Genomic DNA, 56,595 nt, shown 5'->3' with positions numbered 1-56,595 from the left:
CGTGTGGCTCGGCCTCGGCGTCAAGATCTTCCGCGTCGACAACCCGCACACGAAGCCGCTCGTGTTCTGGGAGCGCCTCATCCACCAGGTGATGCGCGACGAGCCCGACGCGATCTTCCTCAGCGAGGCGTTCACGCGCCCCGCGATGATGCGGACGCTCGCCAAGATCGGCTTCCAGCAGTCGTACACGTACTTCACGTGGCGGAACACGAAGCAGGAGCTCGAGGAGTACCTCACCGAGGTTAGCCACGAGACGAGCGACTACCTGCGCCCGAACTTCTTCGCGAACACGCACGACATCCTCACGCCGTACCTGCAGTTCGGCGGGCGCGCGGCGTACCGGATCCGCGCGGCCATCGCCGCCACCGCGTCGCCGTCGTGGGGTATCTACTCGGGCTACGAGCTGATCGAGAACGTCGCGCGCCCCGGCGCCGAGGAGAACATCGACAACGAGAAGTACGAGTACAAGCCGCGCGACTGGGCCCGCCAGGAGGAGCTCGGCGGATCCATCGCGCCGGAGATCACGCGGCTCAACGAGATCCGCCGCCAGCACCCCGCGCTCCGCCAGCTGCGCAACCTCGACGTGCACTGGAGCGACGACGACTCGATCCTCGTCTACTCCAAGCACCTCGCGGCCGAGCACACGGGCACGGGCGAGGCCGACACGATTCTCGTGGTCGCGAATGTCGACCCGCACTCCGCGCGCGAGACCCAGGTCCACCTCGATCCCACCCGCTGGGGCCTCGCCGAGGACGCCGTGTTCGACGTCGAGGACCTCCTCACGGGCGACGTCTACACGTGGTCGACCTCCAACTTCGTCCGGCTCGACGCGTTCACGCACCCCGTGCACGTGTTCCGGGTCACCCCGACCGCATCGAAGGGATGACGGACATGACAGACACCACCCCCCAGCACGACCCGCAGGACCCCCAGGGCGAGCTGTCCGGCGCCGACGTGATCGTGCCGCCGGCCGCAGACGCCGACGTCGAGCAGGGCGCCGACGTGGTCGTGCCGGCGGACGACAGCGCGGCGGAGGAGGCGCCCGCCTCCGCCTCCGCGTCCGCCTCCGACCCGATCCGCCTCCCCGAGGTCGCCGACGACGACCTGCGCGCCGTCGCGGAGGGCGTCCACTCCGGACCCCACTCCCTCCTCGGCCAGCACCCCGTCGCGATCGACGGCGTCGGCGACGACCTCGTGGTCGTCCGCGCGCTGCGTCCGCTCGCCGACGCGGTCTCGGTGATCCTCTCCACCGGCGCCCGCGTCGCGCTCGCCCACGTCGGCCACGGCGTCTGGCAGGGCGCGCACGTGCTCGGCCTGCAGGACTACCAGGTCGAGGCGCGCTACTCCGACGGCGGCACTTGGACGAGCGACGACCCCTACCGCTTCCTCCCGACCGTGGGCGACCTCGACCTGTACCTCTTCGGCGAGGGCCGCCACGAGCGCCTCTGGGACGTCCTCGGCGCCCACCACCGCGAGCACTGGGGCGTCGCGCAGACCTACTGGGGCGTCTCCTTCTCGGTCTGGGCGCCGCACGCTCGGGCCGTCCGCGTCATCGGCGGATTCAACGGCTGGGACGGCGTGCAGCACGCGATGCGCCGCCTCGACGGCAACGGCGTCTGGGAGCTCTTCGTGCCGGGCGTCGAGCCCGGCGTCTCGTACAAGTTCGAGATCCTCACGCAGGCCGGGCAGTGGATCGAGAAGGCCGACCCCATGGCCCGCATGACCGAGGTCCCGCCCGCCACCGCCTCGCGCGTCGAGACGAGCGGCTACCAGTGGGACGACGCGGCCTGGCTCGAGGAGCGGGCCGCGCGCGACCCGCACGACTCCCCCATGAGCGTGTACGAGATGCACCTCGGATCCTGGCGTCCCGGCCTCGGCTACCGCGAGGTCGCCGGCGAGCTCGTCGCCTACCTCCAGGAGCTGCGGTACACGCACGTCGAGTTCCTGCCGCTCGCGGAGCACCCGTTCGGCGGATCCTGGGGCTACCAGGTCTCCGGCTACTACGCGCCCACCTCGCGCTTCGGATCCCCCGACGACCTCAAGTTCCTCATCGACTCGCTGCACCGCGCCGGCATCGGCGTCATCGTCGACTGGGTCCCGGCGCACTTCCCGAAGGACGCCTTCGCGCTCGCGCAGTTCGACGGCCAGCCGCTGTACGAGCACACCGACCCGCGCCGCGGCGAGCAGCAGGACTGGGGCACGCTCGTCTTCGACTTCGGGCACTCGCAGGTGCGGAACTTCCTCGTCGCCAACGCGCTGTACTGGTTCGAGGAGTTCCACATCGACGGCCTCCGGGTCGACGCCGTGGCCTCGATGCTGTACCTCGACTACTCGCGCGAGGAGGGCCAATGGCTCCCCAACGTGCACGGCGGCCGCGAGAACCTCGAGGCGATCAGCTTCCTGCAGGAGGTCAACGCCACCGCGTACCGCACCCACCCCGGCATCGTGATGATCGCGGAGGAGTCCACGAGCTTCCCCGGCGTCACGCGCCCCACGAGCGACGGCGGCCTCGGCTTCGGCCTCAAGTGGAACATGGGCTGGATGCACGACACCCTCGACTACGCGGCCGAGGACCCGATGTACCGCTCGTACCACCACGGCCAGATCACCTTCTCGATGGTCTACGCGTACACGGAGAACTTCCTCCTCCCCATCAGCCACGACGAGGTCGTGCACGGCAAGGGCTCGCTCGTCGGCAAGATGCCGGGCGACCACTGGCAGAAGCTCGCCAACGTGCGCGCCTACCTCTCGTTCATGTGGTCGCACCCCGGCAAGCAGCTGCTCTTCATGGGCCAGGAGTTCGGGCAGGTCTCCGAGTGGAGCGAGGAGCGCGGGCTCGACTGGTGGATCCTCGACCAGCCCGTGCACCGCGCCCTGTTCGACCTCGTCGGCTCGCTCAACCGCACCTACATCGACACGCCCGCGCTCTGGGCGCTCGACAACGACCCGGCCGGCTTCGAGTGGATCGACGCGGGCGACGCCGGGCGGAACGTGCTCGCGTTCCTCCGCCGCGACCGCGAGGGCAACCAGGTCGCCGTCGTGCACAACTTCTCCGGCGCGCCCATCCAGGGCTACCGGCTGGGGCTGCCGCAGGCGGGCGTGTGGGAGGAGATCCTGAACACGGACGCCGAGCAGTTCGGCGGATCCGGCGTGGGCAACCTCGGCGCCGTGCACGCGGGCGACGAGGGCTGGCACGGCCGCCCCGCGTCGGCGGAGCTGACGCTGCCGCCGCTCGCCGGCCTCTGGCTCCGACTGAAGCAGGATCCTGCCGACCTCACTCCGATCGAGGCGCCCGCGCATTCGGCACCCGACGCGGACGAGTCGCGCGCCGACGGCACGCCGTTCGCCGAGCCGGACGCCCTGCCTGTGCTGCCGCAGTCGCCCGACGCGCAGCCGCCCGTCGAAGGGCTGTCCACCACGGACGACGCCCCCGGATCCGACGACGGCACCCCGCGGGTGCCCACGGTCTGATCGGATCGGGCAGACGTCGACGGCGCCGCACCCCTCGGGGGTGCGGCGCCGTCGTCGTGAGTGGGGACGCGCGTCAGTAGAGCAGGCGCGTGAGCTGGCGACGTGCCACGGCGACCCGAGGATCCTCGAGGCCGACGACCTCGAAGTGCTCGAGCAGGCGCTGGCGGATCGCCTCGCGACCGTCGGCGTCGGCCGAGGGGAACAGCTCGAGCAGGCGCGTGAACGCATCCTCGACGTGCCCGCCGGAGAGGTCGAGGTCGGCGACGAGCAGCTGCGCGTCCACGTCCCCGGGGGCGGCCGCGGCACCGCCGCGGATCTCGTCGGCCGCCTTCCCGTCGAGCCGCTCCAGGAGGCTCACCTGCGCGAGCCCCGCGACCGCGAGGGCGTCGCGCGGGTTCTGCGCGATGGCGGTGCGGTACTCGGCGGCCGCGGACGCGTAGTCGCCCTGCTCGATGAAGGCGTACGCCTCCGCGTGGTGCGGCGGCAGCGGCTCCTCGACCGGGGCGGCCGGAGCGGCGGATGCGTCGGGAGCCACGGCCTGGCCGGTCACGCCGTTCTGCTGCGCCAGCTCCAGCACCTGCTGGATGACGTCGCGCACCTGGTCCTCCGGGATCACGCCGGCGAAGAGGCCGACGGGCCGCCCGCCGATGAGCGCCGCTACCGTGGGGACCGTCTGCGCCTGGAACGCCTGCCCCAGCTGCGGGCTCTGGTCCACGTCGATGCGCACGAGCAGCACGCGTCCGCCCTGGTCCGTGACGACGCGCTCGAGCAGGGGCGACAGCTCGCGGCTCGAGGCGAGTCCCGTCGACACCAGCTCGACGATCACGGGCACCACGGACGAGATGTCGAGGAACTGCGTGAACGAGGCGTCGTCGGCCGCGAGCACGAGGCCGGGGACGTCCACCGTCTGCGGGGCGCCCGCGGTGCCGGCATCGACGCCCGGCGCACCGGGCGCTCCGGCCGCAGCGGCTCCGGCCGGCGCTCCCGCGGGAGCCGCCGGCGCCTGGGCGCGGTTCACGAGCGAGGACAGGTCGACGGCGCCGCGGAGGCTGGCGGCGGAGGGGGGCACGTTCGTCATGGGAGCTCCTTGGCCGAGGTGATGTGGGTGCTGGAGGCGTAGAGACGGATCTTCTCGCCCGAGTTCACGGGAGGCACGTACATGAGCATCTGCGCCGTGCGGACGGTGTCGAAGCCCTTCGCCGAGTCGGTGAGCCCGGTGATCGCCTGGACCTCGGGGTTCGCGTTGACCTTCGCGCCCTCCGCGGTCGGCTTCGCGACGATGCCGAGCTGCACGGTCACGCTGACGAGCGCCCCCGACTCGACGGTCGACATGGCGACGGGCGTGGCGGAGTCGGCCGTGGCCGCGAACTCGACCGTGCCCGTCTCCCCGATGGACGCCGGGAAGTCGACCTTGCGCTTGGCGTCCTGCGCCCGCACGCCGTCGTCGGTCGGGTCGAAGAGGGCGGCGTACTGGCTGGCGTCGCCGTTGTTGAGCACGTCGGCGTAGGCCGCGGAGAGCTGGTCGGGCTGCACGGCCAGGAGCTTCACGTCCGCCGCGAGCCGCGCCGCGCCGATGGCGGCCGGGGCCACGTCCGGCAGCGCCGCGGTGGTGGAGATGGGCATCGCGTAGAGCACGCGGTAGTTCTCGCGCGGGCTGTCCTGCACGAGCGTGAGCGACAGCGTGGGCGCGTCCTCCGTGTCCGGGTCCTTGACGACCGCGGCGACAGTGCGCGGCCAGGCCACCGTGGCCTGCGGCAGCGTCAGCTGCAGGTCGCCGGCGGGGATGGCGGGGACGGCTGCGATGTCGGGCTTGGCCTTGCGCACCTGGTAGTCCGACGTGCGCTCCTGGAGCGCCGGGCCGGCGAACCGGGGCGCGAGGGTGGCGGCGTCGAGCGACTGGTCCGCCGCGGTCGCGACCTCGGAGACGCGAGACACGATGCGCTCGGCCTGGTCCTGCGTCACGACGGGCGGATCCGCGTCCTCCGCCTGGCGGGCGGCGTCGAGCGACGAGGTCGGGGTGGGCGTCGCGGTGGATCCCACGCCCGCGGCCAGGTCGGCCGGCGCGCCCTGCGCGGTGCACCCGCTGAGCGCGAGGCCGGTGACGACGAACACGGGCAGCGCGATGCGGCTTCGACGACCGCGGCCGCGGGGCGTCACGGGTGCGGCGCCGCTGCCGGCCGTGAGGGCCGCTCGACGGGCGGCCGGGCCGATGCGCGGGATGCGCGGGCCGCCGCGTGGCGGCAGGTTGCGGCGCGGTCCGCGGCTGCGGCGCAGGTGGCGGAGCGCGAGGAGGTAGAGGACGAGTCCGACGACGAGCAGCACGATGCCGCCGACCACCAGCGGCACGACCCAGGGCGACTCGCCCTCGGACGGCCAGGAGAGCTCGACGTCCGCGGGCGCGGCGGCCCGGCCGTCGGTGGCGAGGATCAGGCTGACGTCGTCGGGGAGGCGGGTGCTGAGCTGCACCTCGCCCTGACCGGTCTGCTCGGAGAGCCAGAGGTCGGATCCGCGCGGGTCGGTGACCGTGGACGTCGCCGCGGTCGCGGTGCCCGACGCATCGGCGCCCGAGGCTCCCGCGGTGGGGCTCGGCGTGGGGGTCGGCGTGGTCGCCTCCGGCTGCACGACCTGGCTCGTCAGCGCACCCTGGTCGTCCATGGCGATGCGCGTGTAGGGGCTGCTGCCCACCCACGCCTCCACGTCCGTGGTGGGGCCGTAGGCCGCGAACACCTCGCCGTCGCCGCGGACGACCGTGTCCTGCAGGCCGGGATGCGCGTTGAGCGTCTTCCCGTCGACGATCGCGTACGCGGCGTCGCCGGTGGACGACGTGGCCGCGGTGATGCGGTCGGGTCCCGCCAGGAACGTGTGCTGGGCGATCCCCAGCCCGATCATGAGGGCCGCGACCACGAAGGTCGCGATCGCCAGGACGAATCGCACGGGTGTCTCCTCTCGTGTCGTCGCGGGCGGCGGCCGCATGAGCAGCGATCGGATGACGACCGCGGCGGCCGACGAGCACGGGTGCTCTCGCGACGCTCCGCCGTGCTGCAGGCGGACCGGCGGCGGACGACGACATCGAAGGATACCGGACGACCCTGGGAGCGCCTGCCCCGGGGGCCGCCGGCGCCGGGAGACGGACCGGGTCGCCGGCCGCCGACTCGGTAGGATCGGCACCTGCTGCGCCCCGCCCGGCGTCCGCGAGCCGCCCGCGAAGGAGTCCCCCGTGCCCCACGACGACACGCCGTTCAGCCCCGCCATGCGCGGCTACAACCGCGACGAGGTCGACCGGGCCGTCGCCGACCTGCGCCGCGAGCTCATCCGCTCGAACCAGCAGGGGGCCGAGCTGCGTGCCGAGGCCGAGCGCCTCCGCCGCAGCGAGCAGGAGCTGCGCGACGAGCTGGACGAGGTCGGCAGCCCCACGTTCGCCGGGCTCGGCAGCCGGCTCGAGGCCACGCTCCGCGTCGCCGAGGAGCAGTCGACCCGGCTGGTCGCCCAGGCGGACGCGGACGCCGGACGGCTCCGCCGCGCCACGCAGGAGGAGACGGACGCGCAGCGCGCCGAGGCCGAGGCGACCGCCCGCCACCTCGTGGACTCCGCCCGAGCGCAGGCCGCGCAGATCCTCGACGCCGCGCGCCGCGAGGCCGACGACCTGCACGAGCGAGCGGACGACCGCGCCGAGGGCCTCCGCAGCGACGCCGAGCGCGAGGCCGCCGCCCTTCTCCTCCGCACGCGCACCGAGGTGGCCGACCTCCGCGCCACCGCGGAGCGCGAGACGGACGCCCAGCGCGCCGAGGCGGCCCGCGAGGTCGCCGAGCTGCGCGCGCGCGTCGACCGCGAGACCGACGAGGCCCGCCGCGACGCCGCCGACCTCGCCCGCGACACGGTCCTCGCCCGGGGCGCCCTCGAGCGCGAGCTCGCCGACGCGCGCGCCCGGCACGACGAGTCCGTCGCCGAGGAGCGCGCGGAGCTCGACCGCGACGCGCGGGAGACGGAGGAGCGGCTGCGGCTCGACGAGGAGACCCGGCGCATCGCCCTGACCCAGCTCGAGGAGCAGAACCGCGCGGACCTCGACCGCGAGATCGAGCAGGCGCGCACCGACTGGGACCGCGAGCTGCAGGGCTCGCGCGACGACTTCGACCGCCGGATCCACGCGGAGCGCACGGCGTTCGACCGCGACGTGGAGGAGACCCGCGCCGCCCTCGAGCGGGAGATCGCCGAGACGCGCGAGGCGCTCGAGCTGGAGCTGGCGACCGCGCGGGGCGACCTCGCGCGCGACGTCGAGGAGGCCCGCACCGACCTCGCCCGCGACATCGCCCAGGGCACCGAGCGCCTGGAGCGCGAGACCCGGGCGACGCGCGCCCAGCTCGAGCTGGAGGCAGTCACCGCCCGAGCGGCCCTCGAGCGGGAGATCGCCGAGGCCGAGGCCCTGGAGGCCGACCGCCGCGAGGCCGAGCGCCTCCGCCTCGAGCGCGAGGCCGCCGAGACCCGGCGCGAGCTCGCGGCCGAGGCCGACGAGGCGCGCCTGCTGCTCAGCCGCGAGATCGAACAGGGCCACCTCGATCTCGACGCCGAGATCACCGCCCGTCGCGACCACGACGCACGCGACGCCGCGGAGCGCCAGCGCGAGGCCGCGGAGCGCACGGCCGCCTATCTCGGCGAGGCGGAGGTGCGGCTGCAGGAGGTCACCGCTCTCCTCGCCTCCACGCGCGAGGAGGCGGAGGCGCTCGCGAAGGAGAGCCGCGACGCCGCGCGGAAGGCCAGGGAGGACGCCGACCACGACGCGCGCGCCGCCATCGCCGACGCGGAGCGCCGCTCCCGCGACACCGTCGCCGACGCGGAGCGCCGCGCTCGCGAGACCCTCGCCGACGCGGAGGAGCGCCTCGACCGCATTAGGATCGAGCGCGAGTCGGTGGCCGCGTACCTCGAGAACGTCCGCGGAGTGCTGACCCAGGCGGACGACTCCTCATCCGACGACGACGAACCCCGCGCCGCGCGCTGAGCGCGCGCCGACTCGAGAAGCCCTGAGACGTGAAGATCCAGAACCCCTACCGCCTCGGCCTCCTGGCCGGTCTCGGCGTGCTCACCGCCCTCGTCATCGGCGGCGCGCTCGTGTCGCTCGGCACCGTCCTCACCTACGTGGGCACGGCCATCTTCCTGGCCCTCGGCATCGATCCGCTCGTGACCTTCCTCGAGCGCAAGGGCGTCCCGCGCCCGGTCGCGATCCTCGTCATCTTCCTGGTGCTGCTCGGCTCCCTCGCCGGCGTGCTGCTGGCGGTCATCCCCGTCGTCGTGAACCAGGCGAGCGCCCTTGTCACCCAGATCGTCCAGTACGCGCAGAGCGTGAGCGGCGACCAGTTCATCGAGAACCTGCAGTCGTTCGTGCCGCGCGAGGTCTTCGACGTGCAGACAGGCGCCGACCAGCTCGTCCAGTACCTCTCCAACGCCTCGAACGTGGCGACCATCACGGGCAACGTCATCACCGTCGCCTTCACGATCGGCAACTTCCTCTTCGGCCTCGTGATCGTCGTGATCCTCACGATGTACTTCACGGCCTCGCTCAACTCCTTCAAGAGCGGCCTGTACAAGCTCGTGCCGGCCACGCGGCGGGCGCGCTTCGCCGACATCGCCGAGCAGATCACGCAGTCGGTCGGCCGCTACGTCATGGGCCAGGTCGGGCTCGCGCTCTGCAACGGCGTGCTCAGCTTCGTCTACCTCAGCATCGTCGGGGCAGCGCTGCCCGCGGTCTGGGCGTTCATCGCGTTCCTGTTCTCGCTGCTGCCGCTCGTGGGCACGATCACGGGCTCGGCGCTCATCGTGCTCGGCCAGATCGTGCTGCTGCCGGAGTCGATGAACACGTGGATCGCCGTGGCGATCTACTACCTCGTCTACATGCAGATCGAGGCGTACGTGCTGAGCCCGAACATCATGAACCGGGCGGTCAAGGTGCCCGGCGTCGTTGTCGTCATCGCTGCGCTCACGGGCGGGACGCTGCTCGGGGTGCTCGGCGCGCTCATCGCGGTGCCGGTGGCCGCCGCCGTGCTGCTGATCATCCGCCAGGTCGCGGTCCCGCTGCAGAACGAGCGCTGACCGCGGGTCCTGGGGATCCTCCGCGGGCTCAGCGCGCGATCGGCCACTCCGTCGGCAGCGGCAGCGCACCGGGTGCCACGGTGCGCACGATCTCCGTGAGCACGCGCGAGACCTGCGTCTCCCCCACCCACAGGTGCTTGGCGCCGTCCACCGCGATGAGCTCCGCCTCCGGCACCGACGCGAAGCGCTCGCGCGCCTCGGCCGGCTGCAGGAAGTCGTCGTGCTCCGGCACGAGGATCACGAGGCGACGCGGATCGCCGTGCCACGCGGCCACCTCGTCGGCCGTCGCGCGGTGCAGGGGCGGCGACAGCAGGATCGCGCCCTCGATCGGGTGCCCGCGACCGTGCTTCAGCGCGATCTCGGTGCCGAAGGACCAGCCGACGATCCACGGAGCGGGCAGGCCGCGCGCCGCCACGAGGTCCATGGCGGCGGCCAGGTCGAACCGCTCGGCGTCCCCGCCGTCGAACGCTCCGTCGCTCGTGCCGCGCGCGGACGTCGTGCCGCGCGTGTTGAAGCGCAGCACCGCGAGCCCGGCCATCGCGGGCAGGCGGAGCGCGGCCTTCCGGAGGACGTGCGAGTCCATGAAGCCGCCGGCCGTGGGCAGCGGGTGCAGCGTCACGAGCGTCGCCACGGGGTCCCGGTCGGCGGGGAGCGCGAGCTCCCCCACGAGCCGCAGCCCGTCGGCGGTCACGAGCTCGACGTCCTCGCGTCGAGCGGGCAGCTCGGTGGAGCTGGTGATGGGGCGGGGCGCGATGTCCGTCATGAGACCTTCCAGCAGTGGGTGTGCCAGTGGCGGCGGGCGGCGAGGTCGCTCTGCTCGCCCATCATGCCGTCGGCGCGCCAGGCGACGACGTGCGCGTGGCCGGGCTCGATGTCGAGGGTGCAGCCGGGGCAGCGGTAGACCTTGAGGGCACGCGCCGCCGAGACGGGCTGCACGTTCCAGACGCGGCCGCGGCGGGTCTCGGTGTGCTGCGAGCCGCTGAGGAGGCGCGTGAGCACGTCCTCGTCGTCCTCCTCACGCGCGCGTCTCCCCCGGGGTCGATTGCTGCGCGGCATGATCCGATCCTAGGCGGCGTCGCGGGCGGGTCCGGTCAGCCGGCGTCCGCCTGGCGACCGAGACGGGCCTCCTCCTGGTCGAGCATGCGCTGCGCCCGGGCGAGCACGCGGGACGGGTGCTCCCCCGTGCCGCGCGCCTCGAGCAGGGCCGCGCGCTCGGCGTCCAGGACATGTCGTCGGAGCATCAGGTACGCGGCGCGGGGGCTGAGGGGCGCGTCGTCGTCCGCCGCCATGGCGTCCGCGCGCTCCGTCACCCACTCGGCCTTCAGCGCCGTGTCGCGGCGCACCCGCTCGACGACCTCGTCGTCCACCGTCGTCCCCTCCGGCAGCTGACGCACGCCTTCGTCGACCGCGCGGATCCCCGCCTCGGCCAGCTCGGAGACGAGCTCCGCGAGCTGCCGCTGGTCCTCGACGGCGTCGCTGCCGCGGATCCCGCTCAGCCGGATGACCGCAGGCAGCGTGCCGCCGTTGACGAGCAGCGAGACGATCGCGACCGTGAAGGCGATGAGCACGAGCTGCGCGCGGTACGGCGTCCCCGACGGCAGCGACTGCGCCGCCGCGAGGGTCACCACGCCCCGCATGCCCGCCCAGCCGAGCACGAGCCCGCCGCGCCAGCCGAGCCCCTGCGAGCGGAGGGCCTGCAGGTCGGCCCGGCGTCGTCGGAGGATCCGCGCGGCGGCCCGCTCCCGCCGTGACGGACGATCGTCGCCGCGCTCCCGGCGCAGCCGCTCGAGCCCCCGCCGCACCCGACGCGTGCGCGCCGCGACGTGCTCCTCGTGCCGCCGGAGGCCCAGCAGCAGCGGCACCAGGAAGCCGAAGCGGATGAGCGTCAGGACGACGAGCGTCAGTATCCCGTAGGCCACCGCGGTGTCCACGCCGAGGTCGGCCTCGTGCACCTCGTCGATGATGTCCCGGAGCTCCAGCCCCATCACGAGGAAGACGCCGTTCTCGAGCAGGAACAGCACGGTCCGCCAGTTCAGCCGCTCGTTGATGCGCGACTGCGCCGACAGGGTCGAGGCGCTCCGATGGCCCGACCAGATGCCCGCGGCCACCACCGCGAGGACGCCGGACGCCCCGACCTCCTCCGCGGGGATGAAGGCCACGAACGGCACGGCGAAGGAGATCGCGGTGTCGAGGACGGGGTCGTCGAGCCGTCGACGCACCTCGGTCGTGACGATGCCGACAGCCACGCCGATGGCGAGGGCACCCACCGCGGAGAGCACGAAGCCGCCCGCGGCCTGCCACAGGTCGACGGATGCGCCGACGGCGGCGATCGAGGTCCGCAGCAGGACGAGCGCCGTCGCGTCGTTCACGAGACCCTCGCCCTCGAGGACGGTGACGAGGCGCGGCGGCAGGCCGAGCCGGCGCGCGATGCTCGTCGCGGCCACGGCGTCGGGCGGGCTGACCACGGCGCCGAGGGCCAGCGCGCCGGCGAAGGACAGGTTCGGGAAGAGCGCGTAGAGGAGCAGGCCGATCCCGAAGGCCGACACGAGCACCAGCACCACCGAGAGGCTGACGATCGTGCGCAGGTTGCGCCTGAGGTCCACGAGCGGCACCGTCACGGCCGCGCCGTACAGCAGCGGCGGCAGGATGCCCGCGAGGATCAGCTCGGGCGGCACCTCGACGGGCGGCACGCCCGGGAGGTACGAGATCCCGACCCCGACGAGCACGAGGACCAGCGGCGTGGCGACGCCGATTCGCCGCGCCAGGAGCGTGACGGCCACGAGGGTCGCGATCCCGGCGACGCCTAAGCCCGCGTAGTCCATGCTCAGAGGCTAGCCCGACGGGACGGGCCCCCGACGCACCGTCGCCGCTGGGCCAGGTGCGGTCGTCAGTACCAGTTCTTGAGGACGCTGTGCGCCTTCGCGCCGCACGGCGAGCCGTAGCGCGAGTCGATGTAGCCGAGGCCCCACGTGATCTGCGTGGCGGGGTTCGTCTGCCAGTCAGGCCCGGCGGACGCCATCTTGCTGCCGGGGAGGGCCTGCGGGATGCCGTAGGCACCGCTGGGGTTGTACGCGTTCACCCGCCAGCCGGACTCCTTGGTCCAGAGGTAGTCGAGGCACGCGTACTGGTCGTCGCCCATGCCCTGCGAGGCGAGGATGCTGCGCGCGATGCCCTTGGCGCTTCCCGGATCCGGGATGGCGATGGCACCGCCACCGCCGGAGCCGGACGACTTCCCGCCGGAGCCCGACCCGGTCGACGGCGACGGGGTCACGACGGGAGGCGGGGGCGGCGGGGCCGCGACGGACTCGAAGCCGGGCTCGATCTCCACGGCCGTGTCGGCAGTGGTCACCGTGAGGGACTGCGCGTCGGCGCGGGCCAGCTGGGCGACCGTGGCCTGGTACTCCTGGTACTGCGGGTTCGCGACCGCGCCGGACGTGGGATCCACGACGTTGACGAGCATGAACGCCGCAGCGGCGCCGAATGCGATGGTGGGGGCGGCCACGCGCGAGAACGCCGAGCGCCGTCGGGGAATGGCCCTCGGAGCGGTGGTGAGCGGCTGGCGAGGAGCGAGATCGTTCGTGTGTCTACCCATGGCTCCGCACGACTTTACCCAACCGTTACCCGGATGGCGACTCCCGGACCGGATCGGGGGCGTCCTGCCAGGCGGATCGCGCCGGGGAGGAGCGGCGGATGGATCAGCGGACGGCGTTCATGACGTCGATGACGGCGTCCAGGAGCAGGTCGACCTGCGCCTCGCGGTAGCCGCCGCGGCGCGGATGGAACGCCACCGTGCGCACGTCGTCGACGCTCATGGGCTTGGTGCCCCGGAAGTACTTGGCGACCCGGTCCGCGAAGCGGTCGACCTCGCGGCGGTCGTACCCCGTGGTCAGGAGCCCGGCGCGGTCGAACCGCTCCCCCGTCGGCCGGCTGACCCGGTCGAGGATCTCCTGCGCCGCGCGACGCGCCTCCGCGTTCCAGGCATCGGCACCCACCCGGGCGATGGTGCGGTCGCGCTCCCGGACGGCGAAGGCGTCCTCCAGGCGCTCGAGCACGCGATCCACGGCGGCGGCCGAGTAGCCCCCGCGGCGCATGTCGAAGGACACCCGGCGGATGGTCTCGGAGGTCAGCGAGCGGTCGGCCTCGTCGTCGTAGCAGCGGCGCGCGTCGCGCAGGAAGGCGTCGACCTGGTCCGGGTCGTAGCCGCGCTCGCGGCGCCCGGCGCTCGGGAAGGTGGTGGTCATCCGGGACATCCTACGAGGAAGCTCCCGTGACGATGAGGAACAGCGCATAGGCCACGGCGGCCGACGGCAGCACGGAGTCGAGGCGGTCGAGGAACCCGCCGTGGCCCGGCAGCCATGAGCTGATGTCCTTGACGCCGAGGTCGCGCTTGATGAGCGACTCGGCCAGGTCGCCGAGGGTCGCGGTGACCACGATGACGAGGCCGAGGATCACGCCGAACCACCACTCCTGCTGGATCATGAACAGCGAGAGCAGGATCCCGGCGAGCACCGCGGCGACGACAGCGCCGGCGAAGCCCTCCCACGTCTTCTTGGGGCTGATCGTGGGCGCCATGGGGTGCTTGCCGAAGTTGAGCCCGGCGACGTAGGCGCCCGTGTCGCAGCACACCACGAGGATGAGGAAGGCGAGGGTCCACCACTCGCCGCCGTCGCCCGCCGTCAGCAGCACGGCGAACGATCCGAGCAGCCCCACGTAGGCGAGCAGGAAGACGCTCGAGCCGATGTCGCCGACGACCGCGCGCGCGGAAGTCCGCCGTGCGGGCAGCGCCTGCTCCGCCACGCGCCAGAGCGCGACGAAGGCCATGGCACCCAGGAGGCCCAGCCACTGCCCGTCGGGTCGGCCGAAGTACGTGATGGGCATGAGCGCGACGACCGCGATCACCGAGCCCACGCGCGGGACGCGGCGGCCGGCCTGGCGCAGCGCGGTGGCGAGCTCGTAGGCGGTGAACGCGACGAGGGCGACGGCGATGACCAGGAAGAGCTGCTTGACGACGACGAGGCTCACGAGGACGACCCCGCCGAGGAGGAGTCCGACGCTCACCGCGAAGAGCAGGTTGCGCCCCGTGCGGGCGTTGATGCGGTCGTTCGTCGCCTCGAGCGAGGCGCGGGTCGCCCGGACCTGCGCCGTCAGGTCGGCACGCGTGGCCTGCACCTGCGCCTCGAACTCGGCGCGCGTCACGCGGCCGCGGTGCCGCCGGATCCGCGGAGCGCCGTCGGGGCCCGACGCGGGCGGCACGACGGGCGCCCGCTCGGCGGGATCCTCGGGGCTGGCCACCTAGACCTCGAGGAGTTCGGTCTCTTTGCGCTTCAGCGCGTCGTCGACCTGGTCGGTGTGCGTCTTGGTGAGGGCCTCGAGCTCCTTCTCGCCGCGCGCGACCTCGTCGTCGCCGACCTCGCCCTTGAGCGCGTCCAGCTCGTCCTTGGAGCGGCGGCGGATGTTGCGGACGCTGACGCGCCCCTCCTCCGCCTTGCCGCGGACGATCTTGACGAATTCCTTGCGGCGGTCCTCCGTGAGCTCGGGGAGCGTGAGCCGGACCATCTCGCCGTCGTTGCCGACCGTCGCGCTGAGGTTCGGGACGTTGACGAGTGCCTTCTCGATCTCCTTGAGGGCCGTCTTGTCGTAGGGCGTGACGATGAGGGTGCGCGCCTCGGGGTTGTTCATGCTCGCGAGCTGGCCGAGCGGCGTCGGGCTGCCGTAGTACTCGACCATCACCTTCTGGAAGAGGGCGGGGTTGGCACGACCCGTGCGCACGCTCCCGAAGTCCTCCTTCACCGCCTCGACGGCCTTGCCCATCCGGTCTCGGGCATCTGCGAGGACTTCGGCGACGGTCACGGGTTCTCCTTCGGTAGCACGGGCGCGGTGGGCGCCCGGTCGATCTTAACGCGGATGGGGAGGCGCTCCGGCCGCGACTCGGCCCCTCGGGGCCGCCGGCGGAGCGCCGTCCGTCAGTTGGAGACGATGGTGCCGATGCGCTCGCCCCGGATCGCGCGGGTGACGTTGCCGCCCGGCTCCATCCCGAAGACGACCATCTTCATGTCGTTGTCCATGCAGAGGCTGAAGGCGGTCGAGTCGACGACCTTCAGTCCGCGCTGCAGGGCGTCCTGGTACGTGACGGTGTCGAGGAGCGTGGCGGACGAGTCCGTGCGCGGGTCGCCCGTGTAGACGCCGTCGACGCCGTTCTTCGCGACGAGGACCTCGACGGCCTGGATCTCGAGGGCGCGCTGCGCAGCCACGGTGTCGGTCGAGAAGTAGGGAAGACCGGCACCGGCGCCGAAGATCACGATGCGGCCCTTCTCGAGGTGCCGGACGGCGCGGCGCGGGATGTACGGCTCGGCGACCTGGGTCATCGAGATGGCGGACTGGACGCGCGTGGCGGCGCCGGCCTGCTCGAGGAAGTCCTGCAGGGCGAGGGCGTTCATCACGGTGCCCAGCATGCCCATGTAGTCGGCACGACCGCGGTCCATGCCGCGCTGCGACAGCTGCGCGCCGCGGAAGAAGTTGCCGCCGCCGACGACGATGGCCACCTCGACGGTCTTCGCGGCCTCGGCGATCTCGCGCGCGAGCGCGCTCACGACGTCCGGGTCGACGCCCATCTGCCCGCCGCCGAAGGACTCCCCGGAGAGCTTGAGGAGGACGCGGCGGGTGGTGGTCTGATCGGTCATAGGTGCTGTTCCCGTCCTCGCGTTCCGGTCGCCGGATCCGGCCCCGGTCCAATGTACTGTGCTGCCCGGCGGGGGCGGCGGCGCCTCGCGACCGCCCTCCCGGACATGGAGAAGGGAGCCCGGGTCGCATGCGACCCGGGCTCCCCGTGGTGGTGCTAGGCGCCGACCTTGAAGCGGGCGAAGCCGGTGACCGTGAGGCCGGCGGCCTCGACGACCTTCTTCACGGACTGCTTGTTGTCCTTCGCGTAGTCCTGCTCGAGGAGCGCGACCTGCTTGAAGAAGCCGGTGAGGCGACCCTCGATGATCTTCGGCAGGGCGGCCTCGGGCTTGCCCTCGTTGCGCGAGATCTCGGTGACGATGGCGCGCTCGGCCTCGACCTTGTCCGCCGGGACGTCCTCGCGGGCGAGGTACTCCGGGTTGGCGAACGCGATGTGCTGGGCGATGCTGCGCGCGGTCTCCGCGTCGGTGCCGCTGTAGTCGACGACGACGCCGACCTGGGGCGGGAGGTCCTTCGACGTGCGGTGGAGGTAGACCTCCTGGTGCTCGCCGGCGAGGCGGGCGACGCGGCGGAGCGCGATCTTCTCGCCGAGGATCGCGGCCTGGTCGCTGATCAGCTGGTCGACGGTCTGCTCGCCCGCGGGAGCCTGGAGGGCCTCCTCGACGGTGGACGCGCCGGCCGCGACGACAGCGGCGAGGACGGACTCGGACAGCGCGATGAACTTGTCGTTCTTGGCGACGAAGTCGGTCTCGCACGCGAGCTCGATGAGGGTGGCGGCGCCGTCCTGCGTGGACGCGGCGACGAGGCCCTCGGCGGTGGAGCGGTCGCCGCGCTTGGCGTTGCCCTTCTGGCCCTTGAGGCGCAGGATCTCGATGGCCTTCTCGATGTCGCCGTCTGCTTCGACCAGCGCGTTCTTGCTGTCCATCATGCCGGCGCCGAGGCGGTCGCGCAGCTCCTTGACGTCAGCGGCAGTGAAGTTCGCCATGCTCATGGACTCCTTCTGTAGGTGGTGATCCGGGGTTCTCCCGGAGGTGAGTGCCCGACGGGCGGGCGCGGTTCCCCGCGCCCGCCCGTCGGGATGATGCGTGTGGTCGGACTACTCGGAGACCGTGGCCGTCGCGGCGGGCGCTGCCTCGGCCTCGGTCGCCTCGGCCTCGATCTTCGCCTCGGTGGCGTCGTCGGACTCGGGGGCGTGCACGGGGGCGGGGACCTCGTCCTCGGACTTCGCCTCGTTCTTGGCGGAGACCTCGGCGTCGACGTCGTTCTCCTCGACGGGCAGCTCGGCCTTGGCGGCGTCGCCCTGCTCGAGCAGCTCGCGCTCCCAGTCGGCCAGCGGCTCGGCCGGGGCGGAGCCCTCGGCGTCGGGCTTCTGGTGGCGCTGGATGAGGCCCTCGGCCGCGGCGTCGGCGATGATGCGCGTCAGCAGCGCGACGGAGCGGATCGCGTCGTCGTTGCCCGGGATCGGGTACTGGACCTCGTCCGGGTCGCAGTTGGTGTCGAGGATGCCGATGACCGGGATGCCGAGCTTGCGCGCCTCGTCGATCGCGAGGTGCTCCTTCTTGGTGTCCACGACCCACATCGCCGACGGCGTCTTGGTCAGGTTCCGGATCCCGCCGAGGCTCTTCTCCAGCTTGTCGCGCTCGCGACGCTGGATGAGGAGCTCCTTCTTGGTGAAGCCGCGCGTCGTGTCGTCGAAGTCGACGAGGTCGAGCTCCTTGAGGCGGTTGAGGCGCTTGTGCACGGTCTGGAAGTTGGTCAGCAGACCACCCAGCCAGCGCTGGTTGACGTAGGGCTGGCCGACGCGCTGCGCCTGCTCGGCGATGGACTCCTGCGCCTGCTTCTTGGTGCCGACGAAGAGGATGGTGCCGCCGTGGGCGACCGTCTCCTTGACGAAGTCGTACGCCTTGTCGATGAGGGCCAGCGACTGCTGCAGGTCGATGATGTAGATGCCGGAGCGCTCGGTGAAGATGAAGCGCTTCATCTTCGGGTTCCAGCGCGTCTTCGGGTGACCGAAGTGGACGCCGCAGTCGAGCAGCTGGCGGATGGTGACGACGGCCATGGCCGTACTCCTGTTCCGGCGCGCGCTGTCGCGGCGCGCCTCGTCGGTTCGCTCGGCGGTCGGGACGACCGCTGATCCTGGTGCCCGGCGCGCATCCGCCCCTTCGGCGACAGGGATCATCGCCACGAGGGGACCGAGTGGATGCGGCGGCCTGATGGGCACGCGTAGTCACCCGACCTGGATCGGGTGCTGGTCGATGGTACCACCCGCCGGAGGATCGACGGGGCGGCGCGACGGATCAGGCGCGCGCGGCCTTCGAGCGCTTCTTGGGCTTGTCGACGAACAGCGTCTCGGCCTCCTCGAGCGACATCCCGTTGGTCTCCGGGATCTTCGTGAGCACGAATACGAAGGACAGCGCGGCGAACGCGGCGTACATGCCGTAGGTGAAGGGCAGCGAGAAGGCGGACAGCGCCGGGAACGACACGGTGATGACGAAGTTCGCGATCCACTGGGCCATGGCGGCGACGCCGAGGGCCTTGGCGCGGATCCGGTTCGGGAAGATCTCGCCGAGCAGCACCCAGACGAGCGGACCCCACGAGGCGCCGAAGCCGATGACGAAGACGTTGGCGGCGATGATCGCGATGACGCCGAAGGGCTGCGGCAGGGCCACGTCGCCGTCGACGGTCGACGACTGGCTGAAGCAGATCGCCATCACGGCGAGGGACACGGCCATGGCCAGCGAGCCGGACAGGAGGATCGGGCGACGGCCGATGCGGTCGACGAGCGCGATGGCGATGAAGGTCACGGCGACGTTCGTGACCGCGGTGATGACCGACGTGAGCAGCGACTGGTTCTCGTCGAAGCCGACGGCCTGCCAGAGCGTCGTGGAGTAGTAGAAGATCACGTTGATGCCGACGAACTGCTGGAACACGGACAGGATGATGCCGATCCAGACGATGCCCTGCAGGCCGAGCTTGTTCCCGCGGAGGGTGCCGGTGCGCTTCGCGACGCGGTCCTCCTCGATCTGGCGCTCGAGGTCGCGGCTCGCTCGGTCGATGTCCTCCTGCTTCCAGACGCTCGCGAGGATCGACTGCGCCTCGTCCTTCCGGCCCTTCTCGACCAGGAAGCGCGGGGACTCCGGCAGGCGGTACGCGAGGACGCCGTAGATCACGGCGGGGATCGCGCAGACCAGGAGCATCCAGCGCCAGGCCTCGAGGCCGAACCAGAACTCCCCGGAGGCTCCGTCCGCCGCGGCGGCGAACACGGCGTCCGAGAGGAGGGCCGTGAAGATGCCGAGCGTGATCGCGAGCTGCTGCAGCGACGCGAGGCGGCCGCGGAGGAGCTTCGGCGAGATCTCCGCGATGTAGGCGGGGGCGACGACCGACGCGATGCCGATGCCGAGGCCGCCGATGACGCGCCAGATCGTGAGGTCCCAGACGCTGAACGCGAAGCCGGAGCCGAAGGCGCTGATGAAGAAGAAGCCGGCGCCGATGATCATGGTCCACCTGCGGCCGATGCGGTCGGCGATGCGACCCGCGAGGTAGGCGCCGAGCGCGCAGCCGAGGAGCGCGCTGGCCACCGCGAAGCCGATGAGCGTCTCGCTCAGCTCGAACCGGCCCTGGATCGCGGAGACCGCGCCGTTGATGACCGAGGAGTCGAACCCGAAGAGGAAGCCACCCACCGCGGCCGAGACGGCCAGGCCGATCGCGCGTCGTTGGAGCTTCTTGTCATCCTGGGGGGTCGTCGTCTCGTTCACAACGGACCACTCTGCCACTTCTCCGCCGGGGCGGGCACCGGGCGAGGATCCGGCGTCGCAGGGGGCATGATGCGGCCGACCGGAGGCCGGGACGCGTCCGCCGGGGAAGGGGATGCGCATGCGCGGCGGTACGGCACGACGGAGGGCATGCGCGGCGGCGCTCGTGGTGGGGCTGCTCGTCGGCGGGACGACGCCGGGCCGCACCGCACGCGCTTCGGCGGATGCGCCGCCTGCCTCGTCGTCCGACGCCGCGACGCCGCGATGGGAGTGGCCGGTCGATCCGCCGCATCAGGTCACGCGTCCGTTCCAGGCGCCGACCACGGCGTACGGTCCTGGCCACCGGGGCATCGACGTCGCTGTCTCCCCCGGCGGCGAGGTCCGCGCTCCGGCCGCGGGCACCGTCTCCTTCGCCGGCGTGGTCGTGGATCGCCCGGTCGTGAGCATCCGGCACGCGGACGGCTACGTGTCCTCCGTCGAGCCGGTCGTCCCCCTGGTCGCCGCGGGCGACGCGGTGGTGGCCGGGCAGGTCATCGGCACGCTCGCCGCGGCGCCTCGCCACGAGCCCGACGGCGGGCTGCACCTCGGGGCGCGCCTGCACGGCGACTACGTGGATCCGGCCCTGCTGCTGGCCGCGCTGCAGCACGCGGTGCTGCTGCCCCTGGATCCCTGAGGCGGCCTCGACCCCGGCGTCTCCGGAGGGAGCACGCGCTCGATCCGGTCGCGCGCGCCCGTGCGGGTCAGGCGCGCGGGTGGGCTCCCTCGTAGCTGCGCTGCAACCGCTCGATCGAGACGTGCGTGTAGATCTGCGTCGTCCCGAGGCTCGCGTGGCCGAGCATCTCCTGCACGGTGCGGAGGTCCGCTCCCCCGTCGAGCAGGTGCGTCGCCGCCGTGTGCCGGAGGGCGTGCGGCCCCTGCGGCCCCGATCCGGGGATGTCCGCGAGCAGGGAGGCCACGAGGCCGTAGACGGCGCGCGAACCCAGCCGTCCTCCGCGCGCCCCGAGGAACAACGCCGTCCCGGTCCGTGACGAGACGAGCCCGGGACGGCCTCGCGCGACGTAGGCGTCGAGCGCCTCGGCGGCGGGGACTCCGAACGGCACGACCCGCTCGCGATCGCCCTTGCCGACCGCGCGCACCGTGAGGCGGGAGGCGTCGACGTCGCCGAGATCGAGGCCCGTCAGCTCGGAGACCCGGAGCGCGGACGCGTAGAGCAGCTCGATGACGGCGAGATCCCGGAGCGCGGCGGGGTCGTCCTCCGCAGCCCGTGCGGCGAGTCGGGCGAGGAGGGCCGACATCTGCTCGCGCGCCAGCACCCGAGGGAGATGGGATCCCGCCCGCGGCGCCTTGAGCCGCACGGCCGGGTCGGCGTCGACGCGGCCCGTGCGGAGGAGCCACGCGCCGAAGCCCCGCACGGCGGCCGAGCGTCGCGCCAGCGTCGCGGGCGCCAGCCGTGCCTGGGATCCGCGCCACAGCCAGTCGCGCAGCACCTCCAGGTCGAGGGCGGCGGACGTCGCGACGCCCTGGCGGGCGGCGTGCGCGGCGAGGTCCCGCAGGTCGGCGGAGTAGGCCCGCACCGTGTGGGCGGCGCTCCCCCGCTCCCGGACCATGGAGGTCCCGAATGCGGCGATGTCGTCCGTGAGCGTAGTCGTGGCACCCGCGCCGCGCGAGGACCGCGGACCTCCGCCCTCGCCCCCGACGCGTCCGCCGTCGACCCGCACCCTGTCCATCCACGAAGGCTACGTGGATCCGCGCGCCGTGCGGCGCGGGCTCACCTGCGGACACGAGGTCGCCTGTCCGGGGGCCGGACGCGTCACCGGGATCCGGATCGCCGCACCCATCCCCCGTCCGGTCGGGCCACTGCCCCCTCGAGCTCGAGCATGCCCAGCACGGAGGAGGTCTCGGCGAGCCCGAGACCAGCTCGCGCCGCGACGTCGGCGGTCTCGCGCCCGCGTCGGACGGCGAGGGCGTCCAGCACGCGCACGACGCGCGGATCGCCTCGGACCTCAGCGGTGCGCGTGCCCGCGCGGGCGGCGTCGGGTGCGCTCGGCGCGGTGCGAGATGGCGCATGCGGGGCTTCCGGATCACGGACCTGCGCGCCCGACCCGCTCCAGCCCGGCAGCAGCTCCATCACATCGTCGGCCGACGTGATGCACACCGCCTGGGACTCGCGGAGGAGACGGTGGCACCCCGATGACGACACGCTCGTCACCGGGCCCGGCACGGCCCCGAGCGGCCTCTCCAGCGCGACCGCGTGGTTCGCCGTGTTCAGCGACCCGCTGCGCGCACCCGCCTCGACGACGACGGTGGCCGCGCTGACCGCGGCGATGAGGCGATTGCGCAGGAGGAACCTCCAGCGCGTCGGCGAGGCCCCGCACGGCAGCTCGGACACCACCGCCCCGTCGCGTCGCATCCGCGCGAAGAGCTCCGTGTGACCGGACGGGTAGAGACGGTCGACGCCACCCGCGAGGAACGCCACCGTGCGCCCCGTCGACCTCGCCGACGAGCGCAGCGCGCCCGTCCGCCTCCAGGTGGAGCCCGGCGTCGAGCATCGCCCCGACGACCGCGTCGGCCGAGCAGCCGTCGACCACGGAGGCCAGCGCCGCGCAGGCGCCGAGCACGCCGATGACCGCCCCGGCGACGCGATCGCCGGGCTCGGCGATGCCGGACCACGTGCAGCGCGCCGCCACCTCCTCCGCATCAGCGTCGCTCGAGTCCGCGCCCGGACATGCGGCAGCGGGGCGGAGCGCGGCCATCAGCTCCCCGAGATCGCTCGCCGGGAGTCCGAGACGGGCGACGGCGCGCGCACGTGCCGAATCGGGCCCCGCGATGCTGCTCCGCGGTGCTTCCGCGGGCCGAGCTCGGCCTCCCGAGCGGGATGGGGAGCGGTGGACCGCCCCCTCGGAGGCATGCGCGTCGTCCACCACGCTGCCTCCGTCGCCGCCGGCGATCACGACGCGCCTCGCAGCAGGAGGGCCCGGCCCAGATGATCCGCGTCGGGGCTCGACGCGCCCTCCAGGTCCGCGAGCGTCCACCCGATGCGGAGGACCCGGTCGTAGCCGCGCATGGTGAGGAGCCCGCGGTCCAGCGCTCGATCGAGGGAGGCCGTCGCGCCGCGGGCGATGCGCGCCTCGCGCCGGAGCCAGGTGCCCGAGACGTGGGCGTTGGTGCGCCACGGCGTCGCGGCCCATCGCTCCGCGGCCGCCGCACGAGCTGCGGCGACCCGCAGCCGCGCAGCCCGCGTGGTGACGCGGGGTGCGTCTCCCGCCGCCAGGTGCACGGCCGTCGTGACCCGACGGACGCCGAGTCGGATGTCCATGCGGTCCATGAGCGGGCCGGAGAGCCTGGCCAGGTAGCGCCGTCGAGCCTGGGGCGGGCACGAGCAGTCAGCACCCGCGACGCCGTACGAACCGCACGGGCACGGGTTGGCCGCCATCACCAGCTGGAAGCGCCCCGGGAAGTGGGCGACGCCGTTGGCCCGGTGGATGCTGATGACGCCCGACTCGAGCGGCTGCCTCAGGCAGTCCAGCACGGCGCCCGCGAACTCCGGCGCCTCGTCGAGGAAGAGCACTCCCCCGCTGGCGCGCACAGCCGCCCCCGGACGGATGCGGCCGCTGCCGCCGCCCACGATCCCCGCGGCGCTGGCGGTGTGGTGCGGGGCCTCCAGGGGCGGACGAACGGGCAGCTCGGGTCCCAGCCGCTCCCCGCAGAGCGACCGGATGCAGCCGACCTCCAACGCGGCCTCCTCGTCGAGGTCGGGCAGGAGGCCGGGGAGCCGCTGCGCGAGCATCGTCTTCCCCGCGCCGGGCGGTCCGAGCAGGAACATGTGGTGCCCGCCCGCCGCGGCGACCACGAGCGCCTCCACGGCCTCCTCGTTGCCGACCACGTCACCCAGGCACGGCTCCGCGGCCTCCGGGCCGCCGAGCACGCGCGACGGTCCGGTCTCCGTGGACGCCGCGGGGATGGCGTCGACCTCCTCCGGCTCCGGCTCGAGCTCGGCGCCGTGGTGGATCGCCGCATCCCGCAGCCCCGCCACGGGTATGACGCGCATGTCGGGCACGAGGGACGCCTCGTCCGCGTGGCAGCGCGGCACCATCACCCGCCGGACACCGGCACGACGCGCCGCGAGGACGGCGGGCAGGATGCCGTGCGTCGGCCGCAGCCTCCCGTCGAGGCCGAGCTCGCCGAGGTGCACGGTGCCGGCGACGGACTCCGCCGACACCGATCCGCCCGCCGCGAGGACCGCCAGGGCGATCGCGAGATCGAAGCCGGAGCCGTGCTTCGGCAGGACGGCCGGCGAGAGGTTGACGGTGACCCGGCGGACCGGGAACTCGCATCCTGCGTTGCCTGTCGCGGCGCGGACCCGCTCGCGCGCCTGGCTGAGCGCGGCGTCCGGCAGCCCGATGAGCACGAATCCGGGGAGCTGGCTCGTGATGTCGGCCTCGACATCGACCAGGGCTCCGTCGAGGCCGGAGAGGGCCACGGCGAGGGTGCGACCGACGGCCATCAGCAGGCGCTCCGGACGACCTCGACCGACGGCTGCCCGCCCCGGGGCCAGACCACTCCCACGACGTCGATCCGCACGGGCCCGCGCCGCTCGGGGTGCGCCTGGCACCACAGGCCCGCGAGGACCCGCAGCCGCGCGGCCTTCGCACGCGTGACCGCCTCCAGCGGATGCCCGTACCCCAGCCCCGCGCGCGTCTTGACCTCCACGAGCACGGTCGTGCCCGCGTGCGTCATCACGAGGTCGATCTCGCCCTCGCGGCACCGCCAGTTGCGCTCGACGAGCGTGTACCCGCGCCCGATCAGATGCTGCGCGGCGAGCTCCTCGCCGCGTCGTCCCAGGTCCTGCTCGCGTGTCATGCGCACCTCCGCGAGGAGGATGCGCCACCGCAGCACCGTGGTCGGCCATGGGCTGCGAGGGCGTGCGGTGCGCGTCGGGCGAGCGCCTGGGGAGGGATCCCGTCAGGAGCCCTACTCGTCGATGGCGAGCTCCTTGGGGAGCTCGAACTCCTTCGCCGACAGCTCCTCGACGTTCACGTCCTTGAAGGTGAGCACGCGGACGGACTTCACGAACCGGTCCGAGCGGTAGACGTCCCAGACCCAGACGTCGGTCATGCTCAGCTCGAAGTAGAAGTCGTGCTCCGTGTCGCGCCGCACGAGCTCGACCTCGTTGGCGAGGTAGAAGCGCCGCTCGGTCTCGACCACGTACTTGAACTGGGACACGATGTCCCGGTACTCCCGGTAGAGCGCGAGCTCCACCTCGCGGTCGTAGTCCTCGAACTCGTCGTCATCCATGGTCCGTCGATCCTAACCGCCCGCGGGGCCGCCCTCCGCCGAGGGAGCCGACCCGGGCATCCCTCCCCGTGCGTCAGCGCGTGGCGTCCCCGAGCACGCCGGAGAGCCACGTGCGCCGGTGGAGGGGCGAGGCACCACGTGCCCGGATGGCGTCGAGGTGCGCGGCGCTGCCGTAGCCCTTGTTGCCCGCCCACCCGTACTCGGGCAGGTCCTCGTGCCAGACGGCCATCATGCGGTCGCGCTCCACCTTGGCGAGCACGGAGGCCGCGGCCACCGAAGCGCAGTCGCGGTCGGCCTTCACGCGCAGGCGCACGGGCACGGGGTGGGCGAGATGCGGCGTGAGCCAGTCGTGCGCACCGTCCAGCAGGACGACGCTGGCCAGCAGCGGGACGCCGGCGTGGTGCAGCTCGACGAGCGCGCGGCGCCCGGCGAGGCCGAGGCAGGCCGTGATCCCGAGCTCGTCCACCTCGGCCGCGGAGGCCATGCCGATGGCCGAGTGCCGGACCCACCCGGCGACGACCGGGTGCAGCGCCTCGCGGCGCTTCTCGCTGAGCATCTTCGAATCACGGAGACCGGGCGGGAATCCCACGGCGTCCGGCCCCACGACGGCCATGCCGACGGCGACGGGCCCCGCGAGCGCTCCTCGGCCCACCTCGTCACAGCCGATCACGAGGGCGGCACCCGCGCGGAGGAGCTCGTGCTCCAGATCGAGGGTGGGATCCGCGACCGGCATCAGCCGGCGGGGACCGCGTCGGGCACGTCGCCGAACGTCTCGGGGTGGTCGCTGAGGATGGACCAGCGGTCGATGGGCCAGGTGATGACGAACGCGCGACCGACCACGTGGTCGATCGGCACGAAGCCCTTCGTCGGCCCGTCCTGGTTGTAGCGCGAGTCCCAGGAGTTGCCGCGGTTGTCGCCCATGACCCAGAGCGAGTCCGCGGGGACGGTGACGTCGAAGTCGACGTCGGACGCACGCGTGTCCCCGGGGACGAGCTTGATGTACGGCTCGTCCAGGGGCACGTCGTTGACGCTCATCTGGCCGAGGGAGTTGCAGCAGACGACGTGGTCGCCCGGCAGGCCGATGAGGCGCTTGATGAGGTGGTCGTTGCTGTCGGACGCCGACAGTCCCACCGTGGTGAGGGCCCAGTCGACCGCGGCCGCGATGGGCGGCTTGTCGACCTCGGGAGAGGGCGTGAGCCAGCCACCCGGATCGCGGAACACGACGACGTCCCCGTGCTGCAGCGGCATGAGCCGCGGGGTCAGCTGGTTCACGACGATGCGGTCGTCGATCTGCAGCGTGTCCTCCATCGACGCGGAGGGGATGTAGAACGACCGGATCAGGAACGCCTTGATCAGGATCGATACGAGGAGGGCCACCACGAAGATGACGAGGACGTCCCGGAGGAACGTCTTCCATCCACGCGACCCGTTGCCGCTGTGCCTGCCCGAGGATCTCGTCTCCATGGGCGCCGTGCTGTCTGTCATTTAACCGCCTGAGCTCCCGGCAAGCATATGCGCCGGGAGCTCAGTGGGATGACAGGTGGGGATGCGCTAGGAGCGCTTCTCCTTGATCTTCGCCTTCTTGCCGCGCAGGTCGCGGAGGAAGTACAGCTTCGCGCGGCGCACGTCGCCGCGCGTCACGACCTCGATGTGGTCGATGACCGGGGAGTGCACCGGGAAGGTGCGCTCGACGCCGACCTGGAAGCTGACCTTGCGGACGCAGAACGTCTCGCGGACGCCCTCGCCCTGACGACCGATGACGATGCCCTGGAACACCTGGATGCGCGAGCGGCTGCCCTCGACGATGTTGACGTGGACCTTGACCGTGTCGCCGGCGCGGAAGTCGGGGATGTCCGACCGCAGCGACGCCTTGTCGACGGAATCGAGGATGTGCATGGTGTACCGCTCTCTGCAACCGCCACGGGTCGACTGCGCATCAATGTCTGGAAGGGGAACGGCCCGCATGAGTGGCCGACTCCCCCGTGGCAGGGTCGACGGCAGGCACGATCGCCCATTGTGTCACCTCGGGCGCGTCGAGCGCAAAGCGCGGGGTCCGCGCGCGACGGATCAGTCCAATCGGATGGTGCGCCCGGCGTCGGGGCCCTCCGCGGCCTTCCACTCGGGCGGTCGCGGCTGCGCGTCCCGCTCGATGACCGCGATGACCTCCTGCATGCGCTGCCGCGTCTCCGCGAGCAGCTGCCGGACGGCCAGGGCGACGAGCGCGACGACGGCCAGGACCGCGACGACCGCGCACCAGGTGCTGACGACGGAGTAGGTGCCGGTGCCGACGACCGCGAGGGTCAGCACGCCCATGGCGACCCCGTCCGTCGGGGACACGGCCCGGGCGGTGCGGACGGACCGACGGGCGAGCACGATGCCGAGGGCCGCGAGGAGCGCGATCCCGAGCGCGCCGGCCGCGAGCATCACGAAGAGGAGCTCCCATCCACCGGACCCGAAGGCCGCCCAGCCCACGAGGAGCCAGGCGGGGAGCACGACGACGGCCGCGAACTGCCAGCGGTAGAGCGCGCGACGGAGGCCGAGGGCCGGGGACTGCTGCATGGCCTCATGCTACGAGCGGATCCTGGGCGCCCCGGGAGGGCCGCGGCCCGGCTCCCGTAGGATCCTTCGCGTGATGGAACTGCGAACCCCCGCCGAGATGGACCAGATGCGACCTGCCGGGGAGTTCGTGGCCTCCGTGCTCACGGCCCTCGCCGCGAAGGCCGACGTCGGCGTGAACCTCCTCGACCTCGACCGCGAGGCGCACCGGATGATCCGCGCGCGCGGCGCGGAGTCCTGCTACATCGACTACCACCCGTCCTTCGGCGCCATGCCCTTCGGCAAGGTGCTGTGCACGTCGGTCAACGACGGCGTCCTGCACGGGCTCCCCCACGACTACCGGCTGCAGGACGGCGACCTCCTGAGCCTCGACTTCGCGGCGTCCGTCGACGGCTGGGTCAGCGACTCCGCCGTCAGCGTCATCGTGGGCACGCCGCGCGAGGAGGACGTCCGCCTCATCGAGGTGACGACGGCCGCCCTCGAGGCGGGGATCCGCGCGGCCCAGCCCGGCGGGCGCACGGGCGACATCTCGGCCGCCATCGGCGCCGTCGCGACGGAGGCCGGCTACTCGGTCAACACCGACTTCGGCGGGCACGGCGTCGGGCGCACCATGCACGGCGACCCGCACATCGCCAACCAGGGCCGCCCGAACCGCGGCGTGCCGCTGCGACCCGGCCTGGTGATCGCCATCGAGCCGTGGTTCCTGCAGAGCACCGACGAGATCTTCACGGACAGGGACGGCTGGACCCTCCGGAGCGCCGACGGCTCTCGTGGAGCGCACATGGAGCACACCGTCGCCATCACGGAGGACGGACCGCTGGTCCTCACCGCGCGCTCCTAGCGCCCGGCCAGGAGGCGGCTCACTCGGGCAGCAGGTCCGGGCGGACGCGGCGGGTGCGCTCGAGCTGCTGCTCGCGTCGCCACGCCGCGATCGCGCCGTGGTTGCCGCTGCGCAGCACGTCGGGGACAGCCAGTCCGCGCCACTCGGGGGGCTTCGTGTAGCTCGGGTGCTCGAGCAGGCCGTCGGAGTGGCTCTCCTCGACGAGGCTGGCGGGGTTCCCGACGACGCCGGGGACGAGGCGGCCGATCGCCTCGATCATCGCCATGACCGCGACCTCGCCGCCGTTGAGCACGTAGTCGCCGAGGCTGACCAGGCGGACCCGTGCACGGGTCGCGGTGTGATCGACGACGCGCTGGTCGATGCCCTCGTAGCGGCCGCAGCCGAACGCGAGATGCGGTTCGGCGGAGAGCTCCTGCGCCATGGCCTGCGTGAAGACCTCGCCGGCGGGCGACGGGAAGATGACGACGGGATCCGCGTCGTCGGCGAGCACCTCGTCCATGGCCTCGCCCCAGGGCTCCGGCCGCATGACCATGCCGGCGCCTCCGCCGTACGGGGTGTCGTCGACCGTGCGGTGCCGGTCGTGCGTGAAGGCGCGCAGGTCGTGCAGGCGGAGGTCGATGAGGCCGGACTGGCGGGCGCGACCGAGCAGGGAGATGTCGAGCACCCCGAAGAACTCGGGGAAGATCGAGACGATGTCGATCCGCATGTCAGCGGGCGTCGTCGGCCTCGGGCGCGGGCTCCGCGGCCTCGGCCGGGGTCGGCTCGGCTGTCGGCGTCTCGTCCGGGATCTCCTCGAAGAGGCCGAGCGGGGGCGTGACGACGAGCGTGCCGGCGTCCACGTCGACCGACGGGACGATGGCCTGCACGAACGGGACGAGCACGGTGCCGGAGGGCGTGTCGACGTGCAGCAGGTCCTGCGCCGGGAAGTGGTCGACGAGGGAGACGGTGCCGACCTCGACGCCGTCGCGGAGGACCCTGAGGCCCACGAGCTGGTGGTCGTACCAGGCGTCGGGCTCGGCTGCCTCGTCGGCCGGCGGCGTCATCCAGAGGATGGCTTTGGCGAGCGACTCGGCGGCGGTGCGGTCGGCGACGCCCTCGAAGAACCCGACGGGGTGGCTGTTGTACCAGCGGAGCTCGGTGAGCGTGAGAGTGCGTCCGTGCCACGGCGATGACTCGGGCACCTGGAGCGAGAACTCGGCGCCCGGGACGAACCGCTTGTCGGGATCGTCCGTGAACAGCTCGAGCTTGACGGCTCCCTTGAGCCCGTGCGCCTTGGTCAGCCGGCCCACGCGGAACGCCGCGGGGTCACGGACGATGTCCTCAGGAATCGGTGTCCACCACATCGACGCGGACGCGCTGGCCGTCGGCGAGAGCCGAGACGAGCGTCCGGAGGGCCTTCGCGGTGCGACCCGCTCGGCCGATGACCCGGCCGAGGTCCTCGGGGTGCACGCGCACCTCGAGGACCTCGCCGCGGGGGGATCCCTTGCTCGTCACAGAGACGTCGTCCGGGTGCTCGACGATGCCCTTGACCAGATGAGCGAGCGCGGGAGCGAGCATGGGCTAGGCCTGCTCCTCGGTCGACTCGGCCTCGGGCGCTGCGGCCTCGGGCGCGGGTGCGGCCTTCTCGGTCTTCGGCTTGAGGACCGGCTTCTTCTTCTCGTCCGCGACGTAGGCGGGCTTCGCCTCGCGGGTGCGGACGGTGGAGACGGCGTCCTTGTCGCCCTTGAAGCGACCCCAGTCGCCAGTGAGCTTGAGGAGTGCCTCGACCTGCTCGGTGGGCTGGGCGCCCACGGAGAGCCAGTACTGCGCCCGCTCCGACTGGACCTCGATGAACGAGGGCTCCTCGGTGGGGTGGTACTTGCCGATCTCCTCGATGACGCGGCCGTCGCGCTTGGTGCGCGAGTCGGCGACGACGATGCGGTAGTACGGCGCGCGGATCTTGCCCAGGCGCTTCAGACGGATCTTGACAGCCACAATTCTCCTGAATTTCTTTCGTGTGGGGTGAACTGACGGCCGTGAGCGTGGGGGCACACTCGGCATTGGTTCGATGGGGTCTCGCGGCGCCTGATTAGAGGGTCGGACGATCGCGGACTCGACAGATCATTATGGCAGACGCGGCGGCCGGCCGGGACCCCCGCGGTCGGCGCGCCGCACGGCGTCATCGCCGGGTCGCCCCGTGGGGTGCGTGGCATGATCGGACGACACCCGGCGCATGCGCCCCGAGACCCCGTGGACGGCAGGACCCGCATGCAGATCGACTTCGCCCACCAGCCGCCGTCCCGCGTCGGGATCGAGTGGGAGCTCGCGTGCGTCGACCGCGGCTCCGGGGAGCTCGCGGGCGTCGCCCCGGAGATCCTCCGCTCCTTCCCCCACGACGACGCCCACCCGCACGTGACCGGGGAGTTCCTCACCAACACGGTCGAGGTCGTCAGCGCGCCGCACTCCCGCGTCGGGCACGCCGTGGACGACCTCGCGCGGCTCATCGAGCGGGTGGTGGACGTCGCGGATCCGCTCGGCATCGACCTCATGTGCGCGGGCACCCACCCCTTCAGCGCGTGGCCCGACCAGGACGTCACGCCGGACAACGAGCGCTACGCGACGCTGCTCGACCGCACCAGGTGGTGGGGGCGCCAGATGATGATCTGGGGCGTCCACGTGCACGTCGGGATCGACGACGCGTCGAAGGCGCTCCCCATCCTCAACGCGCTGCTCGTGCACCTGCCGCGGTTCCAGGCGCTCAGCGCGTCGAGCCCGTTCTGGTCCGGGCAGGAGACGGGTTATGCGTCCAACCGGGCGCTCATGTTCCAGCAGCTGCCGACCGCGGGGCTGCCGCCCGACCTCACGACCTGGGCCGACTACGAGCGGCTCGTCGGGGACATGACGCACGTCGGCGTCATCGACCACCACAGCGAGCTGCGCTGGGACATCCGACCGGCGCCCAAGTGGGGCACCCTCGAGACGCGCGTGTTCGACGGCGTCTCCACGCTCGGCGAGATCGCCTCGCTCGCGGCGCTCGTGCAGTGCCTCGTGCACGACATGTCGGCCGCCCTGGACCGCGGCGAGGAGCTGCCGCGGATGCAGCCCTGGTTCGTGCGCGAGAACAAGTGGCGCGCGGCCCGCTACGGGATGGACGCCATCATCATCCAGGACGCCGCGGGCGACGAGGCGCTCGTGGGCGACGACACCCGGGCCCTCGTGGAGCGCCTCTCCCCCACCGCGGATGCGCTCGGCTGCGAGGCGGAGCTCCGCGGGATCCTCGACATCGTCGACAGCGGCGCGAGCTACCAGCGGCAGCTGCGGGTCGCCGAGGAGAACGGCGGCGCGCTCGCCCCCGTGGTCACGCACCTCGTCGAGGAGCTGCGCTCAGGATTGGGCCGGTGACGCGAGGCAGACTGTGCAGGTGAGCCCCGCCGTCGACATCGTGATCCTCGTCGTCGCCGTGCTCGCGGCCCTCGCCGGCTGGCGCCGCGGAGCGATCGTGACGGTCGCCGGGCTCGCCGGCATCGTGCTCGGGGTGCTTCTCGCTCTGTGGATCACGCCGGCGTTCCTGGCGTTCCTCGACCAGTTCGGCGTCGCCACCGGGATCACCCGCACGCTCGCCGCCGCCGCGCTCATGCTCGTCACGACCTCGCTCGTCAGCGGCATCCTCGCGCAGGTCGCCAGCGTCCTCACCCGCCTGCTGCGCCCCCGGGGCGCCGCGCGCGGCCTCGACCGCGGGATCGGCGCCGTCGCGGGGCTCGCGGCCTGGGCGGTCTCGGTCTGGTTCATCGGCGGCTTCCTCGGCTCCAGCGGCGTGATCCCCGCGGTGCAGCTCGCGTCGTCGTCCCGCATCGTCGCGGCGCTCGACCGGGTCAGCCCGATCTCGAGCGGCACCGCGCTCTCCGCCCTTGACGACGCGCTCCACGACGTGGGCTACCCGCGCGTCTTCGCGAACGGCGAGGAGGCGATCGCCGACACGGCCGCGCCCGACGCCGACGTGCCCGACGCCGTGCGGCGCTCCGCCTCGAGCGTGGTGAAGATCCTCTCGTCGGCACCCGCGTGCGGCACCTCGTCGTCCGGCAGCGGCTGGGTCGTGCAGGGCGACCGCGTCGTCACGAACGCGCACGTGGTGACCGGATCCGACCAGGTCTATGTGCAGCAGGGCGGCACCGGGCAGCTGCTCGAGGCGGACCTCGTGGTGTTCGACCCGGCGCGCGACGTCGCGATCCTCGCGGTGCCCGGCCTCACGGCATCCCCGCTCGCGCTCGGCGACCAGCTCGCCGCCTCCGACGAGGCCGTCGTGGCCGGCTACCCCGGCGGCGGTCCGTACCAGGCCACGGGGGCGCGCATCCGCGAGGTGGTCCAGGCGCTCGGCACCGACATCCAGCACGAGCAGCCGGTCACGCGCGAGGTCTACTCCGTGCGCGGCACGGTGCGTCCCGGGGACTCGGGCGGGGCGCTGTTCGACGCTCAGGGCCGCGTGGTCGGCCTCGTGTTCGCGACCTCGACCGTCGACTCGCAGACGGGCTACGCGATGACGCTCGACGAGATCGCGCCCGTGCTGCAGCAGGCGGGCGCGACGACCCCGGTGGACTCCGGGCGCTGCTCCCGCTGACCCGGGCGTCAGGCCGCGACGACGGAGAGCACATTGCCTGCGGGATCCCGGAACCAGGCGATGTCGGGGCCGTTGCCGCGCATGATGCCGCGCGCGTCCGTCGGCATCCCCGCGAAGATCGCCGTCTCGACGCCGCGCGCGTTCAGCTCGATGACCGCCTCGTCGACGTCGTCGACCTGGAGGTTGAGGACCGTGAACGTCGCGGGCACGTGGCCCGGCTTCGGGTAGACGAGGACGCGCGCGCCGGATCCGGGGAGCACGAGCCGCAGCATGCCCATCTCCGGCACCTCCTCCACCTCGAGCCCGAGGGTGCCGCGGTAGAAGGCGAGGGCGGCGGGGACGTCGTCGACGCTGAAGCCGCTGAACGCGGTGGCGGGTGCGAACACGGGAGGCTCCTGACGCGCGGATCGCGACGGGGTGCCGCGGTGCTGCCCCCAAACTGGCACGTCGGAGGGCGCGCGTCGAGCATGCGGCGACGGCGCCCTCCGATGGGGAGGACGCCGTCGCGGGACGTGCGGGTCGTGCGTCGGGTCAGCGCCCGAGGAACTTCTGCAGCGAGGCGAGCTCCTCCTCGCTCGGGGCGCCGTCCGCGCCGCCCTTCGCCGCGCCGGCCAGGCCGAAGCCGGATCCCGCGGGGGCAGCGGGGCCGCCGATGCGCTGGCCCGATGCGAGCGCCGCGTTCTCCTGCGCGCGCTTGGCCGGGTTGCCCGACTTCGAGCCCTTCTTCTTCTGCTGCACGGGCTTGCGGCTCGAGTGCGCGCCGGGCATCGGGCCCATGCCGGGGATCTGCGGCATGCCGCCGCGGGCGACCGTGCGCATCATCTTCGAGGCCTGCTCGAAGCGCTGCACGAGTCCGTTGACGTCGGTGACGGTCATGCCGGATCCGCGGGCGATGCGGAGCCGGCGGGAGCCGTTGAGCAGCTTCGGGTTCTGGCGCTCGGCCTTCGTCATCGACTGGATGATCGCCTCGGTGCGGACGATCTCCTTCTCGTCGAAGTTCTCCAGCTGCTCCTTCATGGCGCCCATGCCGGGGAGCATGCCCATCATCTTCTTGAGGGAGCCCTTGCCGCGCAGCTGCTGCATCTGCTTGAGGAAGTCGTCGAGCGTGAAGGTGTCGCTCGCGAGCTTCTGGGCGACCTCCATCGCCTCCTCCTCGTCGAAGGCCTGCTGGGCCTGCTCGATGAGGGTGAGGATGTCGCCGAGGTCGAGGATGCGGCTCGCCATGCGGTCGGGGTGGAAGGGCTCGAAGTCGTCGAGGCCCTCGCCCGTGGACGCGAACATGATCGGGCGGCCGGTGACGGAGGCGACCGAGAGGGCCGCTCCTCCGCGCGCGTCGCCGTCGAGCTTGGAGAGCACGACGCCCGTGAAGTCGACGCCGTCCTGGAACGCCTTCGCGGTCGCGACCGCGTCCTGCCCGATCATGGCGTCGATGACGAAGAGGACCTCGTCGGGATCGGTGGCCTTGCGGATGTCGGAAGCCTGCTTCATCAGCTCCTGGTCGACGCCGAGACGGCCGGCCGTGTCGATGATGACGACGCTGTACTGCTTGTCGACCGCGTGCTTCATCGCGTCCTTGGCGACGCGCACCGGGTTGCCCTTCCCGTTGCCGGGCTCGGGCGCGAAGACGGGGACGCCCGCCTGCTCGCCGACGACCTGCAGCTGCTGCACGGCGTTGGGGCGCTGGAGGTCGGCCGCGACGAGCATCGGCGTGTGGCCGTCCTTCGCGAGCCACTTGCCGAGCTTGCCCGCGAGGGTCGTCTTGCCCGCGCCCTGCAGGCCCGCGAGCATGATGACGGTCGGCGGCCTCTTGGCGAACTGGATCCGGCGCTGCTGGCCGCCGAGGATCCCGACGAGCTCCTCGTTGACGATCTGCACGACCTGCTGGGCGGGGTTCAGCGCCTGGCTGACCTCGCCGCCGAGGGCGCGCTCGCGGACGGACGCGGTGAACGCCTTGACGACGTCGAGCGCGACGTCGGCCTCGAGCAGCGCGCGGCGGATCTCGCGGACGGTGCCGTCGACGTCCGCGGCGCTCAGCTTGCCCTTGCCGCGCAGGTTCTTGAAGGTCTCGGCGAGGCGGTCCGAGAGTGTTCCGAAGGTAGCCATGGTGGGTCCAGCTTAACCGGCGTCGGAGGTCGCCCGAGCCGGGGCCCGGGTCAGCCGATCAGGGCGGCCGGTCAGCCGACGAGGTTCTGCGCGAAGACGTGCGGGGTGAAGCCCGTGAGGTCGCCGATGCCCTCGCCCTGGCCGATGAGCTTGATGGGGATGCCCGTGCGCTCCTGCACGTTGAGGATGAAGCCGCCCTTGGCCGATCCGTCGAGCTTCGTGATGACGAGGCCCGTGACGCCGCCGTGCTCGATGAAGGCCTGTGCCTGCGCGAGCCCGTTCTGGCCCGTCGTCGCGTCGAGGACGAGCAGCACCTCGGCGATGGGCGACTGCTTCTCGACCACGCGGCGGATCTTCGACAGCTCGTCCATGAGGCCGCCCTTGGTGTGCAGGCGGCCGGCCGTGTCGATGATGACCATCTCGGTGCCCGTGCGCATGGCGTGCTCGACGGTCTGGAAGGCGACGCTCGCGGGATCCTGGCCGGGCTGCTGTGGGCGCACGATCTCGGCGCCGGCGCGCTCGGCCCAGGTGGCGAGCTGGTCGACGGCGGCGGCGCGGAACGTGTCGGCGGCGCCCACCACGACCGTGCGGCCGTAGTTGCGGAGGAACTTGGCGAACTTGCCGATGGTGGTGGTCTTGCCGACGCCGTTGACGCCGACCACGAGGATCACCGCCGGGCGCGCGCTGAGCTTCAGCGTGGGGTCGTGCTTCGCCAGGCGCTCCTCGATGCTCTCGCGGAGCATGCGCTGGAGGTCGCGCGGATCGGTCGTGCGGTACCGCTCGACCTTCTGGCGGAGGTCGTCGATGGTGGCCTCGGTGACGTCGGGGCCGAAGTCCGCGGTGATGAGCGCGGTCTCGAGGTCGTCCCACGTGGTCTCGTCGATCGTCGGCTTCGCGAACATCCCGCGGAGCGCGCCGGAGAGGGACCAGGGGGTGCGGGCTGCCATGTGCCCAGCGTAGCCGCGGGTCAGGAGGCGGCCTGCTCCTCGCGAGCGGGCTCGGGCGCGGGATCGGCGGCGGCGTCGGGGCGGGCCTCGGTCGCCGGGTCCGGCCGGGCGTCGCGGCTGACGCGCTGTCCGACGACCGCGCTCACGCCGTCCTGCCGCATCGAGACGCCGTACAGCGCGTCGGCGATCTCCATGGTGCGCTTCTGGTGGGTGATCACGATGAGCTGCGAGGTGTCGCGGAGCTGCTCGAGGATAGTGAGCAGGCGGCCGAGGTTGGCGTCGTCGAGGGCCGCCTCCACCTCGTCCATGATGTAGAACGGGCTGGGCCTCGCGGTGAAGATCGCGATGAGCAGGGCCACGGCCGCGAGCGAGCGCTCCCCGCCGGAGAGCAGCGACAGGCGCTCGATGCGCTTGCCCGCGGGGCGCACGCTCACCTCGATGCCCGTGGTGAGCAGCTGCTCGGGATCCGTGAGGTGGATGCTGCCGGTGCCGCCCGGGAAGAGGATCGGGAAGACGCGGTCGAACGCCTGCCGGGTGTCCTCGAACGCGGCCGCGAACACGCCCTGCATGGTGCGATCGATGTCGTCGATGATCGTGAGCAGGTCCTTGCGCGTCGCCGTGAGGTCGGCGAGCTGCTCGGTGAGGAAGAGGTGGCGCTGCTCGAGCGCGGCGAACTCCTCGAGGGCGAGCGGGTTCACGCGGCCGAGCTGGGCGAGCTTGCGCTCGGCGGACTGCAGGCGGGCGCGCTGCTCCTCGCGGTCGAAGGGGCGGGTGGGGACGGGACCCGCGGCGTCGTCCTCGTCGTCCATCTCGGCCGCCTCGTCTGCCGGCCCGGACGGCTCCGCGCTCGGGGCAGACGTCTCGGCCGACGCGGCCGCGTCGTCGGGATCGGCCTCGGCATCGCCGCCGCCGTCATCCGCCGGCGCGCGCGGACGCTGCCGCGGCGGCAGCGGCGCCTCCTCGGGGACGGGCACGTCGGGCCCGTACTCGGCGACCAGCACCTCCTCCCCCAGCCCCAGCTCGCTCGCGGCGCGCTCGAGGAGCTGGGAGACCTGCAGGCGCTTCTCGTAGATCTGGAGCTCGAGGCCGTGGACGTCCTCGGTGATGCCGTGCAGGCGCGTGCGCAGCTCGGCCTCCTCCCGGCGGAGCGCGACCAGCTCGGCGTTGCGGCCGGCCCTCGCCTCCTCGGCGCGAGCGAGCACGAGACGCGCCTCGGCGGTGCTGCGGTCGGCGGCGCGCACCACGGCGGGCAGGGCCTCGGCGACGGATGCGGCCCGCGCGATCTGACGGCGGCGGATCACCTGGCGGCGCGCGGCCTCCTCGGCGGCGGCGCGCTCCGCGGCGAGGCGGCGCTCGAGCGCGACCGTGCGCTCCTGCTCGGCGCGGACGCGCTCGCGCGCGGTCTCGACCTGCAGGCGCGCCTCGATCTCGGCCTCGCGCGCGGCCTCCCACTCGGCCACCAGCGCGTCGCGACCGCTGGCATCGAGCACGGGCCGCGGGCGGGATCGGGCCTCGTCGAGCGCGCGACGGGCGGCGTCGTTCGCGGCGACGGCCTCGTCGACGGAGGCGCTCGCGAGATCGAGGCCGCGCTGCACGCGGGCGAGCTCCGCGGCGGCGGACTCGGCCTGCGCGCGGGAGCGGCTGAGGCGCTCGGCGTGGGCGGCGAGGCGCGCGTCCGCGTCGCGCAGTCCGCCGAGCGCCGTGGACGCGCGCTCCCGGGCGGCACGGAGGCGCTCCCGGCCGGCCGCGAGGTCCACCTGCAGGTCGTCGATGCGGGCGCGGACGTCGGTCAGCGTCGTCGCGGCGGCCTCGCGCGCGGCGACGAGCTCGAGCTTGGAGCGGGTGGCGCCGGATCCGCCGCGCAGCACGTGCGCCGACACGACCTCGCCCGCGCGGGTGATCGCCGTGGCGGGCCCGTCTGGTCCGTCGGCGAGGACGACGGCCTGCGGGAGGTCGTCGACGAACACGACGTCGGCGAGGATCCGCCGCACGCCGTCCGGCGCGTCGACCACGGAGGCCGCGGCGACGGGACCGTCGGATGACGGCACGGCGAGCGGCGCGTCCGCGGACCCGGCCACGACCACCTCGACGCGCCCCAGGTCGTCGTCGACCGCGCGACGGAGGGCGGCCACCGCGTCGTCGTGCGTCTCGGCGAGCACGGCGTCGGCGAGCGAGCCGAGCGCGGCGGCGACGGCGGCCTCGTAGCCGGGCTGCACGTGCACGTGCTCGGCGAGGAGGCCGCGGATGCCGGGGAGTCCCGCGGCGACGAGGTCGCTGGATCCGTCGCGCTGGTCGAGCGCGCTCGCCAGGGCCTGCTCGCGCGCGGCCAGGGCGTCGCGCTCGCGCTCCTTCGCGTGCAGCTCCTCGCGCACGGCCTCGATGGCGGACTCCTCGCTGGCGACGTCGGCCTGCGCGTCCTCGTAGGCGCGGGTGAGCTCGGATCCGCCCTGCTCGTCGGCCTCGCCCTCCGCCTCGCCGCGCTCCCGCTCGGCCTCCGCTGCGGCCAGCCGGGCGCGCGCCGCGTCGAGCGCGTTCTGCTGGCGGAGGACCTCCCCGCGGACGGCCGCGAGCCGGGATCCCGCGGTCTCGGCGCGGCCCGTGAGCCCGGCGATCTCGAGGTCGTGCCGGGAGACGAGCGCGCTCTGGGCCTGGATCTCCTCGTCGAGCGCGTCGAGCGCCTGCCGGGCCGCCGCGGTCGCCTGACGCGCGGACGCCCAGCCCGCCTCCGCCTCGGCGATGAGCGCGACCAGCCGGGCCGCCTCGTCACGGGACTCCTGCACCTGGCCGGGCGTCGTGCCCGCTGCGGTCTCGGGAGCGTCGTCGGCGGATCCGAGGAGCGCGAGCCGCTGCTGCGCGAGCGACAGCAGGTTGCGCAGCCGCTCCTGCACCTGCTCGAGCGCGAAGGCCGTGCGGCGGGCGCCGTCCACCTCGTCGCCCTCCTGCTCCTCGACGATGCGCTCCGATCGGATCACCGCGCGGTCGAGCTTCTCCTGCAGCACCATGCGCTCGGTCGTGCGCTCCTCCTCGGTGCGCGTGTGCTCGGCGAGGGCGCGCCGCAGGGTCACGACCTCGTCGGCCACCAGCCGCGCGCGGGCGTCTCGGACGACGGCCGCCACGGTCTGCGCCTGCCGCGCGACCTCCGCCTGCCGGCCGAGCGGCTTCAGCTGGCGGCGGATCTCCCCCGCCAGGTCGTTCAGGCGCGTGAGGTTCGCCTGCATCCCCTCGAGCTTGCGGAGGGTGCGCTCCTTGCGACGGCGGTGCTTGAGGATCCCCGCGGCCTCCTCGATGAAGCCGCGCCGCTCCTCGGGCGTCGCGCGCAGGACGTTGTCGAGGCGGCCCTGGCCGACGATGACGTGCATCTCGCGGCCGAGGCCGGAGTCGCTCAGGAGCTCCTGCACGTCGAGCAGCCGGCAGGACGTGCCGTTGATCGCGTACTCGCTGCCTCCGTTGCGGAACAGCGTGCGGCGGATCGCGACCTCGGTGTAGTCGATGGGCAGCGCGCCGTCGGCGTTGTCGATCGTGAGCGTGACCTCGGCGCGGCCGAGCGGCCCGCGCGTCGAGGTACCCGCGAAGATGACGTCCTCCATCTTGCCGCCGCGGAGGGTCTTGGCGCCCTGCTCGCCCATGACCCAGGCGAGGGCGTCGACGACGTTCGACTTGCCGGATCCGTTCGGCCCGACGACGCAGGTGACCCCGGTCTCGAACTGGAACGTGGTCGGCTGCGCGAACGACTTGAACCCCTTGAGGGTCAGGCTCTTCAGGTGCACGCCCGTCGCCCTCCTCGCGTGATGGTCTCGATCACGGTACCGGACCGGCGGGCCGCGGCCGGGCGCCGCGCGCGGGACACCCGTCCGGCGGGCCGCCGCTACCGTGGGAGGGCGCGGGCCGGTCCCGGCGGCGCGCGCCGACGAGGGAGCCGACCATGCCGCACGCCGACGACGCCCGCCCCTTCGCCGTGGAGGAGATCCGCCCGCCCGTGGCGGTCGACGCGGAGGGCTGGGACGACTTCGTGGCCCTGACCGACGTCGTCAACCGCGCGCAGTCGCACGACCTCGGCCACGACGCGTTCGTGTGGCTCCCGCAGGAGCTGATCCCCGACTACGCCGACGTCGCGCACGTGCGGAAGCGGCTGTTCGCCGCGCGCGTAGACGGCCGGATCGTCGGCCGCGGGCTCCTCACGACCTGGCTGCATGACCCCGAGACCTCCGATGTGGCGGTGTCCGTGCTGCCCGAGCACCGGCGCCGCGGGATCGGCCGGGCGCTCCGGGAGCGCGTGGAGCGGATCGCCCTCGACGAGGGCTGCCGGACGCTCATGGGCTTCACGATGCACCGCGCCGAGGCGAACGGATCCCCCATCCCCTCACCCACCGGGATCGGCGCGGTCGGATCCGACGACCCCTCGTCCCGCTTCGTCGTCGACGCCGGCTACCGCCTCGGCCAGACCGCGCGCACGAGCTCGCTCGACACCGTCGCCGCCGCCCCGACGCTCGCCGGGCACCTCGCCGACGCGCGCGGTGCCGCCCGCGACGCCTACCGCGTGGTCTCGTGGGTGGACGCGACGCCCGATCACCTGCTCGACGACCTCGCCGTGCTGCACACGCGCATGTCGACCGACACCCCGCAGGGCGACCTCCCGCAGTCGGAGGACGCATGGGACGCCGGCCGGATCCGCGAGGCGGAGGCACGGCGGGCGTCGGCGGGCCGCACGGGTCTCACCACGGCGGCCCTGCACGTGGGGACGGGCCGGCTCGTGGGCTTCACGGAGATCGCCGTCTCCCCCAGCGGCCGGCGCTCCGACGGCCACGCCTACACCTACCAGCAGGACACGCTCGTGCTGTCCGAGCACCGGGGTCATCGCCTCGGCATGCTCCTCAAGGCCGAGAACCTGCTGCTTCTCGGGCGCGAGGCCCCCGAGGCCGACCGCGTCGTCACCTGGAACGCCGACGAGAACCGGCCGATGCTCGCGGTGAACGAGGCGCTGGGCTTCCGGCACGTCGGCACGAGCGGGAGCTGGCTGCGGGAGGTCGGCGCCGCACGCTGACCGGGCGTCGGGTCAGACGACCGCGTCCGCATCCGGCAGCTGCTGGCACCGCGGGCACAGGTGCGACCCGCGGTTCATGAAGGCCTCGCGGACGATCGGCGTGCCGCAGCGCGGGCACGGCTTCCCCTGCTGTCCGTAGGCGTTGAGCGAGTGCGAGAAGTAGCCGGACGCGCCGTTGACGTTCACGTACTGGGCGTCGAAGCTCGTGCCGCCCTCGGCCAGCGCCCGCGCGAGCACCTGGCGCACCTCGGCGAGGAGGCGCAGCGCGCGACCGCGACCGAGGGCATCGGTCGGGTGCGCGTAGTGGATCCGCGCGGCCCACAGCGCCTCGTCCGCGTAGATGTTGCCGATGCCGCTCACGAGCGTCTGGTCGAGGAGCGCGCGCTTGATGCCCGTGCGGCGCCGGGCCAGGCGGTCGAGCAGCAGCTCGTCGTCGAAGGCGGGGTCGAGGGGGTCGCGCGCGATGTGGGCGACCTGCGTCGGAACGAGCGCGGCGGCGGATCCACGGCCGCCCGCGCGCCCGTCCGGCGTCGGCACGAGGCGGTCCACCGCCATGGAGCCGAAGATCCGCTGGTCGACGAAGGCGACGACGAGCTCGCCGTGCACGGGGTGCTCGATGCCCATGCGGATCCGCAGCAGCCCGTCGGGGTCGGAGCCGGGCTCGCGGAGGAGCACCTGCCCGCTCATGCCGAGGTGGGTGACGAGGGCGCGCGGGCCTGTCTCGTCGCGTGCGGCGTCGGGCTCGAGCGGCAGCCACAGGAACTTGCCGCGGCGGACGGCGGACGTGATCACGCGGCCGACGAGCAGGTCGACGAACGCGCCCTCGAGCGGATCGTGCCGCTTGAGGGAGCGCGCGTCGAGGATCTCGACGCCGGTGATGCGCGCGCCGGCGACCGCGGGCTCCAGGCCGGCGCGGACGACCTCGACCTCGGGGAGCTCGGGCACCGCGGGTCAGGCCGTGGTGCGCGCCTCGAGGCGCGTCCACGCCTCGAGCGCGGCCGTCATCTCGGCCTGCTTCTTGCTGGATCCCTCGCCCGTGGTGCGGACGGCGTCACCGACGGTGACGACGGCGTGGAAGCGCTTGCTGTGGTCGGGCCCGCTGTCGCTCACGTCGTAGACGGGGGCAGGCAGGCCCTGGCGCGCGGCGCTCTCCTGGAGCGCGGTCTTCGGATCCATGGCGGCCCCGAAGCGCGCCGGGTCCTCGAGGAGCGGCGCGATGAGGCGCAGCACGAGACCGGTCGCCGCCTCTCCCCCGGCGTCGAGGTACGAGGCGCCGATGATGGCCTCGACCGTGTCGGCGAGGATCGACGACTTGGCGCGGCCGCCCGTGAGCTCCTCGCCGCGGCCGAGCAGCAGGTGCTCGCCGAGCCCGATGCGAGTGGCGACCTCCGCGAGGGCGACGCTCGAGACGAGGCTGGCGCGCCGCTTGGCGAGCTCGCCCTCGTCGAGGTCGGGGTTCTCGAGGTAGAGCATGACCGTGACGGCCTGCCCGAGGATGGAGTCGCCGAGGAACTCGAGGCGCTCGTTGTGCGGGATGCCGCCGTGCTCGTACGCGTACGAGCGGTGGGTGAGCGCGAGCTCGAGGAGCTCGGGGCTCACGTCCACGGCGAGGAGGCGCCGGAGCGCGTCGCGGTCGCCGTGGACGCGGGATCCCTGGGTGTCGGTCATGTCCGACGTGCCGTGCGGGTCGCGACTAGACGTCGGCGACCTTGCGGCCCTTGTACTCCATGTACAGGGGGGTGCCGGCGGCGTCCTCGACCACGCGGGCGCGGTGCGGCATGGAGTAGACGACCTTGCCGTTCTCGATGGTCTTGACGAGCGTGGGAGCCTCGGCCTTCCACTGCGAGCGACGCGCGCGCGTGTTGGATCGGGACATCTTTCTCTTGGGAACAGCCATGGCTAACTCTCATCTCTCTGCGTTTCGGTGTCGGCGTCTTCACGCGCCGCACCGCTGTCTTCGGAAGCTCGGAAGCCGGACAGGGCTGCCCAGCGCTGATCGATCACGGGTTCCGGGTCGGAGTCCGCCAGGACCAGGCTGATGCCGGGACCCAGATCGAGATCGAGGTCCTCGCCCGGCACTTCGGGCTGGAACGGCAGTGAAAGGACCACCGCATCCCGGATGACCGGCTCCAGGTCCACGTGCTCGTCCTGGACCTGGTAGTCGAAAGCTTCATCAAGACCATACGCGAATAGCTCGGCGAAATCGACTTGGACACGCTCCTGCATGTCGGCGAGCGTGCGCGCGGACTGGCCGTCGGCCACGGTGTCGACCTCGCCGGTGACCAGGATGCCGTCGTGCAGGGACTCGAGGCGGACGTGCACGCGCATCTCGCGACCCGCGGGGACGGCGATGAGGCCCTCCCCCATGCGCTCGGGGGTGACGATGGTCAGGTCGAGCTCGCGCATCTCCCCGGGGCGGTGCACGATGTCATGGACGTGGACCGTGAATGGGGTCTTCTGGAACCTGGACACCCGTAGATCCTACGGGGCGTCAGCCGGCCCGCCGGACGGCCAGAGCGTCCGCCACGGCCGACGGCACGTACGGCGCCACGTCTCCGCCGAGCGCCTCGACCTGGCGCACGAGCGAGCTGGAGACGTGGGCGTGCGCGGGATCCGGCAGCAGCAGCACGGTCTCGACGTCTGCGAGGTCGCGGTTGACGAGGGCCATGGGCGTCTCGTACGTCACGTCGAGCTGCGAGCGGACGCCCTTCACGAGCACGGTCGCGCCCACCTGCCGGCAGTAGTCGACGAGGAGGCCGGCGCCCCACGAGTCGACGCGGACGCTGGCGGGGAGGCCGGCGTCGCGGATCACGCGCTCGATGAGGGCGACGCGCTCCTCGAGCGGCAGCATGGGCGTCTTGCCGGGGTTGTGCACGACCAGCACGACGAGCTCGTCGTAGAGGCGGGCGGCGCGGCGGATCACGTCGAGGTGCCCGAGCGTGACGGGGTCGAACGATCCGGGGACGACGGCGATCCGCTGCATCCCGCCAGCCTACGGCGGGCGCTCCCCTAGTTCTTGTCGAGGAAGGCGCGCTCCTCGTCGTCGAGCCGGCGGGCGAGCGCGCGGGCGAGCGCGGGGTGGCCCTGGAGGTCGGGCGACGCCTCGAGCACGTCGTGGGCGTGCTCGCGGGCGGACTCGATGAGGTCGCCGTCCTGCGCGACCCGCAGCAGCCGGAGCGACGAGCGTCCGCCGGACTGGTTCGTGCCGAGGACGTTGCCCTCGCGGCGGAGCTCGAGGTCGACGCGCGCGAGCTCGAATCCGTCGAGGGTCGCGGCCACGGCGTCCACCCGCTCGCGGGCGACCGTCTCGGGCTCGGCGTGCGTGACCATGAGACAGAGGCCGGGCACGCCGCCGCGGCCCACGCGGCCGCGGAGCTGGTGCAGCTGCGAGACGCCGAAGCGGTCGGCGTCGAGGATCACCATGGTGGAGGCGTTCGGGACGTCGACGCCGACCTCGATGACGGTCGTGGCCACGATGAGGTCGATGTCGCCCGCGGAGAACGCGCGCATCACGCGGTCCTTCTCCTCCCCCGACATGCGGCCGTGCAGCACGGCCCGTCGGACGGATCCGAGGCGGGGGTGGGCGGCCAGCAGCGCGTCGACCTCGGTGACGGTCGCGAGCGCGGGCCGGGTCGGCGCGTCGTCTGCACCCTCGGCGGCGTCCTCGTCCTCGGCGTCGGGATCCTGCGGGTCGATCGCCGGGCAGACCACGAACGCCTGCCGCCCCTTCTGGATCTCCTCGGCCGTGCGCTCCCAGACCCGCTCGATCCAGCCCGGGTGCTCGTGCAGCGGGACGACGAACGACTCGATCGGCTGCCGCCCGCTCGGCAGCTCGGCGATGGTCGAGACGTCGAGGTCGCCGAACACCGTCATCGCGACCGTGCGCGGGATGGGCGTGGCCGTGAGCACGAGGACGTGCGGCGGCGTGCCGCCCTTCCGCCGGAGCGCCTCGCGCTGGTCGACGCCGAAGCGGTGCTGCTCGTCGACCACGACGAGACCCAGGTCGAGGAACTCGACGCGGTCGCCGAGGAGCGCGTGCGTGCCGACGACGATGCGCGCCTGGCCGCTGACGATGCGCAGCAGCGCGCGCTTGCGCTCGGCGGTCGAGAGCTGGCCGGTGAGCAGGGTCGGCATCAGCTCGGCCGCGAGATCCGGCCCGAGCGACGCCGTGAGCGAGCGCAGGTGCTGGCTCGCGAGCACCTCGGTGGGCGCGAGCAGCGCGGACTGACCGCCGGAGTCCGCGACCGCGAGCATCGCCCGGAGCGCGACGAGCGTCTTGCCGGAGCCGACCTCGCCCTGCACGAGCCGGTTCATGGGCCAGGTGCGCGCCATGTCGGTCGCGATCTCCTCGCCCACGAGCCGCTGGTCGCCCGTGAGCTCGAAGGGCAGCTGCGCGTCGAGCCGGTCGAGGTGGCCGCCGGGGGTCAGGATCCGCGGCGTGGCGGGCAGCGCACGCGCCGCCTGCCGTCGCTGCAGGAGCGCGGTCTGGAGGACGAACGCCTCCTGGAAGCGCAGGGTGTCGCGGCCGCGCCGCCAGTCGACGTCCTTCTCGGGACGGTGCACGCCCTCGAGCGCCTCGCGGTACGGGAGCAGGCCGCGCTCGGCGCGCACGTCGGCGGGTACGGGATCCTCGAGGTCGTCGACCGCGTCGAGCGCGAGCTCCACCGACTTCGCGACCTGCCAGCTCGCCATGGAGGCCGTTGCCGGGTAGATGGGGATGGGCATCTCGGCCCAGCGGCGCGCGGCCGCGTCGGGCTCGCCGCCGGAGAGCTCCGGGCCCTCGTGCGCGTCGAAGAGCTCGTAGTCGGGGTGGGCCAGCTGGAGCGCGCCGCGGTAGTCGCTGACCTTGCCCGCGAAGATCCCGCGGACGCCCGGCACCAGGTCCTTCGCGCGCCACGCCTGGTTGAAGAAGGTGAGGGTGAGGAAGCCGCGGCCGTCGGTGATCCGCACCTCGAGGATGCTGCCGCGCCGCGCGCGCATGGGGCGCTCGCGGACCTCGCGCACCTCGGCGACGATGGTGGCCTGCTGGTCGACGGGCAGCTCGGCCAGGGCCGTGAGCTCGCCGCGGCGGGCGTAGCGGCGCGGCAGGTGCTCGAGGAGGTCGGCGACCGTGCGCAGGCCGAACGCCTTCTGCAGCACGCCCGCGGTGCGGCCGCCCACGACGCCCGCGAGCGCGGCGTCGGATCCGGTCATCCCCCGAGTGTACGAGGGGCGTCCGACGCGGGCGGTCCGGCGACCGGTCAGGCCGGTGGCGCGCCCGAGGTCCCGTCGTCCGGCCCGTCGTCGTCCCGCGGGCGGCGGCGGACGAGCGAGCGCGGGGCGACGAGCGCGAGGATCCGGTCGACGCGGCCCGCGCGGGCGCGCAGCGCGTCTCCCAGCGCGACGAGCGCGCTTGCCTGCGCGGCACCCGACTCGGCATCCACCGGCGCGTCGGCGCGGGCGAAGCGCTCCCGCTCGCGCGCGGTGACCAGGAGCGCGATCGGGTCGGCGAGCGACGGGTCGTCACCCTGGAGGCGGCGGCCGAGCTCGCGCGGCGACTCGGTGTCCGGCACGCGGAGCCCGAGGTCGACCGCCTGGTCCTCCACTTCGCGCCAGGCCGTGCCCGCGGCGGCGGCGCCCGCCTCGAGCGCGCGCAGCCGACCGGAGCGGCGCGCCCGGCGCAGCAGGGCGGGGGTCGCGAGGAGGGCGAGCACCAGGAGCACGAGGGCGACCGTGCCGAGGGCGGCCCACGGGATCCGGACGCCCGCGGTGCCGTTCGTGCCGGGCGCGGCCGACGCGGTGGGCGCGGGCGTCGCGGACGGCGTGGCCTCGGTGGGTGCGGTAGGCGTCGCGGACGGCGTGGGCGGGGCGGTCGGCGCGGCCGACGGCTGGGCGTAGGGCGCGGCCTGGCCGCGGCCCGGCGTCGGCTCGAACGCGATCCAGCCGATGCCGGAGAAGTACAGCTCGGGCCAGGAGTGCAGGTCGTGGGATCCGACGCGGTAGGTGATGAGGTCGCCGTCGCGCCCGACCTGGTCGCCCGGCAGGTAGCCGACGGCCACGCGCGACGGGATGCCCGCCTCGCGCGCCATGATCGCCATGGCCGACGCGAAGTGCACGCAGTAGCCCGAGCGCACGCGGAGGAACTCCCCCACGACGTCGACGCCGCTGCCGTCGTAGCCCTGCTGGACGGGCGCGTCCTCCGAGTAGCGGAACTGCCCGCCCGTGAAGAACTCCTGGAGCGCGAGCGCCTGGTCGTAGGGCGTGTCGATGCCCGCGAGCACGTCGGCGGTCGTCGAGGCGACGATGGCCGGGGTGCCGTCGGGGATCTGCAGGTACGGCTCGAGGTCGTCGTCGGTCGCGGGGGCCACGGCCTCCAGCTGGGCGCGCTCGGGTCGGGGCAGCTCGCTCGTCACGGTGTAGCTCTGGTCGCGGCTGTCGGAGTCGGACGATCGGATCGCGAGGCCCTGCTCCGACCAGCGCCACGAGCCGTCGAGCCCGGTGACGCTGCGGGGCGCGTAGGGCGCGGGCAACCAGGCGCTCGAGGAGCCCTCGACCTGCACGCGGGCCTCGACCTCCTCGGCGGGGACGTCCGATCCGGATCCGAGGTCCGGCCCGATCTCGTCGACGGTGTTCCCGTCCGGCGGGCGCAGCGGCGACGGCGCCCACTCGTCGCCGTCGAAGCGCGAGAGCGTCGTGACCTTGAAGTAGAGGGGCGTGAGGGACGAGGTCGAGTAGCGGAGCGCCTCCACGTCGACGGGGCGGCGGAGGTCGTCGCCGAGGTCGAGGATCGGGTTGACGACGCGCGAGCCGCCCTGGCCGGAGCCGGACGCCGTGGGGAAGGTCGCCGAGGTGAGGCCCGGGACGATCGCGGGCGCGACGAGGGAGAGGACGACCGCACCGCCCGCGAGCGCGCCCGCGGATGCGAGCGTCGTGCGCGCGGATCCCGCCGACCGGCCGGGCGAAGCGCGGCGCGGAGCGGGCGGAGGCGCGGGCCGGGATCCCCCGAGGAGGCCTGATCCGCTCCAGCCGCCCTCCCGGTCGCTCTCGCGCGCGTCGGCGGCGAGCACCGCGAACCAGGCGAGCGCCGTGACGGCGAAGGACGCGATCGAGAACTCGCCCACGAGGACGGCCCCGGGGACCGAGACGAGCACCAGGAGCGGGAGCCCGGTGACCGCCGGGAGGCGGAGCGCGTGCGCGAGCACGTCGAGCACGACCGCGAGAGCTCCGACCGCGGCCACGATCACGAAGACGATGGAGGCGAGCGGCGGCACGGGCGCCGAGCGCCGGTAGATCTCCCCGCCCGCCTGATCGCCGACGGCGAGGAGCGTGCGCACGGTGTCCGGGGTGGGGATCACGCCGAGGACGGCGGTGCGCGCCGCGAATACGAGCGTCAGGAGGAGCACGAGGAGCACGAGGCCGCCCGCGGACGCGAGCAGGCGCGGCACGCCGACGGAGCGGAGCAGGGCCGCGGTCCCGAGCACGGCGGCGACGACCACGACGCAGAGCAGGAACCAGGCGCCCGGCTCCACGAGCAGGTGCAGGCTGGCGGCTCCCGCGAGGAGGGCGACGCCCAGCGCGGCGGTGAGCGGCCAGCGTGCGGCGGCGCGGCCGGCGCGGGGACCGCGGCCGCGAGGGCCGGTTCCGTCCCCGCGGCCGCGGCCGCCGGGTCCGCCCGAGCGCTCGCCCGGCAACGGGCGCGGCTCGACGCTCCAGCGCTCGCGCCCGCCGAGACCCACGGAGTCGAGGTCGGTCATCGCGCCATCTCCTCGGCGCGGGCCGCGCTCCAGGCGTCGGCGGGTCGGGTGCCCTCGTCGAGGACGACGGTGCGCCAGCCGGACTCGCGGAGGATCCGCACGGCCTCGGCGTCGTCGCGGCCGTCGACGCGACCCGTGTGCGCGAGGAACGCGACCGCGGGCCGGCACGCGGCGCCGAAGCCCGCGAGGCGGCGCGCCTCGTCCTCGTCGAGGTGGCCGAGGACGGCGTGGATCGGGACGGCGCGGCGGCTGCGGCGCAGGTCGGCCAGGGCCTCCTGCACGCCGTCGCGCTCGGGGTCGGACGCGGCGGGGCGCACGCCCGCGAGGTGGAGGAGCAGGTCGCCCTCCGCGGCGGCGTCGCCGGGACGGGCGGAGACGGGGGCCTGCCGGTCGGATCCCGCGGCCGTCTCGATCAGGTGCACCGCGTATCCCCCGCGCTGCAGGTGCACGCCCACCGACGCCGAGAACGCGACCGCGCGCTCGAACGCCCGGTCGCTCTCCCCGTCGTCGTCGGCGTGCTGCGGGAAGCCTGCCGCGCGCGTGTCGAGGAGCACCAGCGAGCGCGGGCTCGAGCGCTGCTCCTCCTGCCGCACCATGAGCTCGCCGTGCCGGGCGGTGGCGCGCCAGTGCACGCGGCGGAGCGGATCCCCCGCCCGGTACTCGCGCGTGCCGAGGTCGTCCTCGCCGCCGTCGGTGCGGCGCTGCACGCGCTCGGACTCGCCCTCGGACGACACCTGCCCGCCGGGATCGGCCTCGAGGTCCGTCAGGCGGGGCGTCACGACGAGGCGGGAGGTGCCGCCCGCGACGTGCCGCAGCCCCATCAGGCGGAACGGGTCGTGCTCCTCGACGGCGAGCGGGCCCACCTCGTGGACCCCCCGGCGCTCCGGCGTGAGGTCGTAGCGGAGGACGGGCCGCGCCGACGAGCGGCGTGAGCCGCGCGCGAGGCCCCGCATCGACGGCAGCTCGGCGGGCGGCGTGGCGCCGTCGGATCCGGGCACGAGGTCGAGCACCCACGAGCGCGGCGTGGGCATGGTCCCCGCGTTCGCGACGGACACGGTGACGGTCGTCGCCATGCCCGACTCGACGACCTCCGAGGTGAAGGCGCGCTCGACGTGCAGCCGGACCCGCGCGATCACGAGCCAGGCGGCGGCGAGCAGCGGGAGCGCGAGGAGGGCGACGCCGATGAAGACGAACTCGCGCCGTCCCGCGATGAAGGCGCCCGCGAACGCGGCGACCCCGGCCGCGAGCAGGGCGATGCCGCGGAGGGTCGGGTGCGGGACGGCCTCGATGCCGATCCGGCGCATCAGGCGCGCGAGGGGCGGCACGGGGTCAGCGCGTCCGTCCCGCGGCGCTCAGCGGCACGGCGGTCGACGCGACGATGCGCTCGAGGATCTCGATGACCGCCGCCTGCCCGCGGCCGCGCTGGCCTAGCGCCCGGCCGGTCGCGACGAGCCGGTGCGCGAGCACGGGCGCGGCGAGGGCGTCGATGTCGTCGGGCAGCACGAAGTCGCGTCCGTCGAGCGCCGCCCGGGTCTTGGCGGCGCGGATCAGCTGGAGCGTCGCGCGGGGGCTCGCACCGAGGCGGATGTCCTCGTGGCCGCGCGTGGCCTGCACGATCGCGACGGTGTAGCGCGACACCGGGTCGGACACGTAGACGCCGCGGGCCGCGTGCATCATCGCGTCGAGGTCCTCCGCGTCCACCACGGGCCGCAGCTCGTCGAGCGGGCTCACGGTGTCCCGCGAGCGGAGCATGGCGAGCTCGGCGGACGCGTCGGGGTAGCCCATCGAGATGCGGGCCATGAAGCGGTCGCGCTGCGCCTCGGGGAGCGCGTAGGTGCCCTCCATCTCGACCGGGTTCTGCGTCGCGACGACGGTGAAGGGCTGCTGCAGCGGATGCGTGACGCCGTCGACCGTGACCTGCCCCTCCTCCATGCACTCCAGGAGCGCCGACTGCGTCTTGGGGCTCGCCCGGTTGATCTCGTCGCCGATGACGATGTTCGCGAACACTGCGCCCGGCTGGAACTCGAAGCGGTGGTCGGCCTGGCTGTAGACGGAGACGCCCGTGACGTCCGAGGGCAGCAGGTCGGGCGTGAACTGGATCCGGTTGACGGTGCAGTCGACGCTGCGCGCCAGCGCCTTGGCCAGCATGGTCTTGCCGACGCCGGGCACGTCCTCGATCAGGAGGTGGCCGCCGGAGAGGAACACGGTGAGCGCCATGCGGGTGGCGTCGTGCTTGCCGGACATGACCGAGTCGATGTTGCCGAGGATCAGCTCGGCGAGCCGGCGCACCTCCTCCAGCGGCATCGCGGGCGCGTGGTCGGCCTGGCGCGCGGCGGCGCGGATGCGGGCGGGGTGCGGGCTCGATCCGGCGTGCAGGGGAACGGACTCGGACTCGGGACTCGTCACGGAGGTCCTCCAGCGTCGTGGGCGTGTTGGCAGCATACGTGAGGGATCCGGGAGCGTCCGGCCCGCCTCCGGGGGCGGACAGGCCGGGTAGCGTGGTCGCCCGTGCACCCCGCTCCGAACGCCGCCGTCCCGCGTCCCGCCGGGCGACCGTCGTGACCCGCATCGTCGCCGGGTTCGCCGGCTCCCTCGTCCTCCGCGTGCCGAGGACCGGGACGCGCCCCACGAGCGACCGCGTGCGCGAGGCCCTGTTCTCGGGGCTGGAGGCGCGCGACGCGCTCGACGGCGCGCGCGTCCTCGACCTGTACGCCGGATCCGGCGCCCTCGGCCTCGAGGCCGCCAGCCGCGGCGCGCGCGAGGTCGTCCTGGTGGAGCGCGCCGTGCCGGCGGCGGCGGTCTGCCGGTCGAACGCGGGCATCGTCGAGCGCGCGGCACCGCGGGGTGGCGAGCTGCGGATCCGGGTGGCCGCCCAGAGCGTGCGCGCCTTCCTCGCGGGCGACCGCGGCTCCTACGACGTCGCGTTCCTGGATCCCCCGTACGAGGTCGGCGACGCCGAGCTCGCGGAGGAGCTGGCCGCGCTCGTCCCGCGGCTCGTCGACGGGGCCGTGGTCATGGTCGAGCGCAGCGCGCGCTCCGCCGAGCCGGCGTGGCCCGCGGGGCTGGAGCTCGATCGCAGGAAGGCGTACGGCGACACGGTCGTGTGGTGGGCGGTCGCCGTGTCAGCCGACGACGACGCCGAGCCCGACGACGCGGAGCGACCCGCGCCCTAGCGCGCCCCGTCCCAGTCGGCGTACGGATCCCAGCCGCCGAGCGTCGTGCGCGGCCCGGCGTACGGTGCGCCGTCCACGGTCACGGCCGGGCCCGCGGCACCGGCGGCGACGACCCGGCCGATCGCGCGGAACGGACGCGGCAGCGCCGCGCCGGCGGGGAACGCCGCCACGAGCGCGTGGTCCTCACCCCCGGTGAGCACGAGGTCGAGCGCCAGCGGCGGCAGGGACGGATGCGCGGCGGCCACCCGACGCCCGTCGTCGGCGAGTGCGGCGGATCCGAGGTCGATGCCCACGCCGCTCGCGCGCGCCATGCGGCCGAGGTCGAGGAGGAGGCCGTCGGACACGTCGAGCATGGCGGTCGCCCCGGCACGCGCCGCCTCGACCCCCGCGGTCAGCGGCGCGACGGGCGCAAGCTGGGCCTCGACGGCGTCCGGATGAGATGCCCGCAGCGCACGGGCGAGCGCGGGATCGGGGGCGAGGGAGCCGTCCGCGTCGGCGCTCCTGGCGTGGTCGAAGAGGAGGCGGACGCCGGCCGCGGCCATGCCGAGCGTGCCGGCCACCGCGATCACGTCGCCGGGTCGCGCGCCCGAGCGCAGCACGGGCTCGCGCCCCTCGAGGTCGCCCGTGGCCGTGACCGTGATCACCAGCGCGTCCGAGACGGAGAGGTCGCCGCCCACGACGCCGCAGCCGGGCGCCTGGAGGAGGCAGCCCTCCCGCAGGCCGTCTGCCAGGGCCTCGAGGTCGGCGACGCGCGTCGCCGCGGGGGCCGCGATGGCGACGAGGAGCGCGGTCGGCCGGGCGCCCATGGCGGCCACATCCGCCAGGTTCGAGGTCGCGGCCCGGCGTCCGAGGTCGTGGGTGCTCGACCACGCCAGGCGGAAGTCGGGGCCCTCGATCATCATGTCCGTCGTGATCACGAACCGGCCGTCGGGCGCCCGCACGACCGCGCAGTCGTCGCCGGGGCCGACGTCGGCGTCGTCCGATGCGGGCAGGTGCGGGAGGATCCGCGCCAGCGTCGCGAGCTCCCCCGCGCTCCCGAGGGTGGCCGTGTCGTCGGCGTCCCCGCCGGTCGGATCCGCGGTCGAGGGCGTCCCAGGAGTCGTCACGACTGCCACGGTAGCCTGATCGCGATGACTCCCCGCCGCCCCGCCCGCGCCCTGCTGCGCCCCGTCGCCGCCGCGGCCGCCGCGTGCGGCATCGCCCTCGCCGTCGCCGGCTGCGCCCCAACGGTCTCGCTCGAGGCGGCCCCCGCAGCGACCGATCCGCTGTGCGCCGACGTGGTCGTCCACCTCCCCGCGACGCTCGGCACCGCGCCCCTCCGCGAGACCGACGCGCAGGGCACGGGCGCGTGGGGCGATCCTCAGAGCACCGTGATCCTCCGCTGCGGCGTCGCGACGCCCGGCCCCACCACGGACGCGTGCATCAGCTACGACGACGTCGACTGGGTCGAGGACGACTCGCGCGCGCCCGACATCCGCTACACGACCTACGGCCGCACGCCAGCCGTCGAGGTCGTCATCGACTCGACGCAGGCCAGCTACACCGCGCTCACCGACCTCAGCGGCGTGGTCTCGGTCATCCCGCAGACCGCCAAGTGCGTCAGCGCGCAGGACCTCGGGGACGCGCCGCCTCCGGGGAGCTGACCGGGAGCGATCCCGAGGGCACGGATCCCGCGCCCGTGGACCGCGCCCGCCCTGGCGCCACCGCACGACGCGCGCCGCGCTCGCGGATCACCCGCCGGCCCGTCCGCCACCAGCGCAGCCACGGCAGCTCGTGCGGCCAGTGCACCGTCAGGGACTCCATGCCGCGGCTCATCCGCAGCGGCAGGGTCGACGGCCGGGTGAGCGGCCGCATGCTGATCCCCATCCCGAGGTGCGGGTCGAACACGATGCGGTGCTCGGGGCCGAGGTGCACGGACAGGTCGATGTCGTCGTGCAGGTGCGTCCCCTCGCGGTGCACGTCGTCGCGCACCGCGAGCCAGGCGTCCCGGCGGAGCGCGAAGTTGGATCCGAACAGCGGCGGGTGCCCGAGTGCGAGCGTGACGGACACGAAGTAGGCGCCGAGGTAGGCGACCGCCGCGACTCCGCGGAGCGCGCGGGGTCCGTCGAGGAAGCGCGCCGCGCCGGTGACGGCCGCGACGTCCGGACGTGCGGCGAGCACGTCGCCGAGCCGCTCGATCCAGTCGGCGGGCGGCACGCAGTCCGCGTCGAGCCGGGCGATGACCTCGTGCCGCGCGGCGTCGTAGCCGGCGGACGCGGCCGCGGGGATCCCCACCACGGGCTCGTGGACGACGCGAGCGCCCGCCTCGCGCGCCACGTCTGCGCTGTCGTCGCGCGACGCGTTGTCGACCACCACGATCTCGTCGGGCGCGACCGTCTGCCCCGCGAGGGCCTGCAGGCACGCCCGCAGGTGTCCCGCGTCGTCGCGCACCGGGATGACGACGGAGACGGTGGGCCGAGCTGACGCCGCCGGGCGGATCGCCGTCAGGCCGCCCCGGGCGCGGTCCCCGATCCGCGTGGGCCCGCCGGGTCGGGCGTCGGGATGGACACGGGGCCGGGCGACGGATCGTCCTACGAGCATGCGCACGAGCCTAGGCTCATCGCCTCGGCGCGACAGGCGTCAGGCGCGGGCGCCATCCGCCTCCCATGCCAGCGCCACGTCGAGCAGGCGCGAGATGAGGTCCGGGTACGCGAGGCCCGAGGCCTCCCAGCACGCGGGGAACATCGAGATGGGCGTGAAGCCCGGCATGGTGTTGATCTCGTTGAGCACGAAGCCCTCCGCCGTGAGGAAGAAGTCCACGCGCGCCAGCCCGCGCGCGTCGACGGCCCGGAAGGCGCGGACCGACAGCTCGCGCAGCTCGGCGAGCTCGTCGTCGGTGACGTCGGCGGGGCACACGAGGTCGATGCCGTCGGCGCCGAGGTACTTCGCGTCGAAGTCGTAGAAGTCGCGGCCGGACACCACGATCTCGCCCGCGACCGATGCGCTGGGCTCGCGGCCCGGACCCTCGTCGAGGATCGCGCACTCGACCTCGCGGCCGACGAGGCCCGACTCGACGAGCACGCGGTCGTCCTCGCGGAAGGCGACCTCGAGCGCGGCGTCGAGCCCGGCGTCCGCGGCCACGCGGCTCACGCCGACGCTGGACCCGGCGCGGGCCGGCTTCACGAAAGCCGGCAGCCCGAGCGCGGCGGCCCGCTCGCGGACGCCCTCGGGATCCGCGGCCCACTCGTGGCGCGACACCGTGATCCACGGCGCGACCTCGATGCCCGCCGCCTGCAGCACGGTCTTCGCGTAGTGCTTGTCCATGCCGAGCGCGGAGGCGAGCACGCCGGATCCGACGTACGGCAGGCCGGCGAGCTCGAGCATGCCCTGCACGGTCCCGTCCTCGCCCTGCGTGCCGTGCAGGATCGGGAAGACGACGTCGACCCGGCCGAGCGAGCGCTCGGCGCCGTCCGCGTCGCGCACCGTGAGCTCGCGGCCGGCCGTGCCGTCGGGCCAGCGCACGCGCGTGCCGTTGTCGGCCACGCGCGGCAGGGCGTCGGCGTCGAGCGCGAGCGCCGAGGCGTCGTCCTCCTGGAGGGTGAAGGCCCCGCCAGGCGTGATGCCCACGGGGATCACCTCGAACCTCTCCCGGTCGATGGCGCCCAGCACGCCGCTCGCGGTCGCGCAGCTGATGGAGTGCTCGCTGGAGGTGCCGCCGAAGAGGAGCACCACCCGGATCCGTGCGGTCATGCTCACTCCCCCTGGGGCGTGTCGTCGTCGGTGGTCAGGTGCGGTGCGATGTCGCGCGGCGACAGCGTGCCCGCCAGCACCTGCGACACCTGCTCGACGATCGGCATCAGCACGCCGCGCTGGCGGGCGAGCTCGAGGACGGGCGCGACCGAGGACAGCCCCTCGGCCGTCTGCTGCATGCTCTTCACGACGTCGGTGAAGCTGTAGCCCTGGCCGAGCAGGCGGCCGGCGGTGTTGTTGCGGGACAGCGACGACTCGCACGTGGCGATGAGGTCCCCGAGGCCCGCGAGCCCCGCGAGCGTCTCGGCGCGGGCGCCGTAGGCGACGGAGAAGGCCGTCATCTCGGCGAGGCCGCGCGTGATGATCGAGGCCTTCGTGTTCTCGCCGTAGCCGACGCCGTCGACGATGCCCACGGCGACAGCGATGAGGTTCTTGAGCACCCCGCCGAACTCGGTGCCGATCACGTCGGTGTTCACGAACGAGCGGAAGTAGGAGCTGCGGGCGATCTTCGCGACCCGCTCGGCGGTGGCCTGCTCGGCCGACGACACCACGACGGCGGTCGGCTGCTCCCGGGCGATCTCGAGCGCGAGGTTCGGCCCCG

54 protein-coding genes (2 of these 54 cut by a window edge) are annotated in these 56,595 nt (G+C 73.6%); 11 read left to right on the top strand and 43 right to left on the bottom strand.

Translation table 11 applies throughout. The features are described 5' to 3' along the window. Positions 1 to 886: the 3' end of an alpha-1,4-glucan--maltose-1-phosphate maltosyltransferase gene (locus tag NL142_RS07385; RefSeq protein ID WP_435081583.1), read on the top strand. It extends 1,253 nt beyond the left edge of the window; only the last 886 of its 2,139 coding nucleotides appear in the window; its start codon lies off the left edge, out of view; the stop codon is at positions 884 to 886. Further along, complete coding sequence (gene glgB, locus NL142_RS07380; protein ID WP_435081511.1) at positions 883 to 3,471, top strand: 1,4-alpha-glucan branching protein GlgB; 2,589 nt, start codon at positions 883 to 885, stop codon at positions 3,469 to 3,471. The genes NL142_RS07385 and glgB overlap by 4 nt, the downstream gene beginning before the upstream one ends. Positions 3,472 to 3,544: 73 nt before the next feature. On the opposite strand, the gene NL142_RS07375 is transcribed toward glgB, so the two are convergent. Together NL142_RS07375 and NL142_RS07370 are read right to left on the bottom strand one after the other, a co-directional pair. Beyond that, positions 3,545 to 4,549: a tetratricopeptide repeat protein gene (locus NL142_RS07375; protein ID WP_435081510.1), complete on the bottom strand. Its 1,005-nt coding sequence runs from the start codon at positions 4,547 to 4,549 to the stop codon at positions 3,545 to 3,547. Continuing rightward, entirely contained in the window at positions 4,546 to 6,405 is a 1,860-nt protein-coding gene (locus NL142_RS07370) for a DUF8094 domain-containing protein (RefSeq protein WP_435081509.1), read from the bottom strand. The genes NL142_RS07375 and NL142_RS07370 overlap by 4 nt, the downstream gene beginning before the upstream one ends. Before the next feature lie 283 nt (positions 6,406 to 6,688). Between NL142_RS07370 and NL142_RS07365 the strand changes: the two genes are divergently transcribed. Together NL142_RS07365 and NL142_RS07360 are read left to right on the top strand one after the other, a co-directional pair. Then, positions 6,689 to 8,464: a coiled-coil domain-containing protein gene (locus NL142_RS07365; RefSeq protein ID WP_435081508.1), complete on the top strand. Its 1,776-nt coding sequence runs from the start codon at positions 6,689 to 6,691 to the stop codon at positions 8,462 to 8,464. A gap of 29 nt (positions 8,465 to 8,493) precedes the next feature. Further along, the gene (locus tag NL142_RS07360; protein WP_012038079.1) at positions 8,494 to 9,552 is read left to right on the top strand and encodes an AI-2E family transporter; all 1,059 of its coding nucleotides are present in this window, start codon (positions 8,494 to 8,496) and stop codon (positions 9,550 to 9,552) included. 28 nt (positions 9,553 to 9,580) lie between these two features. On the opposite strand, the gene NL142_RS07355 is transcribed toward NL142_RS07360, so the two are convergent. The 11 genes from NL142_RS07355 to NL142_RS07305 form a co-directional block, all read right to left on the bottom strand. Next, positions 9,581 to 10,315 carry an alpha/beta hydrolase gene (locus NL142_RS07355; protein WP_435081507.1) on the bottom strand — a complete coding sequence of 245 codons (735 nt, stop codon included), beginning with the start codon at positions 10,313 to 10,315 and terminating at the stop codon, positions 9,581 to 9,583. After that, the gene (locus NL142_RS07350) at positions 10,312 to 10,608 is read right to left on the bottom strand and encodes an Rv1322 family protein (protein WP_043587267.1); all 297 of its coding nucleotides are present in this window, start codon (positions 10,606 to 10,608) and stop codon (positions 10,312 to 10,314) included. The genes NL142_RS07355 and NL142_RS07350 overlap by 4 nt, the downstream gene beginning before the upstream one ends. Before the next feature lie 35 nt (positions 10,609 to 10,643). Beyond that, entirely contained in the window at positions 10,644 to 12,374 is a 1,731-nt protein-coding gene (locus NL142_RS07345; protein WP_435081506.1) for a cation:proton antiporter, read from the bottom strand. A gap of 65 nt (positions 12,375 to 12,439) precedes the next feature. Next, a complete protein-coding gene (locus NL142_RS07340; protein WP_435081505.1) occupies positions 12,440 to 13,054 on the bottom strand; it encodes an aggregation-promoting factor C-terminal-like domain-containing protein in 615 nt (204 codons plus the stop codon). A gap of 193 nt (positions 13,055 to 13,247) precedes the next feature. Continuing rightward, positions 13,248 to 13,793, bottom strand: a complete 546-nt coding sequence (locus tag NL142_RS07335) for a DivIVA domain-containing protein (RefSeq protein ID WP_194682745.1) — start codon at positions 13,791 to 13,793, stop codon at positions 13,248 to 13,250. Positions 13,794 to 13,803: 10 nt separating this feature from the next. Continuing rightward, complete coding sequence (locus NL142_RS07330; protein ID WP_194682746.1) at positions 13,804 to 14,844, bottom strand: phosphatidate cytidylyltransferase; 1,041 nt, start codon at positions 14,842 to 14,844, stop codon at positions 13,804 to 13,806. Continuing rightward, positions 14,845 to 15,363 (bottom strand): ribosome recycling factor, encoded by a 519-nt coding sequence (frr, locus tag NL142_RS07325; protein ID WP_045929184.1) that lies wholly within the window; start codon positions 15,361 to 15,363, stop codon positions 14,845 to 14,847. A 152-nt stretch (positions 15,364 to 15,515) separates the two neighbouring features. Continuing rightward, on the bottom strand, positions 15,516 to 16,232 hold the full coding sequence (pyrH, locus tag NL142_RS07320; protein ID WP_043587277.1) for a UMP kinase: 717 nt from the start codon (positions 16,230 to 16,232) through the stop codon (positions 15,516 to 15,518). 155 nt (positions 16,233 to 16,387) lie between these two features. Beyond that, complete coding sequence (tsf, locus tag NL142_RS07315) at positions 16,388 to 17,215, bottom strand: translation elongation factor Ts (protein ID WP_012038070.1); 828 nt, start codon at positions 17,213 to 17,215, stop codon at positions 16,388 to 16,390. Positions 17,216 to 17,326: 111 nt separating this feature from the next. Continuing rightward, entirely contained in the window at positions 17,327 to 18,289 is a 963-nt protein-coding gene (rpsB, locus tag NL142_RS07310; protein ID WP_043587282.1) for a 30S ribosomal protein S2, read from the bottom strand. A gap of 238 nt (positions 18,290 to 18,527) precedes the next feature. After that, positions 18,528 to 19,985, bottom strand: a complete 1,458-nt coding sequence (locus NL142_RS07305) for a sugar porter family MFS transporter (RefSeq protein ID WP_308726667.1) — start codon at positions 19,983 to 19,985, stop codon at positions 18,528 to 18,530. Positions 19,986 to 20,103: 118 nt separating this feature from the next. Here NL142_RS07305 and NL142_RS07300 point away from each other — a divergent pair, with 118 nt between their 5' ends. After that, complete coding sequence (locus NL142_RS07300; protein WP_435081504.1) at positions 20,104 to 20,655, top strand: murein hydrolase activator EnvC family protein; 552 nt, start codon at positions 20,104 to 20,106, stop codon at positions 20,653 to 20,655. 67 nt (positions 20,656 to 20,722) lie between these two features. Here NL142_RS07300 and NL142_RS07295 read toward each other — a convergent pair whose 3' ends face one another. The 9 genes from NL142_RS07295 to NL142_RS07255 all read right to left on the bottom strand — a co-directional run bounded on the left by NL142_RS07295 (position 20,723) and on the right by NL142_RS07255 (position 27,836). After that, positions 20,723 to 21,700 (bottom strand): tyrosine recombinase XerC, encoded by a 978-nt coding sequence (locus NL142_RS07295; protein ID WP_435081582.1) that lies wholly within the window; start codon positions 21,698 to 21,700, stop codon positions 20,723 to 20,725. 92 nt (positions 21,701 to 21,792) lie between these two features. Continuing rightward, positions 21,793 to 22,680: a DNA-processing protein DprA gene (locus tag NL142_RS07290; RefSeq protein WP_435081503.1), complete on the bottom strand. Its 888-nt coding sequence runs from the start codon at positions 22,678 to 22,680 to the stop codon at positions 21,793 to 21,795. A 249-nt stretch (positions 22,681 to 22,929) separates the two neighbouring features. Next, positions 22,930 to 24,486, bottom strand: coding sequence for a YifB family Mg chelatase-like AAA ATPase (locus NL142_RS07285; RefSeq protein ID WP_435081502.1), 1,557 nt, complete (start codon positions 24,484 to 24,486; stop codon positions 22,930 to 22,932). Further along, the gene (locus tag NL142_RS07280) at positions 24,486 to 24,842 is read right to left on the bottom strand and encodes a YraN family protein (protein ID WP_194682752.1); all 357 of its coding nucleotides are present in this window, start codon (positions 24,840 to 24,842) and stop codon (positions 24,486 to 24,488) included. Before NL142_RS07280 ends, NL142_RS07285 begins: the two co-directional genes overlap by 1 nt. Before the next feature lie 111 nt (positions 24,843 to 24,953). After that, positions 24,954 to 25,277 carry a DUF2469 family protein gene (locus NL142_RS07275; protein ID WP_012298192.1) on the bottom strand — a complete coding sequence of 108 codons (324 nt, stop codon included), beginning with the start codon at positions 25,275 to 25,277 and terminating at the stop codon, positions 24,954 to 24,956. A 73-nt stretch (positions 25,278 to 25,350) separates the two neighbouring features. After that, positions 25,351 to 26,010 carry a ribonuclease HII gene (locus NL142_RS07270; protein ID WP_194682753.1) on the bottom strand — a complete coding sequence of 220 codons (660 nt, stop codon included), beginning with the start codon at positions 26,008 to 26,010 and terminating at the stop codon, positions 25,351 to 25,353. Beyond that, the gene (gene lepB, locus NL142_RS07265) at positions 26,010 to 26,762 is read right to left on the bottom strand and encodes a signal peptidase I (RefSeq protein WP_194682754.1); all 753 of its coding nucleotides are present in this window, start codon (positions 26,760 to 26,762) and stop codon (positions 26,010 to 26,012) included. The genes NL142_RS07270 and lepB overlap by 1 nt, the downstream gene beginning before the upstream one ends. A 66-nt stretch (positions 26,763 to 26,828) precedes the next feature. Further along, a complete protein-coding gene (rplS, locus tag NL142_RS07260; RefSeq protein WP_012298189.1) occupies positions 26,829 to 27,173 on the bottom strand; it encodes a 50S ribosomal protein L19 in 345 nt (114 codons plus the stop codon). Positions 27,174 to 27,344: 171 nt separating this feature from the next. Next, complete coding sequence (locus tag NL142_RS07255; RefSeq protein ID WP_435081501.1) at positions 27,345 to 27,836, bottom strand: hypothetical protein; 492 nt, start codon at positions 27,834 to 27,836, stop codon at positions 27,345 to 27,347. Positions 27,837 to 27,906: 70 nt separating this feature from the next. On the opposite strand from NL142_RS07255, the gene map reads away from it, so the two are divergent. Continuing rightward, positions 27,907 to 28,674, top strand: a complete 768-nt coding sequence (map, locus tag NL142_RS07250) for a type I methionyl aminopeptidase (RefSeq protein ID WP_435081500.1) — start codon at positions 27,907 to 27,909, stop codon at positions 28,672 to 28,674. Between the two features lie 19 nt (positions 28,675 to 28,693). On the opposite strand, the gene trmD is transcribed toward map, so the two are convergent. The 4 genes from trmD to rpsP are packed head-to-tail and all read right to left on the bottom strand — an operon-like array spanning position 28,694 to position 30,648. Next, positions 28,694 to 29,380 (bottom strand): tRNA (guanosine(37)-N1)-methyltransferase TrmD, encoded by a 687-nt coding sequence (gene trmD / locus NL142_RS07245; RefSeq protein WP_435081499.1) that lies wholly within the window; start codon positions 29,378 to 29,380, stop codon positions 28,694 to 28,696. 1 nt (position 29,381) lies between these two features. Continuing rightward, a complete protein-coding gene (rimM, locus tag NL142_RS07240; protein WP_194682758.1) occupies positions 29,382 to 30,017 on the bottom strand; it encodes a ribosome maturation factor RimM in 636 nt (211 codons plus the stop codon). After that, positions 29,995 to 30,231, bottom strand: coding sequence for an RNA-binding protein (locus tag NL142_RS07235; protein ID WP_012038054.1), 237 nt, complete (start codon positions 30,229 to 30,231; stop codon positions 29,995 to 29,997). The genes rimM and NL142_RS07235 overlap by 23 nt, the downstream gene beginning before the upstream one ends. Positions 30,232 to 30,234: 3 nt before the next feature. Beyond that, on the bottom strand, positions 30,235 to 30,648 hold the full coding sequence (gene rpsP / locus NL142_RS07230) for a 30S ribosomal protein S16 (protein ID WP_015490055.1): 414 nt from the start codon (positions 30,646 to 30,648) through the stop codon (positions 30,235 to 30,237). A 273-nt stretch (positions 30,649 to 30,921) separates the two neighbouring features. On the opposite strand from rpsP, the gene NL142_RS07225 reads away from it, so the two are divergent. Then, entirely contained in the window at positions 30,922 to 32,055 is a 1,134-nt protein-coding gene (locus tag NL142_RS07225; protein ID WP_435081498.1) for a glutamate--cysteine ligase, read from the top strand. Between the two features lie 19 nt (positions 32,056 to 32,074). After that, positions 32,075 to 33,268, top strand: coding sequence for a MarP family serine protease (locus NL142_RS07220; protein ID WP_435081496.1), 1,194 nt, complete (start codon positions 32,075 to 32,077; stop codon positions 33,266 to 33,268). An 8-nt stretch (positions 33,269 to 33,276) separates the two neighbouring features. On the opposite strand, the gene NL142_RS07215 is transcribed toward NL142_RS07220, so the two are convergent. The 4 genes from NL142_RS07215 to NL142_RS07200 form a co-directional block, all read right to left on the bottom strand. After that, entirely contained in the window at positions 33,277 to 33,654 is a 378-nt protein-coding gene (locus NL142_RS07215) for a VOC family protein (protein ID WP_435081495.1), read from the bottom strand. 145 nt (positions 33,655 to 33,799) lie between these two features. Continuing rightward, positions 33,800 to 35,371 carry a signal recognition particle protein gene (ffh, locus tag NL142_RS07210; protein ID WP_194682762.1) on the bottom strand — a complete coding sequence of 524 codons (1,572 nt, stop codon included), beginning with the start codon at positions 35,369 to 35,371 and terminating at the stop codon, positions 33,800 to 33,802. A 71-nt stretch (positions 35,372 to 35,442) separates the two neighbouring features. Continuing rightward, complete coding sequence (gene ftsY, locus NL142_RS07205; RefSeq protein WP_043587307.1) at positions 35,443 to 36,318, bottom strand: signal recognition particle-docking protein FtsY; 876 nt, start codon at positions 36,316 to 36,318, stop codon at positions 35,443 to 35,445. Between the two features lie 20 nt (positions 36,319 to 36,338). Continuing rightward, positions 36,339 to 40,085 (bottom strand): AAA family ATPase, encoded by a 3,747-nt coding sequence (locus NL142_RS07200; protein WP_435081494.1) that lies wholly within the window; start codon positions 40,083 to 40,085, stop codon positions 36,339 to 36,341. A gap of 155 nt (positions 40,086 to 40,240) precedes the next feature. On the opposite strand from NL142_RS07200, the gene NL142_RS07195 reads away from it, so the two are divergent. Then, positions 40,241 to 41,359: a GNAT family N-acetyltransferase gene (locus NL142_RS07195; RefSeq protein ID WP_435081493.1), complete on the top strand. Its 1,119-nt coding sequence runs from the start codon at positions 40,241 to 40,243 to the stop codon at positions 41,357 to 41,359. A gap of 12 nt (positions 41,360 to 41,371) precedes the next feature. Here the strand turns inward: NL142_RS07195 and mutM are convergent, their stop codons facing one another. The 9 genes from mutM to NL142_RS07150 are packed head-to-tail and all read right to left on the bottom strand — an operon-like array spanning position 41,372 to position 51,396. Next, positions 41,372 to 42,304 (bottom strand): bifunctional DNA-formamidopyrimidine glycosylase/DNA-(apurinic or apyrimidinic site) lyase, encoded by a 933-nt coding sequence (gene mutM, locus NL142_RS07190; protein ID WP_435081492.1) that lies wholly within the window; start codon positions 42,302 to 42,304, stop codon positions 41,372 to 41,374. A gap of 6 nt (positions 42,305 to 42,310) precedes the next feature. Continuing rightward, complete coding sequence (gene rnc / locus NL142_RS07185; RefSeq protein WP_012038044.1) at positions 42,311 to 43,027, bottom strand: ribonuclease III; 717 nt, start codon at positions 43,025 to 43,027, stop codon at positions 42,311 to 42,313. Positions 43,028 to 43,052: 25 nt separating this feature from the next. Next, positions 43,053 to 43,256 carry a 50S ribosomal protein L32 gene (gene rpmF / locus NL142_RS07180; protein WP_012038043.1) on the bottom strand — a complete coding sequence of 68 codons (204 nt, stop codon included), beginning with the start codon at positions 43,254 to 43,256 and terminating at the stop codon, positions 43,053 to 43,055. Positions 43,257 to 43,258: 2 nt separating this feature from the next. Beyond that, entirely contained in the window at positions 43,259 to 43,831 is a 573-nt protein-coding gene (locus NL142_RS07175) for a YceD family protein (protein WP_086505522.1), read from the bottom strand. 19 nt (positions 43,832 to 43,850) lie between these two features. Beyond that, entirely contained in the window at positions 43,851 to 44,342 is a 492-nt protein-coding gene (gene coaD, locus NL142_RS07170) for a pantetheine-phosphate adenylyltransferase (protein ID WP_435081491.1), read from the bottom strand. A gap of 26 nt (positions 44,343 to 44,368) precedes the next feature. Next, positions 44,369 to 46,552 carry an ATP-dependent DNA helicase RecG gene (locus NL142_RS07165; RefSeq protein WP_435081490.1) on the bottom strand — a complete coding sequence of 728 codons (2,184 nt, stop codon included), beginning with the start codon at positions 46,550 to 46,552 and terminating at the stop codon, positions 44,369 to 44,371. Between the two features lie 47 nt (positions 46,553 to 46,599). Beyond that, the gene (locus NL142_RS07160) at positions 46,600 to 49,092 is read right to left on the bottom strand and encodes a transglutaminase TgpA family protein (RefSeq protein ID WP_435081489.1); all 2,493 of its coding nucleotides are present in this window, start codon (positions 49,090 to 49,092) and stop codon (positions 46,600 to 46,602) included. Beyond that, entirely contained in the window at positions 49,089 to 50,417 is a 1,329-nt protein-coding gene (locus NL142_RS07155; RefSeq protein WP_435081488.1) for a DUF58 domain-containing protein, read from the bottom strand. The genes NL142_RS07160 and NL142_RS07155 overlap by 4 nt, the downstream gene beginning before the upstream one ends. Positions 50,418 to 50,421: 4 nt before the next feature. Beyond that, on the bottom strand, positions 50,422 to 51,396 hold the full coding sequence (locus NL142_RS07150) for an AAA family ATPase (protein ID WP_435081581.1): 975 nt from the start codon (positions 51,394 to 51,396) through the stop codon (positions 50,422 to 50,424). A 254-nt stretch (positions 51,397 to 51,650) separates the two neighbouring features. Between NL142_RS07150 and rsmD the strand changes: the two genes are divergently transcribed. Then, entirely contained in the window at positions 51,651 to 52,265 is a 615-nt protein-coding gene (rsmD, locus tag NL142_RS07145) for a 16S rRNA (guanine(966)-N(2))-methyltransferase RsmD (RefSeq protein WP_435081487.1), read from the top strand. On the opposite strand, the gene NL142_RS07140 is transcribed toward rsmD, so the two are convergent. Beyond that, on the bottom strand, positions 52,262 to 53,371 hold the full coding sequence (locus NL142_RS07140; RefSeq protein WP_435081486.1) for a thiamine-phosphate kinase: 1,110 nt from the start codon (positions 53,369 to 53,371) through the stop codon (positions 52,262 to 52,264). The two genes, rsmD and NL142_RS07140, sit on opposite strands and share 4 nt — an antisense overlap. A 24-nt stretch (positions 53,372 to 53,395) precedes the next feature. Here NL142_RS07140 and NL142_RS07135 point away from each other — a divergent pair, with 24 nt between their 5' ends. Then, complete coding sequence (locus NL142_RS07135; protein WP_194682772.1) at positions 53,396 to 53,908, top strand: DUF3515 family protein; 513 nt, start codon at positions 53,396 to 53,398, stop codon at positions 53,906 to 53,908. Here the strand turns inward: NL142_RS07135 and NL142_RS07130 are convergent. The 3 genes in view from NL142_RS07130 to NL142_RS07120 are tightly spaced (at most 39 nt apart) and all read right to left on the bottom strand, a layout consistent with a single transcriptional unit that may run on beyond the window. Further along, positions 53,865 to 54,845: a glycosyltransferase family 2 protein gene (locus NL142_RS07130; RefSeq protein ID WP_435081485.1), complete on the bottom strand. Its 981-nt coding sequence runs from the start codon at positions 54,843 to 54,845 to the stop codon at positions 53,865 to 53,867. The genes NL142_RS07135 and NL142_RS07130 overlap by 44 nt on opposite strands. A 39-nt stretch (positions 54,846 to 54,884) precedes the next feature. After that, positions 54,885 to 55,994 (bottom strand): D-alanine--D-alanine ligase family protein, encoded by a 1,110-nt coding sequence (locus tag NL142_RS07125; RefSeq protein ID WP_194682773.1) that lies wholly within the window; start codon positions 55,992 to 55,994, stop codon positions 54,885 to 54,887. A gap of 2 nt (positions 55,995 to 55,996) precedes the next feature. Then, positions 55,997 to 56,595, bottom strand: the 3' portion of a protein-coding gene (locus NL142_RS07120) for an NAD(P)H-dependent glycerol-3-phosphate dehydrogenase (RefSeq protein WP_435081484.1). 475 nt of this gene lie beyond the right edge of the window; the window shows 599 of its 1,074 coding nt (coding positions 476-1,074); its start codon lies off the right edge, out of view — the gene reads right to left on this strand; it ends in the stop codon at positions 55,997 to 55,999.

Source organism: Clavibacter quasicaliforniensis (assembly GCF_051201715.1).
In the GTDB taxonomy this organism is placed as follows: Bacteria; Actinomycetota; Actinomycetes; order Actinomycetales; family Microbacteriaceae; genus Clavibacter; species Clavibacter seminis.
This window is presented reverse-complemented; position numbering and strand designations above follow the sequence as displayed.

Coding starts and splice junctions, on each gene's coding strand:
- lepB (WP_194682754.1), bottom strand. CDS start 26,762: ATGACAGACAGCACGGCGCCCATGGAGACGAGATCCTCGGGCAGGCAC.
- NL142_RS07335 (WP_194682745.1), bottom strand. CDS start 13,793: ATGACCACCACCTTCCCGAGCGCCGGGCGCCGCGAGCGCGGCTACGAC.
- rpsB (WP_043587282.1), bottom strand. CDS start 18,289: ATGGCCGTCGTCACCATCCGCCAGCTGCTCGACTGCGGCGTCCACTTC.
- NL142_RS07135 (WP_194682772.1), top strand. CDS start 53,396: ATGACTCCCCGCCGCCCCGCCCGCGCCCTGCTGCGCCCCGTCGCCGCC.
- NL142_RS07300 (WP_435081504.1), top strand. CDS start 20,104: ATGCGCGGCGGTACGGCACGACGGAGGGCATGCGCGGCGGCGCTCGTG.
- NL142_RS07350 (WP_043587267.1), bottom strand. CDS start 10,608: ATGCCGCGCAGCAATCGACCCCGGGGGAGACGCGCGCGTGAGGAGGAC.
- NL142_RS07225 (WP_435081498.1), top strand. CDS start 30,922: ATGCAGATCGACTTCGCCCACCAGCCGCCGTCCCGCGTCGGGATCGAG.
- NL142_RS07285 (WP_435081502.1), bottom strand. CDS start 24,486: ATGGCCGTCGGTCGCACCCTCGCCGTGGCCCTCTCCGGCCTCGACGGA.
- NL142_RS07345 (WP_435081506.1), bottom strand. CDS start 12,374: ATGGACTACGCGGGCTTAGGCGTCGCCGGGATCGCGACCCTCGTGGCC.
- rpmF (WP_012038043.1), bottom strand. CDS start 43,256: ATGGCTGTTCCCAAGAGAAAGATGTCCCGATCCAACACGCGCGCGCGT.
- NL142_RS07355 (WP_435081507.1), bottom strand. CDS start 10,315: ATGACGGACATCGCGCCCCGCCCCATCACCAGCTCCACCGAGCTGCCC.
- NL142_RS07375 (WP_435081510.1), bottom strand. CDS start 4,549: ATGACGAACGTGCCCCCCTCCGCCGCCAGCCTCCGCGGCGCCGTCGAC.
- NL142_RS07195 (WP_435081493.1), top strand. CDS start 40,241: ATGCCGCACGCCGACGACGCCCGCCCCTTCGCCGTGGAGGAGATCCGC.
- rnc (WP_012038044.1), bottom strand. CDS start 43,027: ATGACCGACACCCAGGGATCCCGCGTCCACGGCGACCGCGACGCGCTC.
- NL142_RS07160 (WP_435081489.1), bottom strand. CDS start 49,092: ATGACCGACCTCGACTCCGTGGGTCTCGGCGGGCGCGAGCGCTGGAGC.
- NL142_RS07280 (WP_194682752.1), bottom strand. CDS start 24,842: ATGACACGCGAGCAGGACCTGGGACGACGCGGCGAGGAGCTCGCCGCG.
- coaD (WP_435081491.1), bottom strand. CDS start 44,342: ATGCAGCGGATCGCCGTCGTCCCCGGATCGTTCGACCCCGTCACGCTC.
- NL142_RS07255 (WP_435081501.1), bottom strand. CDS start 27,836: ATGCAGCAGTCCCCGGCCCTCGGCCTCCGTCGCGCGCTCTACCGCTGG.
- tsf (WP_012038070.1), bottom strand. CDS start 17,215: ATGGCGAACTTCACTGCCGCTGACGTCAAGGAGCTGCGCGACCGCCTC.
- glgB (WP_435081511.1), top strand. CDS start 883: ATGACGGACATGACAGACACCACCCCCCAGCACGACCCGCAGGACCCC.
- NL142_RS07290 (WP_435081503.1), bottom strand. CDS start 22,680: ATGCGGAGGAGGTGGCGGCGCGCTGCACGTGGTCCGGCATCGCCGAGC.
- rplS (WP_012298189.1), bottom strand. CDS start 27,173: ATGCACATCCTCGATTCCGTCGACAAGGCGTCGCTGCGGTCGGACATC.
- NL142_RS07150 (WP_435081581.1), bottom strand. CDS start 51,396: ATGCCGCTGGAGGAGGTGCGCCGGCTCGCCGAGCTGATCCTCGGCAAC.
- frr (WP_045929184.1), bottom strand. CDS start 15,363: ATGGGCAAGGCCGTCGAGGCGGTGAAGGAGGACTTCGGGAGCGTGCGC.
- rimM (WP_194682758.1), bottom strand. CDS start 30,017: ATGTGGTGGACACCGATTCCTGAGGACATCGTCCGTGACCCCGCGGCG.
- ffh (WP_194682762.1), bottom strand. CDS start 35,371: ATGGCTACCTTCGGAACACTCTCGGACCGCCTCGCCGAGACCTTCAAG.
- NL142_RS07125 (WP_194682773.1), bottom strand. CDS start 55,994: ATGACCGCACGGATCCGGGTGGTGCTCCTCTTCGGCGGCACCTCCAGC.
- ftsY (WP_043587307.1), bottom strand. CDS start 36,318: ATGGCAGCCCGCACCCCCTGGTCCCTCTCCGGCGCGCTCCGCGGGATG.
- NL142_RS07165 (WP_435081490.1), bottom strand. CDS start 46,552: ATGACCGGATCCGACGCCGCGCTCGCGGGCGTCGTGGGCGGCCGCACC.
- NL142_RS07130 (WP_435081485.1), bottom strand. CDS start 54,845: ATGCTCGTAGGACGATCCGTCGCCCGGCCCCGTGTCCATCCCGACGCC.
- NL142_RS07270 (WP_194682753.1), bottom strand. CDS start 26,010: ATGCCGGTCGCGGATCCCACCCTCGATCTGGAGCACGAGCTCCTCCGC.
- NL142_RS07235 (WP_012038054.1), bottom strand. CDS start 30,231: ATGCTCGCTCCCGCGCTCGCTCATCTGGTCAAGGGCATCGTCGAGCAC.
- NL142_RS07275 (WP_012298192.1), bottom strand. CDS start 25,277: ATGGATGACGACGAGTTCGAGGACTACGACCGCGAGGTGGAGCTCGCG.
- pyrH (WP_043587277.1), bottom strand. CDS start 16,232: ATGACCGATCAGACCACCACCCGCCGCGTCCTCCTCAAGCTCTCCGGG.
- trmD (WP_435081499.1), bottom strand. CDS start 29,380: ATGCGGATCGACATCGTCTCGATCTTCCCCGAGTTCTTCGGGGTGCTC.